This is a genomic window from Kaistia sp. MMO-174 (genome assembly GCF_037147815.1).
Taxonomy (GTDB): Bacteria; Pseudomonadota; Alphaproteobacteria; order Rhizobiales; family Kaistiaceae; genus Kaistia; species Kaistia nematophila.
Genome location: NZ_JBBCUO010000003.1, coordinates 332,370 through 389,491 on the forward strand (window position 1 = coordinate 332,370; position 57,122 = coordinate 389,491).

Sequence of the window (57,122 nt, forward strand, 5' to 3'; positions counted from 1 at the left end):
CAGATGGCGCGCCGGCAGCGTGATCTTGCCGGTCCAGGAATCCGACAGAGACGACCAGATGCCGTCATTGATGTAGAGCCGCCTGCCCTTCTTCAGCAGCACGCGGACGACGACGGAAAGGCAGCGCGCGACGATCACCCGCCCGGGCTCGGCCACCAGCGGCACATCGCCGAATCCCCATTCCTCCGCTTCGCGCACGATGTCGGCGATCAGCACGCCGGTTTCCGGCCGCACGACCTGCTTGCGCCTGGGGTCGCTGCCATAGGCGGCCGGAAAGCCGCCGCCGATGTCGAGCGCGGCGAGATCGACGCCGGCGCGCGAGCGCACCCAGGCGGCCGAGGCGAGCGCCCGCTCATAGGTGCCGGTATCCTCGACCTGGCTGCCGACATGGAAACAGAGCCCGACCTTGAAGCCGACTTTCGCGATCCGCTCGACGAGCTCGACCGCATGCCCCGGCGCGGCGCCGAACTTCTTCGACAGCTCGTAGGCGGCATGTCCCCGCGTCGCCAGGCGGACGAACAGGGTGATCTCTTCCGGCGCGAGATCGAGCGCCCGCACGATGCGGAGGATCTTGGCGATCTCGTCCTCATGGTCGATGGCGATGACGCGGATGCCATAGGTCTCGAGCGCGAGGCGGATATCCGACTGCGCCTTGACCGGATGCATGTAGAGCAACTCGGCCTGGGGCGACACGGCGCGCGCGGCGGCGAACTCGGCCGGCGAGGCCACGTCGAAGCAGTCGATCCCGGCTTCCGCCAGCGTCCTGAGCACCAGCGGCTCGCCATTCGTCTTGACGGCATAGGCCATGCGGCCGGGAAAGGCGGATTTGAACGCCAGCGCGTCGGCCCTGAGCACACTCGGGCGGAAACAGTAGAGCGGCTGGTCCGGACGGAGCTTGTAGGCAGCGTCTCGGGCGGTCTCGAAGCGATCCATCCTTCGCGATCCCGTGTGGCCGTGGCCCGGCAACGCTAGCAGCGCGCAGCCGGCACGGGAACCCCGTTCGGCCAGCGCGGGCCTTTCCAGCGGAGTGGATACCGATTCGCGTGAAGAAGACGCGACAGCGCGGAGCGCGCGACGCGGTCGGCGTTCCGGCTAGACCGCCGGCGCCGAGGAGCCGATCTCGATGCCGTGGCGGGCGCGCAGGAAGCGCAGCGTGCTGGCGACATCGTCCGGGCCGAGGATTTCATAGGCCCGCACCAGCGCGTCGACGGCGGCCGGCGAATGGCCGTGGCGTCGGCCGCGGATCGCCGCGATCGAAGCGAAGGTTTCGACGCTGACCCCGGCAGCCTTGCAGAGCACGGCGAGCGGCATCGTGTCCGGCCGCGCGATCATACGGCTGACCAGATCGACGGGCAGGCCGGCGAATTCGGCGAGCAGGCCCGCCACTTCCAGCATGCGATCGCCGGAGGCCACCGTCGCGATCACCTCGGCGATGGCATTCGACGAAGGCGTGGCGTCCGCAGCATCGGCGGCAGGCTGTCGCGTCCGCTGCGGCAACGGAATGACGACGCCCATCTCCCGGGGCCTTGCGAAGACCCGGCGCGAGCGATCGAGCGCGGGCGCCGAACGGATGTCGAAAACTTGCCCGCGCGTTTCGGGCGTCTCGCTCAGCGCGGCGGCGGCCTGCCGCTGCGCCAGAGTCAGCTCGGCCTCATCGACCAGGATGGCCAGTCCGCCCTGCGAGAATCGCGCGCCGGGATTCTTCGCCAGCAGCCGCAGCACCGTCCGGTCGCCGCGCGCGAGCAGCGCATCCGACACCGTCTCGGAGACATGCGTACGCGCGGCGATGGCGCAGAGGCGATCCTGCGGCAGACGCTCGGCAAGAGCGGCGAGATGCGTGTCGGCAAAGGCGATCGAGCGGCGCAGCACCGGCTCGGCCGTGCCGATGTCGCGGAGCGACAGGAAATGCAGCAGCGTGGCCGGCGCATTCGTGAGCCCGGCGATGCGATCGACCAGCACGGCACGGTCTTCCGCCGCCATCGCGTCGAAGACGCCGGTGACGATCTCGCAGTAGAGGGCGGCGGTCGACGGCGACACCGCCGCGCCGGCGCTGCCGAACAGATCGGTGATCGACGCCAGCAATTGCGCCCTGCGCGCAGGCGAAGTCGTGGCTTCTGCCTCCGTCCGGCGATCATCCATGCTGGTTTTCCGGCCCTGTTGTCATGGAAGCGGACGGTCGCAGCGAAACCATAAGAAACGATTGAGAGGTGCAGTTTCCGGGATCTTACCGCCAGGGCTTGTATTCGACCGATCGCCGCGTGCGCCCGGAAGATCTCGCCCGTCCTTGACGATTTCGGCGCCGCCGAGGCGGAACAAACCCACTGCCTCGCCGTTTTTCCCCAAAGGGATTTGGGAGATTATTCCACGGCTTACCCGATTTGCGGCAGGATTGCGCCGCCTTCGCGGCAAAACCGGCAAACAGGGCTCTTGCGAGAAAGGTCGATCCCGTTAATATTTACGTTGGAAGTTGGGCGTGAAAGAGAGACCCGGGAGATGTCCATGAGCCTCGCTAAACCGTTCCATCTGCTGGCCGTGAGTGCCGCATTTCTGTTTGTCGCGGCGATTGTACTGGGAGCCATCTAGCCTCCCGCACGGCGACTTGTAACATCGACAGAGTCCTTGGCGACCAGGGCCGGATGTTTTCTTGACAGCCCTGGTTCTATTGTCGGCTGTCGCCTGAAGGCGGCGCCGATCGCGGTGCCTGTGCGCTGTCGTGCCCTGCCCGCGAGGCGGGACGGCGACGCGAGGCGCTAGCCGAATACGGCCCGGCTCGCGGCCACCACCGCCATGCCGGCGAACGCCGCCAGGATGTCGCTCCGCCGCCAGAAATAGACGATGGCCGTCGCGACGAAGGCGACATATTCGGCGGGTCCGCCATGGGCGGCGATCGGGCCGAGAATGGAGCCCATGATGGCGAGCGGCAGGGCGCGCAGCCACGCCTCGACCCGCGGTGTCACCACCACGAAGCGCATCAGGAAGAAGCCGCCGATCCGGGTCAGATAGGCCGCGACCGCCATGGCGGCGACGATGATGGCGAAGCCGGACGTGGAGTTCGGATCGATCGACATCTAGGCGCCCCCCTGCTTCGGGGCCGTCGCACCGGCTTTCTGCGGTTTCGTCAGGAAGGCGGCGGCCAGGCTTCCGGCAAACCCGCCGGCCAGCACATGCCAGGATCCGCCGACGAAGCGATCGAAGAGGATCGCGACGCCGCCGCCGATCAAAAGCGGCAGCAGGTCCGCCCTGCCCTTCCAGAAGCCGCAGGCGAGCGACAGGAAGAAGGCGGGCAGGAAGAAATCGAGGCCAAGCCTGTAGGTATCGCCGAGCAACTGCCCGAAACCGGTGCCGGCGATCGTGCCGGCCAGCCAGCCGACCCCGCACCCGAGCCCCATGCCGGCGAACACCGCGACATCGCGCCGTCCGGCATCGCGCTCCTGCATCGCCGTCGCCCAGTTGGCATCGACCATCAGGAACATCGACGGATAGGCGATCCAGGGCGACAGGCCGCGCATCCAGGGCTGCATGGCGGCGCCGAACAGGACATAGCGCGAATTCATCGCGATGACGGCGACGACGGCGGCGACCAGAACGTCCGGCGCGCCCCAGGCGTGCAGCGCCAGCAATTGCGCCGTGCCGGCATAGACGAAGACGCTCATCGAGGCGGCGCCGAGGATAGAGATCCCGACCTGCCCGGCCAGCACGCCGAATATGATGCCGAAGGCGATCATGCCCGGGAGAAGCGCGAGGCCCTCGAGAAAGCCGCGGCGAAATCCGGCAGCGGTGAATGTGGCGGACATCGGAATGTTTCTGAAAGCGAAGACCGGGGAGCCGCCAGCATGCGGCGGTCGCGGAAAGACCCGCGACCCAGCAGAGCGTTAGAACATTCCGCCGCCCCGTTCCAGAGGCCCGCGCGGCGAATGCCGCATGCCGTCGCCGGGACGGCATGCGGAGCGGTGACTACTCCGCCGCCTCGACCCGGATCGGATCATAGTTGAGCACGGGCGCCAGCCAGCGCTCGGCCTCGCGGACGTCCCAGCCCTTGCGGGCGGCATAATCGGCGACCTGATCCGCCTCGATGCGGCCGACCCCGAAATAATAGCTTTCGGGATGGCCGATATAGAGCCCGGAGACCGAAGAGCCCGGCCACATGGCGAAGCTCTCGGTGAGCTTGATGCCGGCCTGCTTCTCCGCGTCGAGCAGCTCGAACAGGGTCTGCTTCTCGGTGTGGTCGGGCTGGGCCGGGTAGCCGGGCGCGGGACGTATGCCGGCATAGCTCTCGCGGATCAGTTCCTCGTTCGAGAACGCCTCGTCGCTGGCATAGCCCCAGAATTCGCGCCGCACCCGCTCGTGCATGCGCTCGGCGAAGGCCTCGGCGAGACGGTCGGTCAGGGCCTGGCTCAGGATCTTGGAATAGTCGTCGTTCGAGCGGGCGAAGCGCTCGGCCATGACTTCCTCGCCAATGCCGGTGGTGACGGCGAAGCCGCCGACATAGTCGCCGATCCCGGTCTCCTTCGGCGCGACGAAATCCGACAGCGCGACGTGGCGGCGCTTGTCGGTCGAGCGGGCGATCTGCTGGCGCAGCGTGTAGAAGGTCGCCTTCTCCGCCTCGCGCGCCTCGTCCTCGTAGAGCGCGATGTCGTCGCCGACCGCGTTCGCCGGCCAGAAGCCGATCACGGCATTGGCCGAGACCCACTTCTCCTCGACCATCTGCTTCAGCATGGCCTGCGCGTCGCGGAACAGCGACCGGGCCACCTCGCCGACCTTCTCGTCCTCGAGCAGCAGCGGATAGGTGCCCTTGATCTCCCAGGTAGCGAAGAACGGCGTCCAGTCGATGTAGGGCACCAGTTCGGCGATCGGATAATCGGTGAACACGCGCGTGCCGAGGAAGCTCGGCCGCGTCGGCCGATAGCCCGACCAGTCGAGCTTGAGGCCGTCGGCGCGCGCGTCGGCGATCGAGATCCGGCGCTTGTTCTCCTGCGCGCGGGCATGCGCATCGGCGATCTTGACGTAGTCCGCCTGGACGTCGGCGACATAGTTCGCCTTGTCGCGGCCGAGCAGGCTGGAGGCAACGCCGACGGCTCGGCTGGCGTCGAGCACGTAGACCGCCTGCCCCTTGGCGTAGTTCGGATGGATCTTGACGGCGGTATGCACCTTCGAGGTGGTGGCGCCGCCGATCAGCAACGGCACGTCGAACCCCTCGCGCTCCATCTCGGCCGCGACATGGCACATCTCGTCGAGCGACGGCGTGATCAGGCCGGAAAGGCCGATGATGTCGACATTCTCCGCCTTGGCGGTGGCGAGGATCTTCGCCGCCGGCACCATGACGCCGAGGTCGATCACCTCGAAATTGTTGCACTGGAGCACGACGCCGACGATGTTCTTGCCGATGTCGTGCACGTCGCCCTTCACCGTCGCGAGCAGGATCTTGCCGGCCGAGGACGAGCCGGTCGTCCCGAGCAAACGCTTCTCCTCCTCCATGAACGGCATCAGATAGGCGACCGCCTGCTTCATCACGCGGGCCGACTTCACCACCTGCGGCAGGAACATCTTGCCGGCGCCGAACAGGTCGCCGACGACGTTCATGCCGGCCATCAGCGGCCCCTCGATGACGTCGAGCGGCCGCGTCGCCTTGGCGCGCGCCTCCTCGGTGTCCGCCTCGATGTAGTCGGTCAGGCCCGAGACCAGCGCATGCTCCAGCCGCTTTTCGACCGGCCATTCGCGCCAGGCGAGATCGACCTCCTTCTTGGCGGTGGCGCCGCCCTTGAAGCGCTCGGCGATCTCGAGCAGGCGCTCGGTGCCGTCGGCGCGACGGTTGAGGATCACGTCCTCGCAGAGGTCACGCAGTTCCGGGTCTATCTCGTCATAGACCGGCAGCGCGCCCGCATTGACGATGCCCATGTCCATGCCGACGGCGATGGCATGGTAGAGGAACACCGAATGCATCGCCGCGCGCACGGTCTCGTTGCCGCGGAACGAGAACGACAGGTTGGAAATGCCGCCCGAGATATGCGCATGCAGCAGGTTCTGGCGGATCCAGCGCGTCGCCTCGATGAAGTCGACGCCGTAATTGTTGTGCTCCTCGATGCCGGTCGCGATCGCGAAGACGTTCGGATCGAAGATGATGTCCTCGGGCGGATAGCCGATCTCGTCGACCAGGATGTGATAGGCGCGCGCGCAGATCTCGATCTTGCGCTCGAAGGTGTCGGCCTGGCCCTTCTCGTCGAAGGCCATGACCACGACGGCGGCGCCGTAGCGGCGCAGCTTCTTCGCCTGCTCGCGGAACGGGTCCTCGCCTTCCTTCATCGAGATCGAATTGACGATCGGCTTGCCCTGGACGCATTTCAGGCCCGCCTCGATCACCGACCATTTCGACGAGTCGATCATCACCGGCACGCGGGCGATGTCGGGCTCGGCCGCCAGCAGGTTGAGGAAGGTGACCATCGCCGCCTCGGAATCGAGCAGCCCCTCGTCCATGTTGACGTCGAGGATCTGCGCACCGTTGGCGACCTGCTCGCGCGCGACGTCGAGCGCCGCCGCATAGTCGCCGGCGGTGATCAGCTTGCGAAACTTGGCCGAGCCGGTGACGTTGGTGCGTTCACCGATATTGACGAAGACGGCGGTGGCGTTGGTCATGAGGCGAGTTCAAACGGTTCGAGGCCGGAAAGGCGCAGCTTGGGAGCGACGGTCGGCAGGGCGCGCGGCGCGAGCCCCTCGACCGCTTCGGCGATGGCGTTGATGTGCGCCGGCGTGGTGCCGCAGCAGCCGCCGACGACATTGACGAGGCCGGAACGGGCGAACTCGCCGACCAGCACGGCCATGGCGGCCGGGCTCTCGTCATATTCGCCGAACTCGTTCGGCAGGCCGGCGTTCGGATAGGCGCAGACCAGCGTGTCGGCGACGCGCGAGATCTCGTCGATATGGGCGCGCATCTCGCGCGCGCCGAGCGCGCAGTTCAGGCCGATCGAGAACGGCCGCGCATGGCGCAGCGAATACCAGAACGCCGTCGGCGTCTGGCCGGAAAGCGTGCGGCCGGAAAGATCGGTGATCGTGCCGGAGATCATCACCGGCAGCTCGATCCCCTTCTCGTCGAACACGTCCTCGACGGCGGCGACCGCCGCCTTGGCGTTCAGCGTGTCGAAGATCGTCTCGATCAGGATGAGGTCGGCGCCGCCGTCGATCAGGCCGCGCGTCGCCTCGGCATAGGCGTCGCGAAGCTCGTCGAAGGTGACGGCGCGAAAACCCGGATTGTTGACGTCGGGCGAGATCGAGGCCGTGCGGTTGGTCGGGCCGATGGCGCCGGCGACGAAGCGCGGCCGTCCCGTCTCGGCGGCGACGGTGTCGGCGGCGCGCTTGGCGACGCGCGCGCCCTCGAGATTGAGCTCGTAGGCGAGTTCCTCCATGCCGTAATCGGCCTGGGCGATGGTCGTCGACGAGAAGGTATTCGTCTCGACGATGTCGGCGCCGGCCTCGAAATACTGGCGATGGATCTTCTCGATCGCGTCGGGCTGGGTGATGACCAGGAGGTCGTTGTTGCCCTTCAGGTCGCGCGGCCAGTCTTTGAAGCGCTCGCCGCGGAAATCGGCTTCCGAGAGCTTCAATTGCTGGATCATCGTGCCCATGGCGCCGTCGAGCACGAGAATGCGCTCGGAAGCAGCGCGCTTCAGGTCGGCAGTGGACGTCGAACTACTCATGGTCTTCTCTCCGCGTTCACTGCATTGCCGCCTCTCCCACAGGGAGAGGTCGGGGTGAGAGCCTTGGGGCTCCCTCGCCGCACGAACGATTCCGTCAACACGCCTTCGATATCACCCAACCCGCTCCCGGGGGGAGAGGGCCGAGAGCGCTTCAACCCCATCCGCCTTCGCCGGCCGCATGCCGAGCAGGTGGCAGATGGCGTAGACGAGGTCGGCGCGGTTCATCGTGTAGAAATGGAACTCGTTGACGCCGCGGTCCACCAGGTCGAACACCTGTTCGGCGCAGACGGCCGCCGCCACCAGCTGGCGGGTCGAGGCGTCGTCCTCCAGCCCTTCGAAACGGGCGGCGAACCAGGCCGGCACGCTGGCGCCCGCCTTTTCGGCGAACTTCGCCGTCTGGGTAAAATTGATCACCGGCACGATGCCCGGCACGATCGGAATGTTGATGCCCGCCGCCGCGGCGCGGTCGAGGAAGGCGGAATAGAGGTCGTTGTCGAAGAAGAACTGCGTGATGGCGCGCGTCGCGCCGGCGTCGACCTTGCGCTTCAGATTATCGAGCTCCGTCTGCCAGTCGCGGCTTTCGGGATGGCGCTCGGCATAGGCGGAGACGGAAACCTCGATTTCCGGATGGCGGCGGCGGATGGCCGTGACGAGGTCGGACGCCTGGGCATAGCCGTCCGGATGCGGCTGGTACACCGTGCCGAGGCCGGTGATCGGGTCGCCGCGCAGCGCCACGATGTGGCGCACGCCGGTTTCGGCGTAGCCGTCGACGACGGCGTCGATCTCGGCCTTGCTGGCGCCGACGCAGGTCAGGTGCGCCGCCGGCTTCAGCGACGTCTCCTGCAGGATGCGCGCCACGGTGGCGTGGGTGCGCTCGCGGGTTGAGCCGCCGGCGCCATAGGTCACCGAGACGAAGGACGGCGACAGCGGCGCGAGCCGCTCGATCGACGCCCACAGGGTCTCTTCCATCGCTTCCGTCTTGGGCGGGAAGAACTCGAACGAGACCTTCAGCCCCGATGCGCCGACGCCATTGCGGCTCGCCCGATCGATCGTCTCACGCATCACGCCGTCTCCAACCCCTTCGAGGCCCCGGCCACCACGAAGCGCGGATCCCGCGCCAGCCAGAGCGTTACTGTCAATTGTTCGGTCGCGGAGTTCGCCGCGAGATCGGTGGCGCCGTCGAGCACGAGGCCGGCCTGCTCGATCCAGCCGCGCATCACCTCATGCGAGAAGCCGAGCCGGCGATGCGCATGGCGCTCGCGCAGGAATTCGAGCCCGTGCGGGGCGAAATCGACCACCAGCAGCCGGCCGCTCGGGCGCAGCACGCGCGCGGCTTCTTTCAGCGCCACGGCCGGATCGTCGAGATAATGCAGGACCTGATGGATCGCCACGAGGTCGAAGCTGTCGCGCGGCATGGGCAGCTTCATGATGTCGCCATGGCGGATCTGCGCGTGGGCGACGCCGGCCTTATCCAGATTGGCGCGGGCGACGGACAGCATCGCCGTCGAGGCATCGATGCCGACGCCCTTGCGATAGAGCGGCGCGAACAGTTCCAGCATCCGGCCGGTGCCGGTGCCGATGTCGAGGAAGCTGTCGATCGGCTTCGCCCCGAGCAGGTCGCGCATCGCCGCCTCGACGGCGGTGTCCGGCACATGCAGCGAGCGGATCGTGTCCCAGTCGGCGGCGTTCTCGGTGAAATAGCGCTCGGCGTTCTGCGCGTGCTCGCGCTTGACGCCGGCGAGCCAGTCGCGATCGCGCGCCAGCGCCGTGTCGGCGGGATCGGCGAGGCCGACGAGATCCTGCACCAGCCGCCGTTCGGCGCCGGATTCGGAGATGCGGTAATAGACCCAGGCGCCCTCGGGATTGCGCTCGATCAGGCCGGCCTCGGTCAGGAGCTTCAGATGGCGCGAGATGCGCGGCTGCGACTGGCCGAGAATGGCGGTCAGGTCCTTGACGGTGAGCTCGCCGGAGGAGAGCAGCGCCAGGATGCGATAGCGCGTCGCCTCGCCGGCCGCCTTCAGCGCCGTGATGATCGCGTCTGTCGAAAGAGCCGCCTGGCCCGCCATGGTTCTACGCTCCGCCCGCCCGAGACCCAGCCACGAGGCCGCTTCGAGTTGACGGAAGATATAAACATATCTTTATATCTGTAAAGGGACTTGTCAGACGATCTCCACGCTTTGCGCCGCCCGATCGGCGATCGCGACGCGGATCCGCGCGGCCGAGAAGCGTCCGGCGAGATCGACGAGATCGTCGATCGCCGCCTCCAGCGCGCCCTCCCCGTTCGCCTGCAGCGTGACGACGGCGCGGCGCGTTTCCGGCGTCACCAGCGAGCGCGCGTCCTGCCGCCAGTTCCAGCGCCGGCAGAGCACCTTCTCGGCGTCGGCATAGACGACCTCGCCCTCCTTCGGCGGATCCTCCGCCGACGCGCCGGCCCCGTCCTCGCCCGCCGCCATGTCGAAGAAGCTGTCCCCGGGGCGGGCGAAGCGGAAGGCGAGATCGCCGGAGATCCGGTCAATGTCGTCGGCGCCGAGCGGCAGGACATGGGTGAGCGACACGGCGTTGTAGGCGTCGACGAAACTGTTGATCGCCGGCAGCGGCCGATCGGCCAGCACGTTCTTGACGAGGCGCTCGACCGAGGAACGGTAGCTCGTCTTCTTGATGCCGAAGGCGCGATAGGCGCGGCGCCAGGCGGCGACGCCCGGGATCTCGGAAAGCTCGGTCGCGCCCCAGCGACGGCGCGTCTCCGCCTCGCGCTCGGCGATCAGCGCCGCGAGCTCCGCCTGCCGCTCCGGCCGGATCTCCAAATCGTCGGCGACGACCAGGGCGACGCGGAAATCGGGAAAGGCGGTGACGAGTTCGGAGATATCGAGGCGCATGATCCATCCCTTCGGAGCGACGCCCGTGTTTGCCCCGACGGCGCCGGCTTGCAAAGGTCCGCCGTTCCGGAAGCGCCGGGCCGAAACGAAAAAAGGCGGCGCTTGCGGCGCCGCCTTTCGCGAGGACGTTCCAGGCCCTATTCCGCCGCGGCGGCGAGGCCTTCCGTCGGCAGGCCCAGCTTCTTGGCGACGCCGATGCCATATTCCGGATCGGCGCGGTAGAAGTGCACCAGCTGGCGATTGACGATCTCGACCGGCACGCCCTGCATGGCGGCGGCGAGGTTGCTGAACAGACGGTCCTTCTGCTCGGCGTTGAACAGGCGGAACAGGTCGCCCGGCTGCTTGTAGTCGTCATTGCCGATGCGGTGGTTGAAGCGGTCGGCATCGCCCTTGAGCTTCAGCGGCGGCTCGGCCACCGACGGATCCTGCTTCGGGCCGTTGAAGGAATTCGGCTCGTAATAGGCGTCGTTGTTGGTCGCCGGCGGGAAGAAGCGCATGGCTCCGTCCTTGTGGTAGTTGTGCACCGGCACCTTCGGCGCGTTGACCGGCAGCGCCTCGTAATGGGTGCCGAGGCGGTAGCGATGCGCATCCGCATAGGAGAAGATGCGCGCCTGCAGCATCTTGTCCGGCGAGAAGCCGATGCCCGGGACGATGTTCGACGGCGAGAAGGCGACCTGCTCGATCTCGGCGAAGTAGTTTTCCGGGTTGCGGTTCAGCTCGAGGATGCCGACGTCGATCGGCGGATACTCGGCATGCGGCCACACCTTGGTGAGGTCGAACGGGTTGTACGAGGTCTTGTCGGCGTCGGTCTCCGGCATGACCTGGACCTGCACCTTCCACTTCGGGAACTCGTTCCGCTCGATGGCACCGAACAGGTCTTCCTGCGTCGATTCGCGGGTCTTGCCGACGACATCGGCCGCCTCGGCATTGGTCCAGTGCTCATGACCCTGCAGGGTCTTGAAGTGGAACTTGACCCAGAAGCGCTCGTTCTGCGCGTTGATGAACGAATAGGTGTGCGAGCCGTAGCCGTTCATCTTGCGCACGGAGGTCGGCAGGCCGCGATCCGAGAACAGGATCGTCACCTGGTGCAGGCTCTCCGGCGACAGCGACCAGAAATCCCACATCGCCGTCGGCGAGCGCAGGTTGGTCTTCGGATGGCGCTTCTGCGTGTGGATGAAGTCCGGGAACTTCAGCGGATCGCGAACGAAGAACACCGGCGTGTTGTTGCCGACCAGGTCCCAGTTGCCGTCTTCCGTATAGAACTTGAGCGCGAAGCCGCGCACGTCGCGCTCGGCGTCGGCCGCGCCGAGCTCGCCGGCGACGGTCGAGAAGCGGGCGATCATCGGCGTCTTGGCGCCGGGCTGCAGCGCCTTCGCCTTGGTGTATTTCGAGATGTCGCCGGTGACGGTCAGCGTGCCATACGCGCCCCAGCCCTTGGCGTGCACGACGCGCTCGGGAATGCGCTCGCGATTCTGATGGGCGAGCTTCTCGACCAGTTGCCAGTCCTGCAGCAGCACGGGGCCGCGCTCGCCGGCAGTCAGGGAATTCTGGTTGTCCGCGACCGGCGCGCCGGCCGTCGTCGTCAATTTGTCCGTCATGACGCCCTCCAACTTGTGTGGCGACAATTCGAGCCGCCTTCGGGATGGCCGTAAGATGCCACGCGATTAGACCGGTTCCAAATCATATTGAATGCGAGTTGCGATAAGAATAACTTATCGAACATGTCCCAGACCCATTCCCGGCGAACCCGACCGTGATCACGCTCCGCCAGCTCCGCTATTTCGAAGCGGTCACCCGCCATCTGCATTTCGGCAAGGCGGCGGCCGAATGCGCTGTCACCCAGCCGGCGCTGTCGCAGCAGATCTCCGAAATGGAGGCGACGCTCGGCGTGCCGCTGCTCGAGCGCGGCGCGCGCCGCATCGCGGTGACGCCGAAGGGCGAGGAGATCGCGCGCCGCGCCGTGCGCATCCTCGGCGAGATTCGCGACCTGACCGATTTCGCACGCCATGGCGGCGGCGTGCTGTCCGGCCCGCTCCGCATCGGCGTCATCCCCTCGATCGCGCCCTATCTGCTGCCGAAGGCGCTGCCGCTGGTGCAGCGCACCTATCCGTCGCTGGAGCTGCAATTGCGCGAGACGCAGACCGGGGCGCTCGTCGACGAACTGGCGCAGGGCAAGCTCGACGTGGTGCTGATGGCCCTGCCGGTGCGCGACCCCGCCTTCGACAGCCTGCCGCTCTTCGTCGACCGCTTCCTGCTGGCGTCGCAGGCGGGATCGACCGCCTCGGTCGCCGGCTTCGCCAGCCCGGAGATGATTCCGCCCGACCGACTCCTGCTGCTGGAGGAAGGCCATTGCCTGCGCGACCAAGCGCTGACCTATTGCCGGATCCCGCGCTCGGAGAAGGTCAGCGGCTTCGGTGCGGCGAGCCTTTCGACGATCATGCAGATGGTGGCGAACGGCTATGGCGTGACGCTGCTGCCGGAAATGTGCGTCGCCGTCGAGGCGCGCGACGCCCGCATCGTGCTCTCCCGCTTCGGCGAGCCGGAGCCGCAGCGCGAGATTGGCCTGGTCTGGCGGCGCTCGTCGCCGCGCCGCGGCGATTTCGAGGCGCTCGGCCGCCTGCTGATGGCGGCGGCCCGGCCAGCGCTGGACGATGATTCGCCCCTCGATGCCGGAGCAGCACCGGCGATCGCACCCGAACTTGCCAGGGCCTGAGAGGTCCCCCGCGACTGGCACCGCCGGTCGCCATGCTCTAGCTTGGCCGTCGATCTCGACATCAGGGGTAGAACGATGCGATACGCACTGCTCGCCACCGCCGGCCTCGTCTCCGCCCTCTGCATGGGCAGCGAGGCGCAGGCCAAGATCCCGCTCGTCAACGCCACCTGCCCGAAGAACATCGAGGTCCATGCCGACGAAGGCGGGCCGATCTACATTAATGGCAAGGAAGCCAAGCTGAAGAAGTTCAACGACAGCTACTTCGAGGCGAAGGGGAGCGGCGTGACGATCTCGCTGTCGATCAATCCGGATGGCTCCGCGAGCGTTTCCTACACCGGGAAGCACGGCGCCAACGGCGTCTGCACCGTCAGGTAGACGGATCCCAATTCGGCCGGGTACAGCGCCACACGCCACCCGGCCCGACAGGTCCCGCTCCCGCGCCTACCGCTTCACCGCAACGAGGAACAGCCGCGGGAATCGCAGCAGCACGCGGCCATCCGACATCGGCGGATAGCAGGCGGTGACACGTTCCACATAGGCTTCGAGGAACGCCTCGCGGAGATCCGGCTCGATCGGCTCCAGATAGGGCCGAAGGCCGGTTCCCTTCACCCATTCGACGATCGCGGCGGCGTCGGCGAGCGGGTGGTTGTAGATCGTGTGCCAGACGTCGAGGCGGCTCGACTTGTCGCCCAGCGCCTCGAAATAGACGGAGGGCGACGGCAGCATCGGCCGCCGGATCGTCCGGTCGGCGAAGGCGCCGGCCCAGGGGCCGGAATGGGCCACCTCCTCCATCAGCATGTGGGTCGGCTCGCCCAGATTGTCCGGCATCTGCACGGCGAGCACGCCGCCCGGCCGCAGGCTGTCCATCAGCCGCACCAGCACGGCGAGATGATCCGGGATCCACTGGAACAGCGCGTTGGCGAACAAGAGGTCGACCGGCTCGGCCGGCGCCCAGCTGGCGATGTCGGCCTCGGCGAAGGTGAGCGCCGGCAGCCGCTTGCGCGCGGCGACCAGCATGTCGGGGGCGGAATCAACCCCGACGATCGCGGCGGAGGGGAAGCGTTCGGCCAGAAGCTCGGTCGAATTGCCGGGGCCGCAGCCGAGATCGACGACGGAGCGCGCCTCCGCCAGCGGCACCTGCGCCAGCAGGTCGCGCGCCGGGCGCGTGCGCTCGTCCTCGAACTTCACATATTGGCTCGCCGACCATGCCAGCTGATCCATCTTGGCCCCCTGTCTCATTCCAATCCGTCCAACCTGCACGGCTTCGCCTGCAGAACATAGAAGCCGCGCGACCCGAACCTAGCCCCGTTCGGGGACATTTGCGTGAATGCCGGCCGCGCTTGCACGCGCATGCAATGCGCGGCCTGTCGGATTCGTTCAATGGCCCGCCGCTCCTGGCGGACCTTCGACGGCGCATCGGCAGCCCCGGAGGGCCGCGCCCCATGCCGCCGCACCGTCCCGATTGTACGCTCGACACAGCGACCGCGATCCTTGTGACGCGGATCACAGACAGGGACCGGGGTGCGTGAGAAGCTGCAATCAAGATGGCGCTCCGGAAGACGAGCCGCCCAACAAGACAACTGGGAAGACGCACTCCTCCCAACGGCCGGTCCCTGCGACCGGCGCGGCCCGAGCCCGGCGCTGACCTCCGCCCTTCGAGCCGACTGACTTCCCGTGGCGCGACGGCGCGGCGGAACCGAGACCCTTGGCTCCCCCGAAACGGGGCCGAGGAAGGGCGAACGGCCTTGCCCCTGCCCCCCTAGACCCAGGCAGGGCCGTTCGCTGAACTCTTCGCCCGACACGGGCAAACCGCCATACCGGCAGGGCCGGTGGGGCGGCGGACGGTTCCCAGGCCCGCTGCGCCGCAGAGCGCGGGCCAGGGGCCGTCCGCTGTTTTTTGGGCTCCGATTCCGTCTTTTCCCATGCCGCGGACGCGGCCTTCGGCACCGCAGCAACACAATTCGTCGACATTGCCGCGAAAATCGCTACGACCGTTGCGATGAATGATCGATGCTCGCCCCTGCCGACGGCCCTGCTGGATTACCTCGCCTCCGTCGAGCCGGGGAGAACCGTCCTCCATCGCCATGGCGACCAGGAGAGCGGACAGGAGAGCGGACAGGACGGCGCCGCTTCCGGCAGTTGTTCGGCGAGCCCCGCCGCCGCCAAGATCGCCTATTTCCACGATCCCGCGACGGCGAGCGTCTACGAGATTCATTTCGACCAGCACTCCAGCTCGACCATCCGCATCGACCTGAACCGACTCGAGGTGCACAAGAAGCTCGCCCGCTTCATCGAGCACGGCATCGAGGAGCGCGAGATCCGCTGGCTGACGGCGCTCGAATCAAGCGGGCTGGTGCCGCGCCTGATCGGACATAGCCCCGGGCTGCTTCGGATGAACTATGTCGGCGAGCCGGTGCGGCGCTACAACCTGCCGGCCGACTGGCGCGACCAGGCCGAGGCGATTCTCGCGGCGCTCGCTTCAGCCCGCTGCTGCCACAACGACATCAAGTGCGACAACCTGATGGTGCGCGACGGCCGGATCACGCTGGTCGATTTCGGCTGGGCGACCGCAGACGGCGATCCGATCCCGTCGCACTGGCCGCAGGGCATCGGTCGCCAGCACCGGCTCGGCGTCCACCGCTTCGACGACCGCCACGCCATCCACGCGGCGCTCGCCTCGGCCGAGCGCGACGAGGTCGACCGCTCGATCATCCTGCCGGCGTAGGTCGCGGGCCCCTGAACTCGAACCAAGCCCCTCACCCCAACCCTCTCCCTCTAGCGGGAGAGGGTTGGGTGAGGGGCTTGCCTGGCTTCGCCGCAGAGATAGGGACGCCAGAACAGGTCAACGCTCAGCCTTCCAGCGCCCGCTCCACCGCCGCTTCCGCGTGGATCGTCGTCGTGTCGTAGAGCGGGACGAAGCTGTCCTCCGGGCGGACCAGCAGCATGATCTCGGTGCAGCCGAGGATGATCGCCTCGGCGCCGCGTTCGACCAGCCGCGCCATCACGGCCCGATAGATCTCGCGCGACGACGGCTCGACGCGGCCCTGCACCAGTTCGTCATAGATGATCCGGTGCACGTCGGCGCGGTCCGCCGCGTCGGGCACCAGCACTTCGAGGCCATGTTCGCCGGAAAGCCGGCCCTTGTAGAAATCCTGCTCCATGGTGAAGGCGGTGCCGAGCAGGCCGATGCGGGAGAGTCCGGCGGCCCGGATCCGCGCGGCGGTCGGATCGGCGATGTGCATCAGCGGGATGCCGATCGCCGCCTGCACGTCATCCGCCATGCGGTGCATGGTGTTGGAGGCGATCAGCACGAAATCGGCGCCGCCGCGTTCGAGCCGCCGGGCCGCGTCGATCATCAGGGAAGTCGCCTCGTCCCAGCGCCCGCTCGCCTGCAGCGCCTCGATCTCGGCGAAATCGAACGACCACATCAGCACGCGGGCCGAGGCGAGGCCGCCGAGCCGCGCCCGCACCGCCTCGTTGAGGATGCGGTAGTACTCGGCCGAGCTTTCCCAGCTCAGCCCGCCGATCACGCCGATCACCTTCTGGGTCATGCCCGCCTCCCCCTGGCCATCTCGGGCCTGCCGAAAAAGAAACGGGCGAACCCGCCTATCCCTTGGAATAGACCGATCCGCCCGCGGAACCGAAAAGCCGAAGCGCCTTAGCGGGTCAGCTTCTTGTACTTGATACGGTGCGGCATCACCGCGTCATTGCCGAGGCGACGCTTCTTGTCTTCCTCGTAGTCGGCGAAGTTGCCCTCGAACCACTCGACATGGCTGTCGCCCTCGAAGGCGAGGATGTGGGTCGCCAGACGATCGAGGAACATACGATCGTGGCTGATGATGACGGCGCAGCCGGCGAAATCCTCCAGCGCCTCTTCCAGCGCCGCCAGCGTCTCGGTGTCGAGGTCGTTGGTCGGTTCGTCGAGGAGGATGACGTTGTTGGCGTCCTTCAGCAGCTTGGCGAGGTGAACGCGGTTGCGCTGGCCGCCCGAAAGCGTGCCGACCTTCTGCTGCTGGTCGCCGCCCTTGAAGTTGAAGGCGCCGGCATAGGCGCGCGTGTTCACTTCCTTCTTGCCGAGATAGAAGACTTCGGCGCCGCCGGAGATTTCCTCCCAGACGGTCTTGTTGGAAGCGAGGTCGTCGCGGCCCTGATTGACGTAGCCGAGCTGGACGGTGTCGCCGAGGGTGATCGAGCCGGAATCCGGCTTCTCCTCGCCGGTGATCATCTTGAACAGCGTCGACTTGCCGGCGCCGTTCGGGCCGATGACGCCGACAATGCCGCCCGGCGGCAGCTTGAACGAGAGATTGTCGATCAGCAGGCGGTCGCCATAGCTCTTCGACAGGCCCTCGACCTCGATGACCTTGTCGCCCAGGCGCTCGCCGACCGGAATGACGATCTGCGCCGTCTGCAGGGTCTTGCCCTCGGCGCGCTCGACCAGCTCGTCATAGGCCTTGATACGGGCCTTCGACTTGGACTGGCGGGCCTTCGGCGACTGGGCGATCCACTGGCGCTCGCGCTCGATCGCCTTCATGTGGGTCATGTCCTCGCGACCCTCCTGCTCCATGCGCTTGGCCTTCTTCTCCAGGTAGACGGAGTAGTTGCCCTCGTACGGGATGGAGCGGCCGCGATCGAGTTCGAGGATCCAGCCGGTGACGTTGTCGAGGAAGTAGCGATCGTGGGTAACGATCAGGATGGCGCCGGGATAGTCGCGCAGATGGCCTTCGAGCCAGTTGATCGATTCGGCGTCGAGATGGTTGGTCGGTTCGTCGAGGAGCAGCAGGTCGGGCTGCTCGAGCAGGAGGCGGCAGAGCGCGATGCGGCGCTTCTCACCACCGGAGAGGTTCTCGACCGAGGCGTCGCTGGGCGGGCAGCGCAGCGCGTCCATGGCCATCTCGACCTGGCTCTCCAGATCCCAGAGGTTCTGGCTGTCGATGATGTCCTGGAGCTTGGCGCCCTCCTCCGCGGTCTCGTCGGAGTAGTTCATCATCAATTCGTTATAGCGGTCGACGATCGCCTTCTTCTTGGCGACGCCTTCCATCACGTTCTCGAAGACGTTCTTGGTCGGGTCGATCTTCGGCTCCTGCGCGAGGTAGCCGACGGTCGCGCCCTGCGCCACCCAGGCCTCGCCGGTGAAGTCCTTGTCGAGACCGGCCATGATCTTGAGCAGCGTCGACTTACCCGAACCGTTCGGGCCGAGCACGCCGATCTTGGCGTCGGGGTAGAAGGAGAGATGGACGTTCTCCAGCACCTTCTTGCCGCCGACATAGGTCTTGGTCAGACCCTGCATGAAATAGATGAACTGACGCGCCATGAATTCGCTCCGAAGGCCCTCTTCGCCAAAAGGGCAGGATGTAGGGATGAGGTTGCGGTTCTTCTAGTCGAAGCGCCGCCAAGGGGCAACGCGGCGTGACGCCGACGGCCGCGCGGCGGGCACGATTTCGCCGCCCCGCCGTCTGCGCCACCGGCTTCAGGCCGGCCTAGAGCGCCGGCAGGGCGGCGGCCGCCTCGCCGCCGTTGCGGCCGAGCCGCGCCGGCGCAAAGGCCGCCCCGTCCACGGCCGCGGCCGTCGGCACGCCCATCAGCGCCAGCAGGCGCGTCGCGAATTCCGCCTCCGAGGTGGGACGATAGCGCGCCGCGATCTCGGCGCGCAGCGTGGTGAGCCATTCATCGTCGGTCGCCGCCCGCTCGATCGCAGCGGTCCAGCCGTCGAGGTCGTCAGCGGAAATGACCGGCATCAGGCCCTGCGTCGCCTCGCTCAGCGCCGGCGCGTCGGAGATCAGCACCGGCAGGCCGAAATCGAGACACTCGGCAGCGCCAAGCCCCCAGCCTTCGGCCAGCGACGGAAACAGGCCGAAGCGCGCATTCTTGTAGAGCCAGGCGAGCTGCGGATCGCTGATGCCGGAGAGGAACGACACCCTGGTCGCGAGTTCCGGGTGGTCGGCGAGAAACTTCTCGACTTCCTCGACCATCCAGCCCCAGCGGCCGCACAGCACCAGCGTCGGCAGCCGGTCGCCGAGCAGCGGCATCAGGCTGTGCCAGGCGCGCAGCAGCGTGATGTGATTCTTGCGGATCTCGATCGTCGAGCAATAGACGGCGAAGGAGCTGCCGACGAGCGCGGCGACCGGCTCGGCCGGCCGATCCAGCCCCTCGCGGAGGAAAGAGCCGAGCGGATTGACCACGATCTCGGGCCGGTGGCCGTTGCCGGCCTCGGCGTCCAGGCTCCGGCAGGCCGTCCGTGCCGAATAGTCCGACACGCAGACGAGCAGGTCGCACCATTCCTGCATCCACGTGAAATCGCGCGCGAACGAGACGGCATGGCCCTTGTGCACGAGATGCGGCATGTCGAGCGGGATCGTGTCGTGCAGGATCGCCGTGATGTTGGCCGGGACATCGGCCGAGCGATGTCTGGCGACCGCGTGCGAACCGATATTCGACAGGAAGCAATGCGCCGTTGGTTCGGCAAGCGGATCAAAGCTGCTGTCGCCCTTGTCGGCGCCTATGCCGAGGAAGAGCTTGCAGATCCGGATGCCGAGCTTGGCAAGGCCGAAATGCAGGCCGTTGCGTTCGGCGCGGCCGGCCAGGTAGCCGGCGGCGACGCGATCGAGCTCGCGCCCGGCCGAGCCGCCGCTCGCCTGCAGCACGCGGAAGACGGTCTGGACGCGCTTCCAATAGGACGAATTGCCGAAGCCTTCGATATAGGGAATGCGGCGCTCGACCAGCGCCTCGAGATAGCGCAGCTCGGTCGCGGTCAAAATCCGGCCCTTGCCGTTCTCGATCCGGAAGAAAACGACGTTCAGATCCTTCCGGCGCAGCACCTGCCGGATCAGAGCGCTCTCGACGCGCGGAATACCCACCGGGGGATGGGGCCCCCAGCGCAGGGGCTGGGTCGCGTCGAAATACAGCTTGCTCATAGATACGCTTTCCGGGGGCGGACGAACCAAAGTGACGAGAATCAGCCTCGCCCACAATTCGGTCGATAGTTTGATCGCAGCGAGTTGCCCGCATCGCGCCCCCTCTTGTCAACGGCCGGCAGGACAGGGTCCCGCCACGCCGCCCGGATCGATCCCCCGCAAATTTCCAGAATGGTCCTCGACAAGTCATGTCGCCCGCCATATATGTAGGCAACTACAGTGTACGAGGCGACCATTATGGCAAGCTATGAAAATCGACCCAAGACCTTTCTGGGGCGGCTATCCCAGGCAAGCCGCGCCATGCGCACGTGTTTCGACGCCGAGCTGAAGACGCTCGACCTGACACTCGCGCGTGGTCGCCTGATGCTGCACCTCGTCTCGGCCCCGCATGTCGTGACCCAGGCCGAACTCACCGATGTGCTGGAAGTCGAGCATCCGACGATCGTGCGGCTGCTCGACGGTCTGGAGCAGTCCGGCCATGTCCAGCGCCAGCCCATGCCCGGCGACCGGCGCGCCAAATCCGTCGTGCTGACGGAGGAAGGCCGGGTCGTCGGCGAGCGCGTGCTGCGCATGACCGACATGCTGAGCGACCGGCTGCTTGAGGGTATTCCTCCCGAGGACGTCGACGTGGCCGAACGGGTGCTGATGGCGCTTTCGGACAATCTCGGCCGGGCGCTCGCCAAGCAAGCGGATCTGGAACCGGCATCATGAGCAATTCGATCGCCGTGGCGCCGCGGCCAGAGGGCTTTGCCCCGGCGCCGCCGCAGCCGCTTCTCACGCCCGTCCCGGCCCCGGCCGCCGTCGCGCCCGTCGCGCCGGCGGCTCCCGCCTTCGTGCCGATGCCGCCGCTGCGCGCCGCCATCTATGCCGGCGCCTCGGTGCTGCTCGGCCTGACCCAGGGCCTCGGCCTCAACCTCGTCAGCGCCAACCTGACGGGCCTGCAGGGCGCGCTGCACGCGACCCAGGTCGAGATCAACTGGCTGACCGCCGCCTATATGGCGACCAACATCACCGGCACGCTGTTCCTCTACAAGGTCCGCACCCAGTTCGGCCTGCGCCGCTTCGCCGAGATCGGCCTCATCATCTATGCGCTGGTGACGATCGCGCATCTGTTCACCAACGACCTGCGCTCGGCGATTGCGGTGCGCGCCGTCATGGGCATCGCCGCGGCGCCGCTGTCGACGCTCGCCTTCTACTACATGCTCGAATGGCTTCCGCCGGCCCGCAAGCTGACGATCGGCATCGCCTTCGGCGTGCTCGGCGGCCAGCTCGCCACGCCGCTCGCCCGCGTCATCTCGCCCGACCTGCTGCAGATCGGCGACTGGCACGGCCTCTATCTGCTCGAGGCGGGCCTGGCGATGATGAGCCTCGCCGTCATCTTCATGCTGCCGATCACCCATCCGCCCCGCGTGAAGATCTTCGACCGTGAGGATTTCATCAGCTTCCCGCTGATCGCCTTCGGCTTCGGCTCGATCGCCGTCATTCTCTCCGTCGGCCGGCTCTACTGGTGGATGGACGCGGAATGGATCGGCTGGCTCAGCGTCGCCGGCATCGCCGCCGTCACGCTGCTCGTCATCATCGAGCTGCATCGCGCCCGGCCGATCATCAACCTGCGCTGGATGTTCTCCTATGACATGCTGACGATCACCGGCTCTCTGCTGCTGTTCCGCTTCCTGCTCTCCGAACAGACGCTGGGCGCGGTCGGCTTCTTCAACATGCTCGGCCTGCAGAACGACCAGCTGATCCCGCTATTCACGCTGATCCTCGCTGTCACCCTCGTCGGCTATGTCTTCACCGCGCTGGTGATGACGCCGAAGAACGGCCCGGTCCTGCACTTCGTCGCGCTGGTGCTGATTGCCGCCGGCGCCTGGATGGACTCGCACGTCACCAACCTGACCCGGCCCGAGCAGTTCTATGTCAGCCAGGCGATGATCGCCTTCGCCGGCGCGCTGTTCCTGCCGCCGGCGCTGATGTCGGGCTTCGCCAGGGCGATCGCCGGCGGGCCGGCCTACATCCTGAGCTTCCTCGTCGTGTTCCTGGGAACGCAGAGCATGGGCGGCGTGCTTGCCTCCGCCATCCTCGGCACTTTCCAGACGATCCGCGAGAAGTTCCATTCCAGCGTCATCGCCGAGCACCTGTCGCTGCAGGACCCGCTCGTCGCCCAGCGCATCAAGACCTATGGCGCGGCCTTCTCGAAGGTGCTGCCCGACACCGCGCTCCAGAACGCGGAGGGCGTCGTCCAGCTCGGCAAGGCCGCTACCCAGGAGGCGAACATCCTCGCCTACCAGGATGTCTTCCTCCTGATCTTCTACAGCACCCTCGCCTGCCTCGTGCTGCTGGGGCTTCACACCCTCTACCTGCCGAAGCGCGCCAGCCGTCTGGCTGCCGCCGCCAAGGCCTGAACGATCCGAGACGCAACATCATGCAGATCAAACAGTTCTTCAAATCCGGAATTACGCTCGCCGCCCTCGCCGTCGGCATCCTCGGCGTGCTGATCGTCCTCTACGCCTGGCAGCTGCCCCCCTTCCGCTCGTCGGTCGAGACGACCAACAACGCCTATGTCAAAGGCCAGGTGACGCTGCTTAGCCCGCAGATCGCCGGCTATGTCGTCGACGTGCCGGTCCAGGACTACATGAAGGTCAGGAAAGGCGACCTGCTGGTTCAGATCGACGACCGCATCTACCAGCAGCAGCTTGCCCAGGCGCAGGCCACCCTGCAGCAGCAACAGGCCTCGCTCGACAATTTCGCCGAGAACCGCGCCGCCAAGCAGGCAAGCCTCGATCTCGCCAAGGCGCAGCTCCAGAGCGCCCAGGCCGGCCTGGAAAAGGCCGAGCTGGACGACAAGCGCACCGGCACGCTGGTCGATCGCGGCTTCTCCACCCAGTCTTCCGGCGACCAGACCCGCGTTGCCCGGCTGCAGGCGCAATCGACCGTCGCGCAGGCCGAAGCCTCGGTGAAGATCGCCGAGCAGAACCTGGCGCTCACCGACGCCGGCAAGAGCTCGCTCGAGGCCGCCGTCGCCGGCGCCGAAGCCGCGGTCCGGCTGGCGGAGAATCTCGGCAACACCCGCATCGTCGCACCGGTCGATGGCCGGCTCGGTGAAGTCGCGGCCCGCGTCGGCCAATATGCGTCGGCCGGCACGCAGCTGACCTCGATCACGCCCGAAACGACCTGGGTCATCGCCAATTTCAAGGAAACCCAGCTCACCAATGTCGCGGTCGGCCTGCCGGTGACCTTCACGGTCGACGCCCTCGGCGGCGCCGAACTGACCGGCCGCGTCGCCCGCATCGCGCCCGCCGCCGGCTCGGAGTTCAGCGTGCTGAAGGCCGACAACGCCACCGGCAACTTCACCAAGGTGGCCCAGCGCATCCCGCTCCGCATCGAGATCGACGGCGGCCAGAGCGCCGCGGCCGACCTGCGGCCCGGCATGTCGGTCATCGTCAAGATCGACACCGCCGACAAGCCGCTGCCGGCGCTCGCATCGGCGGAGTAACGGAAACGGGCGGCCCGCAAGGACCGCCCGTTTTTCATTCCGACCTTTCGCGACGGCGGCGAGCGCCGTCTCAGCCCGCCGCGAGCACCAGCTTCTTCAGATCGACGCCCTCGTCGGCCGCGACCTGTTTGTCGAGCTGGAAGCCGGAGCCAAGCATGCGACGGCCCAGCATGTGGTCGGCGGCGCGATTGACCGAGTCGATCGCGACAAGCCGGTCGCCCTGGTAATGGAACACCGAGAAGCTGCCATCGTCCGGCCTGCCGCGCAGGACGCTCGAATCGGCGTCGTTGGAAAGGCCGACCATCTGCAGCTTGGCGTCGCCCTGATCCGACCAGAACCACGGCACGGCGCGATAGGGCTCGACCTTGCCGAGCAGCGCCGCGACGCCGGTCTTGGCCTGGTCGACGGCGTTCTGCACGCTTTCGAGCCGCACCGGGCGGCCGAGCGCCCAGTGATGGAACGACACGGCGTCGCCGGCCGCGACGATGCGGGGATCGGAGGTGCGCATCGACTCGTCGACAACGATGCCGTTGGCGACATGCAGGCCGGCCGCCTCGGCCAGCTCGACATTCGGCACCACGCCGACGCCGACGATCACGGTATCGGCCGGGATCCGCTCGCCGGTCAGCGTCTCGACGGCGACGGCTCGGCCGTTCTCGCCGAGGATGCCGTGCACCGGCGTCTCCAGCCGGATCGTCGTGCCCATGGCGCGGTGCAGATCGAGGAAATAGCTGGAGATCGCGGGCGCGACGACGCGGCCCATCAGGCGCGGCGCCGCTTCGAGCACCGTGACCGTCTTGCCGAGCAGGCGCGCCGTCGCGGCCAGTTCGAGGCCGATGAAGCCGCCGCCGACCACGACGACATCCTTCGCCAGCGCGAAGCGCTCCTTCAGCCGGCGCGCATCCTCGGCCGTGCGCAGCAGGAAGATGTTTTCGAGCTCGATGCCGGGAACCGGGGGAACGCGGACGCGAGCGCCTGTCGCCAGCACCAGCCCATCGAACGGCAGGCTGTCGGCGCCGAGACGAACCAGGCCCGCCTCGCGGTCGATGGCGGTCACTTCCGAACCCAGCACCAGATCGACGGCGTTCTTCTCGTAGAAGGCGGCCGGGCGCAGCTCCTGCAGTTCGTCGCCCTCGGCCTTGATGAAGCCCTTCGAGAGCGGCGGACGATGATAGGGAATCTCGCGTTCGGCCGAGACGAGCGTCACCTTGCCGTCAAATCCGTCCGAGCGGAGGCTCGCCGCGGCCTGCGCCCCGGCATGGCCGCCGCCGATGATTACGATGTTCTTGGTCATGTCACCCGCCAGTCCGATTCCGCGCGACACTCGCACCGGCGGCCGGTCGGGTGCAAGGGGCGCGCGGCGAAGACGCCCGGCCATGCGCCGGAAATCAGAGCGCCCGGCCGTCCCGATCGAAGCGGTGGATGTGCTGGGAATCCGCCTCCAGCCCCACCGTCGAGCCAACCTCGAAATCGGCCTGGCCGACGATACGAACCGTGACCATGTCGGCGCCTTCCATGGCGACATAGAGGAAGGTGTCGGAGCCGAGCTTTTCGAGATGGCTGACCTTGCCGGACCATTCGCCGCCGGCCGGCACGACGCGGATGTGCTCGGGGCGGATGCCGATCGTCGCCGCGCCGAGCTTCTCCGCCGCCGCGCCGGTGAGAAAGTTCATCTTCGGCGAGCCAATGAAGCCGGCGACGAAGAGATTGGCCGGCTTGTTGTAGAGATCGATCGGGCGGCCGACCTGCTCGATCCTGCCGGCGCTCAGCACGACGATCTTGTCGGCGAGCGTCATCGCCTCGACCTGGTCATGCGTGACATAGATCATCGTCGCGCCGAGCAGGCGGTGCAGGTTGGCGATCTCGATGCGCGTGTTCACGCGCAGGGCCGCGTCGAGGTTCGACAGCGGCTCGTCGAACAGGAACAGCTTCGGCTGGCGCACGATGGCGCGGCCGATGGCGACGCGCTGGCGCTGGCCGCCGGAAAGCTCGGACGGTCGCCGGTCGAGCAGCGTCTCCAGGTGCAGCATCCTGGCCGCCGCCGCGATGCGCCGCTCGATCTCGCTCTTCTCGACGCCTTCCTGCTTCAGCGCCAGGCCCATGTTCCCCTTCACCGTCAGGTGCGGGTAGAGCGCATAGGACTGGAACACCATGGCGATGCCGCGCTTCGCCGGCGGCGTCACGTCGACATTCTTTCCGCCGATCGTCACATGGCCGGAGGTCTGGTCCTCGAGGCCGGCGATGATGCGGAGCAGCGTCGACTTTCCGCAGCCGGACGGGCCGACGAAGACGACGAACTCGCCCTCGGCGACGTCGAGATCGACGCCGCGGATGACGTCGGTCGATCCGAAGCGCTTGGTGATGTTCTGAAGGGTCAGTGCGCTCACGGGCTTATCCTTCGTGATCGTTGGCTGAGCGTCGGCCCAGGAAAACTCTGTCGATGCGCCGGGTCACAGCTTCACCACCCTGCCCTCGCGCATGCTGACCTCGGCGGCGAGCGCGATTTCCAGCGAGGTGATGGCGTCCTGCATGTGGCGCGTCAGGTCGATATCACAGCGGATCGCCTTCAGGAGATAGGCCTGCTCGCGGTCGCAGAGCGCCTGGTGGCCGGGCTCGTCCTCGGTCGAGAACCATTCGTCGGCCCGCCCGAACGAACCGTCCGCCTTCAGTTCCGCATGATGGACGCGGATGCGCGCGGTCTTGGTGTGGGTGTCGACGTCGTCCGACTTGGCGCCCTCGTCCATGACGATCGAGACGGAGCCCTTCGGGCTCATCACGTCCTTCACGAAGAAGGCGGTCTCGGAAATCATCGGGCCCCAGCCGGCCTCGTACCAGCCGACCGAACCATCCTCGAAGATCACCTGCAGATGGCCGTAATTGACCTGGGTCGGCGCGATCTCGTCGGAGAGGCGCACGCCCATGCCGCGCACCTCGACCGGCCTGGCGTCGGTGATCTGGCACATGACGTCGACATAGTGGACGCCGCAATCGACCAGCGGCGACGTCGTCTGCATCAGCTGCTTGTGGATGTGCCAGCTCGGTCCGGAGGACTGCTGGTTCAGGTTCATGCGCATGACGTAGGGCGGGCCGAGCTCGCGCGCCTTGGCGATGAAGCCGATCCAGGACGGATGGTGGCGCAGGATATAGCCGATGACGAGCTTCTTCCCCGTCCGCTTCGCCGCCTCGACGACGGAGCGGGCGGCCTCGGCATTGGCGGCGAGCGGCTTCTCGACAAAGACATGCGCGCCGGCCTCCATCGCCGCGATAGCGAAGGGCGCGTGGCTGTCGGTGTAGGTATTGATCGAGACGACGTCCGGCTTCAGCGCCAGCCCGGCCTCGAAGCTCTCGACACGCGGATAGGCCTTGAGCTCGTCCGGCAGGTCGACCTCGGAGCGGTTGTACATCCCGACGATCTCGAAGCCGGGATTGGCGTGGTAGGCCAGCGCATGGCTGCGCCCCATCTGGCCAAGGCCGGCGACGAAGACGCGGAGGGGAGCATCGGTCATGTCAGGAACCTGCAATCGGAGAGGACGGGCGAAGCTTCGCGCGAAAAGTCACTTCACGGCGCCGGCGGTGATGCCGCGGATCAGCTGGCGCGAGAAGATCAGGTAGAGGATCAGCACCGGCAGGATCGCCAGTGACAGCGTCGAGAGCACCGCGTTCCAGTTGGTGACGTACTGGCCGATGAACATCTGCGCGCCCAGCGTCACCGTCTTGGTCGCCTCGCTCGGCGCCAGGATCAGCGGGAACCAGAGGTCGTTCCAGATCGGAATCATGGTGAAGACGGCGACCGTCGCCATGGCCGGACGCACCAGCGGCAGCACGAGGCGGAAGAAGATCGTGTATTCGCTGAGCCCGTCGACGCGGCCGGCGTTCTTCAGATCGTCGGAGACGTTGCGCATGAACTCCGACAGGATGAACACGGCGAGCGGCAGGCCCTGCGCGGTATAGACGAGGATCAACGCCGTCAGCGTATTGACGAGGCCGGTCGCCACCATGCCCTGCAGGATCGCCACCGTGCCGAGGCGGATCGGGATCATGATGCCGAGCGCCAGGTAGAGGCCCATCAGCAGATTGCCGCGGAAGCGGTATTCCGACAGCGCGAAGGCGGCCATGGCGCCGAACAGCAGCACCAGGAAGATCGAGACGACGGTGACGATGAGGCTGTTCTGGAAATAGCCGAGGAAGTCGCCCTGCTTCAGCACCGTCTGGTAGCCGATCCAGCTGAAGGTCGCGGGGCCCGGCAGTTGCAGCGGCGCCGAGAAGATGCCGGCGCGCGTCTTGAACGAATTGGAGATGACCAGGAAGATCGGGAACAGCGCCAGCAGCGTGTAGCCGCCGAGCGCGAGATGGACGAGGCCGGAGCGGGTAACCGAAGAACGGGCTTTCGACATGGCCGGCCTCAGAACTGGTAGCGGCGAATGCGCCGCTGGATGACGAAGAGATAGAGGCTGACGCCGGCGAGGATGATCAGGAACATCACGGTCGCGATGGTGGCGCCCATCGAGCGGTCGCCGACCTGCAGCTGGAAGCCGAAGAAGGTGCGGTAGAGGAAGGTGCCGAGAATGTCGGTCGATCCATCCGGCCCGGCGAGCGCCCCCTGCATGGTGTAGACGAGGTCGAAGGCGTTGAAATTGCCGACGAAGGTCAGGATCGAGACGATGCCGATGGTCGGCAGGATCAGGGGCAGCTTGATCTTGAAGAACTGCGCCCAGCCGGTGACGCCGTCGCATTCCGCCGCCTCGATCACCTCGTCCGGGATCGACAGCAGCGCCGCGTAGATCAGCATCATCGGGATGCCGATGTTCTGCCAGACCGAGACCAGCGAGACGGTGATGAGGGCGCTGCCGGGCTTGCCGAGCCACGGCCCGAAGAAGGGCTTCAGCCAGACCAGGTCCATCAGGAACGGCGCAACGCCCCAGATCGGCGACAGGATCAGCTTCCAGATGAAGCCGACGATCACGAAGGAGAGGATGGTCGGCAGGAAGATCGCCGTCCGGTAGAAGCCACGCAGCCGCAGGACCGGCAGCGACAGGAGCGCCGCCAGCGCGATGCCGATCGGGTTCTGCACCAGCATGTGGATCAGGAAGAAGACGAGATTGTTCCGGAGCGCGTTCCAGAACGAGACCGACCAGCGCTCGTCGCCGAACAGCACCTTGAAATTGTCGAAGCCGACGAAGACAGGCTGGTTGTCGACGACGTTGAACAGCGACAGCCGCAGCGTCTCGATCAGCGGCAGGATCATCACCGCCGTATAGACCAGCACGGCCGGGGCAAGGAAAACCGCGATATGCCAGCGCACGGGGCGCTTGGCGACGGCGTCGGTTGCGTCGATCGTGGTCATCCGGCCCATCTCTTTCGCGGCTTGGAAATCGTCCCGGGATCCGCCACGGAGCCCGGAACGTCGATCTCGGAGAAGAAGGCCCTCACCCCACCCTCTCCCGCAGGCGGGCGATGGCTTTCTTTCGGCGTCTCGCCTCAGCACGGAGGCTGATCGTGGCGCTCCCTCTCCCGTTCACGGGAGAGGGCCGGGGCGAGGGTCTTGCTAGCCTTTACTTGGCGGCCGGCTTGAACCAGGAGTCGAGGCCCTTCTGGAGCTTCTCGGCGGCCTGCTGCGGCGTATCGGTGCCGTTGATCACGTTGGCCGATTCCGTCCAGGTCTCGTTCTCGAGATTCGGCGTGCCGCGCGACAGGATCTGGTAGGTCGAGCGGATCGTCGGCTTGCACTTCTGGCGCCAGGAGACGAATTCCTCGGCCAGCGGGTCCTGCATCTTCACCGGCGTCGAGGACAGGCTGAAGAAGCCCGGCAGCGCGTTGGCGTAGATCTCGGCGAACTCGGGCGAAGCCACCCATTCCAGGAACTTCTTCGCTTCGGCCGGATGCGCCGACTTGGCGTTCAGGCCAATGGCAAGGTCGGTGTGGTCGGAGATGTAGCACTCGTCGCCGGCCTTCTTCACCGGCGGCGGGAACGCGCCCATCTTGAACTGGGCCTGCTGGTTGAAGCCCGCGATCTCCCACGAGCCGGCCGGGTAGATGGCGGCGCGGCCGAGCGTGAACAGGTTCTGGCTGTCCGGATAAGTCTGGGCCTCGAAGCCGTCGCCCATATAGGGCGCCCACTTGGCGAGCGTCGCGAAGGGCTCGACCCACTGCGGATCGGTCAGCTTCTGCTTGCCGGCGATCAGCGCCAGACGGCCTTCCTCGCCCTTCCAGTAGTTCGGACCGATGTTCTGGTAGCCCATGGTCGCGGCTTCCCAGAGATCCTTGGTGCCCATGGCGAGCGGGATGTAGGTACCGTCGGCCTTGATCTTCTCGAGCGCCGCGAAGAACTCGTCCTCGGTCTGCGGCACGGAGATGCCGAGCTTGTCGAAAGCTTCCTTGTTGTAGATGAAGCCGTGGATGACGGCGGCGACGGGCACGCAGAACGTGTCCTTGCCGTCGTCGGTGATCCAGGCCGACTTGGCGACGGACGAGAACTTGTCGATGCCCGGCAGGTCGTTCAGCGAGGCGAGCTGGCCCTTCTGGAACAGCGCGAGCGACTTGTCGAACGGACGGCAGGTGATGATGTCGCCGGCCGAGCCCGCGTCGAGCTTGGCGCCGAGGGCGGCGTCATACTCGGTCGGAGCCGAGGGCGCGAAGTTCAGCTTGATGCCCGGGTTCTTGGCCTCGAAGGCCGGGATCAGCTTCTCCTGCCAGATCGGCAGATCGTCGTTGCGCCAGCTTTCGATCGTCAGCGTGACGTCATCGGCGAAGGCCGGCGCGGCGAAACCCGTGCCGATCGCCGCGACCGTCGTCGCCAGCAGAATCTTCTTCAGATGGTTCATTGACCCACTCCCTTCTGGTCCGTGCGCCGCGTTGGTGCGGCCATCGGGTTATGTAGTTTCGCGTCAGCCCAGCGCGGCGAGCGCCGCACGGAGATTGCCCTGGTGGACAGCCAGCCTGGCGCCGGCATCCGCCGCATCCCGGGCGCCGGCGGCGATCAGGATGGCGGGCTTCACTTCGCCTTCGGCGGCGTCGAGCGCGCGGACGGCGTCCGCCTCGCCGACCCCGGCGATCCTGGAAACGATGCGCGCGGCGCGACCGCGCAGCTTGGCGTTGTCGGCGCGGACATTGACCATCTGCCCGTCGACGACATGGCCGAGGCGGATGGCGATCATGGTCGAAAGCATGTTGAAGGCGGCCTTCTGCGCAGTGCCGGCCGCCATGCGCGTCGAGCCGGCCAGAACTTCCGGCCCGGAATCGAGGAACACGGCGATATCGGCATGGGCGAACAGCGGCGCCGAGGCATTGCAGGCGATCGCAACAGTGGCGGCACCGGTCCTGCGAGCCACTTCGAGGCCGGCCACCGTATAGGGCGTCGAGCCGCTGGCCGAAGCCGCGACGACGCAGTCATCCGGGCAGAGCTTCGCGCCCTCGATGTCGGCGACGCCGAGTTCGGCGACATCCTCCGGCCCGCCGGTCAGCGTCTCGGTCATCGCCATGCCGCCGGCCATCAGCACGAGGATCTGGCTCTGCGGCACGCTGAAGGTCTGCGGGATCTCCAGGGCGTCGACCAGGGCGAGCAGGCCCGACGAACCGGCGCCGAAATAGACGAGGCGCCCGCCGCGAGCGAGACAGGCGGCAGCCTGTTCGGCGGCGGCGGCAAGCGCGGGAATGGCGGCGCGGACGGACATGGCGCCGCGAATCTGCCCTTCGGCCAAGGCGGCGAGCGCGTCGGCGGTCGGCCAGAGATCGATGCCCTCGAAGCGGTCTTCCACCACTTCCGTACGCGGCATTGCCATGGATCCAACTTCCCCCAAAAACTTCCTCACCAAAACGATACCAACAAAGTACCATTGCGTCCAGACATCCGACCTGCGGATAAGACGACTTTTCTACAGGAGCCAAAACAATCCATGAAAATCTAGTTAAATCATATGCTTAAGTTGAATCTTTCCATTTCCTCCCCCAGGAAGTGAAAAGTCCACTGGTCTCATGTGGTATTGTCACTTCCCAACTGGATTCAGTTTGGTATTATCGATAGCGACTGCCGGATCGGGCCCTCCGGCGGCCGCAACCCACGCATTTCGGCTCGAAGCGGGTGATATGTCCGGATCGATCGCAGCAAGGACTGGCCAGCCGATTCTGGTGGGTGTCGACGGCGGCGGCACCCGATGCCGGGCCCGCGCCCGCTGGCTCGACGGCACGCCGATCGGCGAATGCATCACCGGCACGGCCAACATCCTGGCCGGCGTCGAGGCGGCGCGCGACAACATCGTCGCCGCCGTCGAGGGCGCGCTGGTCGAGGGCGGCCTCGGCCACGCCGATCTCGGCCGTTGCCTCGTCGGCCTCGGCCTCGCCGGCGCCAACATCCCAGACCTGTCGGAACGCTTCCTCGCCGCCGACCTCCCCTTCGCCCGCACCGCGCTGGAAATGGACGCGTGGATCGCCTGCCGCGGCGCCCATCCGGACGGCAACGGCGCCATCGCCATCCTCGGCACCGGCACCGCCTATGTCGTGCAAACGGGCGGCGTCTTCGTCACGGTCGGAGGCTGGGGCTTCCATGTCGGCGACCAGGGCAGCGGCGCCTGGCTCGGCCACATGGCGCTCCGCCAGGCGGCGCTCGCGCATGACGCGCTGGTCGAGCCGACCGGGCTGACCGACGCGCTGCTGGCGCAGTTCGACGGCAAGCCCGACCGTATCGTCACCTTCTGCAAGACGGCGTTGCCGCGCGACTATGGCAGCTTCGCGCCGCTGGTGTTCGAGCGCGCCGCCGCCGGCGACGCCATCGCCGACGGGATCCTCGCCGAAGCGACCCGCGACATCGAGCTGGCGCTGAACCGGCTGGTCGCGCTCGGCGCGGCGCGCATCAGCCTGCTCGGCGGCCTCGCGCCGCTCTATGCCGAGCGGCTGTCGCCTGAGATTTCGGCCCATATCGCCCCGCCGGCCGGCGACGCGCTCGACGGCGCATTGATCCTGGCCGCGACGCTCCTTCCGGCGGAGGCGCCCGCATGAGCGAATTCGTGCTCGCGCCCGAACAGTTGACCGACGAGGAAGGCGGCCCGCTCTATGTCCGCCTGCAGACGCTGATCCGCGACGCGATCCGCGACGGCCGCCTGCCGACCAATGCCGCCCTGCCGCCGGAGCGCGACATGGCGGCCTCGCTCGGCATCTCGCGCGTCACCGTGCGCAAGGCGATCCAGGGCCTCGTCGCCGAGGGCGTGCTGCGCCAGCGCCACGGCTCCGGCACCTTCGTCTCGCGCACGGGCGGCCGCGTCGAACAGCCGCTTTCGCGCCTCTCCTCCTTCACCGAGGACATGAAGAGCCGCGGCCTGGTGCCGACGGCGAGCTGGCTCGAGCGCTCCGTCGGCATGCCGACCTCGGCCGAGGCGATGATCCTCGGCCTCGCGCCGACCGAGCGGGTCGCGCGCTTCCACCGGCTCCGCCTCGCCGACAACGAGCCGATGGCGATCGAGCGGGCCGTGGTGCCGCTGCGCATCCTGCCGGACCCTTCGATCGTCGCCAATTCGCTCTATGACGCGCTCGATTCCGTCGGCATGCGCCCGGTGCGCGCCGTCCAGCGTCTGAACGCCGAAAGCGTCGGCAGCGCCGACGCCGCGCTGCTCGGCATCGCGGCCGGATCCGCCGCGCTCGCCATCGAGCGCATCTCCTATCTGCCCGATGGCCGCGTGGTCGAGTTCACGCGCTCCCACTATCGCGGCGATGCCTATGATTTCGTAGCCGAATTGAACCTGACCGATGCGTCTCCCCGCTGACGTCGGCATGAGGAATGACACGATGACCACGACCCTGATGCGCGCCGAAATCGACGAAGCCCCGGCCGCCGTCCGACGCCTGCTGGACCAGTCCGGCGACGCCATCCGCGAAGCCGGCGCCCGCCTCCGCGCGCTCGATCCGCGCGTCATCGTCACGGTGGCGCGCGGATCGTCGGATCACGCCAGCGCCTTCTTCAAATATGTCTGCGAGATCACCACCGGCGTGCCGGTCGCCTCGCTCGGCCCCTCGATCGCCTCGATCTACAACACGCCGCTGCGTCTGCCGGGCGCGGCCGTGATCGCGACGTCGCAGTCGGGCAAGAGCCCCGACCTGCTCGCCATGGTCGAGGCCGCCAAGAAGGGCGGCGCCGCCAGCATCGCCCTCGTCAATGTCGAGGATGCGCCGCTCGCCTCGCTCGCCGACATCTTCGTGCCGCTGCGCGCCGGCCCGGAGAAGAGCGTCGCCTCGACCAAGTCCTACATCACCTCGATCGTCGCCGGCCTCGCCATCCTCGCCGAATGGCGCCAGGACGACGGCCTGCGGGCCGCCATCGCCGCCCTGCCCGACAAGCTCGACGCCGCGCTCGAATGCGACTGGAGCGAGGCGCGCGACACCGTCGTCAATGCCTCGTCGCTCTATACACTCGGCCGTGGCCCGGGCTTCGCCGTGGCGCAGGAAGCGGCGCTGAAGCTCAAGGAAACCTCGATCCTGCACGCCGAAGCCTATTCGGGCGCCGAGCTGCAGCACGGCCCGGTGTCGCTGGTCGACGAGAACTTCCCGCTGATCGCCTTCATTCCGGACGACGCCGCCGCGCCCAGCATGGTCGCGACCGTCTCGGCGCTTCATGCGCGCGGCGCCAAGGTGTTCACCGCGACCGCCGCCGCCATTCCCGGCCCGCGCCTGCCGATCGCGCCGACCGGCCACGCGCTGACGGACCCCGTCTCGATCGCGCTTTCCTTCTACCGCTTCGCCGAAACGGTGGCGGTGGCGCGCGGCTACAATCCCGACAAGCCGCGCGGCCTCAACAAGGTGACGGAAACGATCTAGCCGGGATTGCGCCGACGCCATCCCCTCTCCCTGTGGGAGAGGGGAACAAAGTGGCCGGGTCCCTGCGTTCCCGGCCGTGCTATCCACTCCGCCAACACGGATTCTCAGGAAGAGCCCCATGCCGAACCTGACCGCCTTCTTGGGCGCAGAACTGTTCGACGGCGCCACTCGCCGCCGCGATGTCGCCGTGCTTGTCGACGGCGACCAGGTCGTCGGCATCGTCGGGCCGGGCGGCCTGCCGGAAGGCGCCGAAACCATCGACCTCGCCGGCGGCCTGCTGGCGCCGGGCTTCGTCGACGCGCAGGTGAATGGCGGCGGCGGCGCGCTGCTGAACAGCGCCGCGACCGTTGACGGCATCCGCACCATCTGCACCGCGCACGCCCGCTACGGCACGACGGCGCTGCTGCCGACGCTGATCACCGACACCCCCGCCGTCACCGAGGCTGTGATCACGGCGACGCGCGACGCCATCGCCGCCGGCATTCCCGGCTGCCTCGGCCTGCATATCGAGGGGCCGCACCTGTCGATCGCCCGCAAGGGCGCGCACAACCCCGCCTTTATCCGCCCGATGGACGAGGTCGATCTCGAGCGCCTCGCCTCGACGGGGCTCGACAATGTGCTGACCACGGTCGCCGCCGAAACCGTGCCGCCGGAGCAGATCGCGCGGCTGACGGCGGCCGGCGTGCATGTCGCCATCGGCCACTCCGACGCCTCCTATGAAACCGCGATGGCCGCCTTCAATGCCGGCGCGCGCGGCATCACCCATCTCTTCAACGCCATGAGCCAGCTCGGCCACCGCTCGCCCGGCGTCGTCGGCGCGGCGCTCGACAGCCCCGACGCCTGGTGCGGCATCATCCCCGACGGCCTGCATGTCCATCCGGCCGCGATCGCCAACGCGCTCCGCGCCAAGCGGGCGCCCGGCCGCATCTTCATCGTCACCGACGCCATGTCGACGATCGGCACGACGATGACCGAGTTCGAGCTGAACGGCCGCACCATCACGCGCGAGAACGGCAAGCTGACGCTGGATAACGGCACGCTGGCCGGCTCCGACCTCGACATGGTCGGCGCCATCCGCTTCATGACCGGCACGGTCGGCATCGGCCTGGACGAGACGTTGCGCATGGCCTCGCTCTATCCGGCGCAGTTCCTCGGCATCGACCGCACCCATGGCCGGATCGCGCCGGGCTCTCGCGCCGACTTCGTCCACCTGAACGGCGACCTCTCCGTCGCTGGCGTGTTCATCGGCGGCGAACGCCAGCATTTTGAACCGCTCGCCTGAGCCGGACGGCAAGATGACCGTCACCGCAGCCTTCGACATCGGTGGTTCGAAGATCGAATATGCGCGCGTCGGCCGCGACGGCACGGTCTCGCATCGCGCGACCCTGCCCACCCCACACACGGGCTGGACCGATTTTCGCGACGCCGTCGCCTCACTCGTCGCCGCCGATGGCAGCCAGGCGACGCGGATTGGCATCTCGATCGCCGGCACCACCGACAGCGCTACCGGCATCGCCGCTGCGGCGAACGTGCCGGCGGTCAACGGCCACCATCTGGAGAACGAGCTCTCCACCGCGCTCGGCATACCGGTCCGGGTCGGCAACGACGCCGATTGCTTCGCGCTCGCCGAAGCGACGGTCGGCGCCGGCCGCGGCATGCCGATCGTCTTCGGCGCCATTCTCGGCACCGGCGTCGGCGGCGGGCTGGTCATCGGTGGGCGCATGGTGCGCGGTGCGCATGGCGTCATCGGCGAATGGGGCCACGGCCCCATCGTCGCCGAGGCGGTCGCGGCGCGCGGCATCCCGGTGATCCGCTGCGGCTGCGGCCAGACCGGCTGCCTCGACAGCTATGGCTCGGCCCGCGGCATGGAGCGCATCCACGCGGCGCTTTCCGGCGAAACCCGCACCAGCCACGCCATCACCGAAGCCTGGCACGCAGGCGACGCCGCCGCGACGCGGACCATCGAGACCTTCGTGGAGTTGATCGCGGGCCCGCTTTCGGTGATCGTCAACACGATCGGGCCTTCGGTCATTCCCGTCGGCGGCGGCTTGTCCTCGGATGCGGCGCTGCTGAGCCTGATCGACATCGCCGTGCGCGACCGCGTGCTCGGCCGCTACACCGAGACGCTGGTCGTCCCCGGACGAACGCGCGGCGCCAGCGGACTGATCGGCGCCGCCATGCTGGCGGAAGAACTCCCGGCGTGATCAAATCGGACCCATGAAGATCCAGCTCGAAATCTGCGTCGACACGCCGGACGGCCTCGCCGCCGCCATCAAGGGCGGCGCCGACCGCATCGAACTCTGCAGCGCGCTCTCGATCGGCGGGCTCACGCCCTCCCCCGGCCTGATGCGGATCGCCGCCCGGGCCGGCGTGCCGACCTATGCGATGATCCGGCCGCGCGAGGGCGATTTCGTCTTCTCGCCCGGCGAGCTGGACCAGATGCGCCGCGACATCGACGCCGTCCGCGCCGCCGGCCTCGCCGGCGTCGTGCTCGGCGCTTCCGAGCCGCGCGGAAAGCTCGATGCCGAGGCGCTGTTCCACCTGCGCAGCCATGCTGAAGGCATGGGCGCGACGCTGCATCGAGCCTTCGACCTCGTTCCGGAGCCGTTCGAGGCGCTGGAACTCGCGATCGCGCTCGGCTTCGAGCGCATCCTGACCTCGGGCCGCGAGCGCAAGGCCATGGACGGCGTGCCACTGCTCGCCGAGCTGGTGCAGCGCGCCGGCGAGCGGCTGGCGATCATGCCGGGCTCGGGCGTCCGCCCGGAGAACGTCGCCCATATCCTCGACCGGACCGGCGCGCGCGAGATCCACGCGTCCTGCCGGACCGGCAGCCAGACGGTGGCGCCGGAAGCGGTGGCGCTCGGTTTCGCCAACACGCCGCGGATCGACGTCACCGCCGAGGAGAGCGTCGCCAAGATGGTCGAGATCCTGCGCGTGTTCGAGATTCCGCCCGCCGGATAGCTTCAACCGAACATGCCGAATAAGGCACCGAAACGGTTGAAATTGCAGCACTCCCCGGCTTTGACAGCCGGTCCCCGGGCATGGCAGGCTCCCCCTCCGACATGAGGGAATGGCAATGGCCGAGATCGTTTTTGAGCGAGTCACCAAGCGCTATGACGACGGCCAGCTCGCCGTCAACGCGCTCGACCTGAAGATCGCCGATGGCGAGTTTCTCGTGCTGGTCGGCCCGTCCGGCTGCGGCAAGTCGACGGCGCTCCGGATGATCGCGGGGCTCGAAGAAATCTCCGACGGCTCGCTCGTCATCGACGGCGCCATCGCCAACGAACTGTCGCCGCGCGACCGCAACATCGCCATGGTGTTCCAGTCCTACGCGCTTTATCCGCATCTTTCTGTGGCCGAGAATATCGGCTTCGGCCTCAAGGTGCGCGGCTCCGACAAGTCGGAGATCCGCGCCAAGGTCGAGGCGACGGCGAAGCTCTTGGAGCTCTCCGAGCTGCTCGACCGCAAGCCCGGCCGCCTTTCCGGCGGCCAGCGCCAGCGCGTCGCCATGGGCCGCGCCCTGGTGCGCTCGCCAAAGGCCTTCCTGATGGACGAGCCGCTCTCCAATCTCGATGCGCGGCTGCGCGGCCAGATGCGGGCCGAGATCGCCCATCTGCAGAAGATGACCGGCGTCACGACCGTCTATGTCACGCATGACCAGGTCGAAGCGATGACGATGGGCGACCGCGTCGCCGTGATGAACAAGGGCGTGCTGCAGCAGCTCGCCGCCCCCCGCGTGCTCTATGATTCGCCCGCCAATCTCTTCGTCGCCGGCTTCATCGGCTCTCCGCCTATGAACCTGCTTCCGGGCAAGATCGTAGCCACCGAGGCCGGCTATGCGCTGGAGCTCGGCGAACTGACGATCGCCCTCGACGACGCCGCTCTGGACGCGCGGCCCGGCATTCCGCGCTTCGCCGGGCAGCCGATCATCGCCGGCATCCGGCCCGAGGCGCTGCGGCTGCTCGGCTCGGTGACGCCCGGCCCCGGCCGCTTCTCCGGCACGGTGGCCTTCGTCGAGGATCTCGGCGCCAGCCTGCTCGTCCATCTCGATCTCGCCGGCGCCTCGGTTGTCGCGGCCGGCGTGTCGGAGGATGGCGAGGAACTGAGCTCGGCGCGGACGCGGCTTCGCGCCGTCGTCGACGGCGCGCTGCCCGTCGGCAAGGGCGACCCGATCTGCCTCACGGTCGATCCCGCCCGCATCCATCTCTTCGATGCGAAGACGGAACAGGCGATCGGCGCCTGAACGGTAGCAAACCGGCGGAAATGCAACGCGGCGGCGGTCGATTGATGTCGATCAAGGCGGATCGCCGCAGCGGAACCGATACTGGCCTCGTCAGCAAACGGAGGCCACCATGTCCATTCTCGCTCTCAGCGCCATCATCCTCGCCTTCCTCGTCTTCATGGCCGCCGTTGCCTGGGCCGACCGCCAGACCCGCAATCTGAGCTCGGGCCTCCAGCCTGCGCAGGCGAAGGCTTCGATCCAGGCGGCGCGCCCGGCGCGCGGCTGATCCGCCCTATTCCAACTGGCGCAAAGGGCGAGGCTCGGTAGGGGAGTCGACATCGCCGCCGCGCCCTCGCACCGCGCAACAAGCTGAGGGGGCCAGCCGCGCGGTGCGTTGCTGTCTTGGGTCCCCGGCCGACCTCCCGTGCGGCGGCCCATCGCCAATCGCCCGGCGAAGATCGCGCCGCGCGGACCCGCCGAGAGGGGCACCCGCCGGGGTTCGCAACGAAAAGTTATCCAGATTGATGCCGTCGGCACCGCGCTATCCGCCATAATTTCCGGCGGACGCAAAGCGTGCAACCGCCGAGGCAAAAGCCATGAAAACTTGTGGTGACAATACCTTAGCTTGCCAGGAGCCCACCGCGCATTCCCGCCGCAGGCGCTACCTTCTGGGATCCGCCATGCTGTTCGGCGCCCTCGCATGGATGGGATCCCAGCCCGTCGCCGAGGCGCAGGCACCGGCGCAGCGGCCCAACATCGTCATGCTGATGACGGATGACACGGGCTGGAACGACTTCGGTCCCTATTCCGGCGGCGGCGCCGGCCTCGGCCATCCGACCCCGAATGTCGATCGCCTCGCCAAGGAGGGCTCGACCTTCACCAACTGGTACGGCCAGGCGAGTTGCACCGCCGGCCGCGCCTCGTTCATCACCGGCCGGATCCCGATCCGCTCGGCGCTGTCGATCGTGGTGGCGCCCGGCGACGAGAACGCGCTCCGCAAGGAGACGCCGACCATCGCCGAGTTCTTCAAGAAAAACGGCTACAAGACCTATTTCTCCGGCAAATGGCATCTCGGCGACAAGCCTGAAGCCTATCCGACCGAGCACGGCTTCGACGAAATGAAGGAGTTCGCCGCCTACTACGCCGGCGTCTATGCCTACAACAACACGTCGAACTGGTTCCATCCCTGGTTCCCGTCCTTCAACGCCGCGTTCAGCCAGGCCTATGACAGCGTCGTCAATCTCGGCGAGTGGGAAGGAACGGCGGGCAAGCCGGCGACCCGCGTCGGCACCATCGACTATGACAGCCTCGCGACCCTCGACATCCGCCAGACGGATTCGGCGATCGACTACATCAAGAAGAACGCCAGGGGCGGTACGCCCTTCTTCATGGACGTCAACTTCATCAAGATGCACAACCCGACCAATGCCGCGCCGGAGTTCCGCGGCCGCTCGCATCTCGGCGACTATTCCGATTCGCTGATGGAGCTCGATACCGACATCGGCCGGATCATGGACACGATCCGCGCCGAGGCGCCCAACACGATCGTCATCCTGACCGCCGACAACGGCGCCTGGCTCGACGCCTATCCGGACGCCGGAACGACGCCGTTCCGCGGCGAGAAGGGCACGGCGTTCGAGGGTGGCTGGCGCGTGCCGGGCATCATGTGGTGGCCGGGCCAGATCCCCGCCGGCGTGCAGAAGAACGAGATGATGTCGCATATCGACGCCTGGGCGACGCTGGCGACGATGGCCGGCCTGACGCCGCCGCCGCATGACTGGGTCGGCAATGACGGCAAGCCGATCTATTTCGACTCGATCGACAACAGCCAGTACATCCTCGGCAAGTCCGACCACTCCGCGCGCAATTCATGGGTCTATATCGACGGCGAGAACTTCCTCGGCGCCCGCATAGACATCGGCGGCGACCCGAAGGAGCCCTGGCTCAACATCGCGTGGAAATACCTCTACACCGCCAAGGATTCCTGGCTCGGCTCGGAGGCCAATCTCGGCTCCATCGGCGCGGTCTACAACCTGACCATGGACCCCTACGAGAAATACGACATGACCTTCAATGGCGCGGCGCCGACCCGCGTGCTGCCGAGCTCGCCGGGCCGCTTTGCCGGCCAGGACAATGGCTGGATCCTGGCCCTGATCGAGCCGGTGATCCTCGATTTCGACAAGTCGATCCTCAAGTACCCGAACATCAAGCGCTATGTCGGCGGCGCCTCGAACGACCTGATCCCCAACCTCCAGCGGCCCGACGATCCGCTGCCGCTGCTGAAGGGCTCGAATCCGCAGGCGAAGGGCAGCGGTGGCTAGCGCATTCCGTCCTTCCGTCCGGCATCGGGAAGAAGGGGCGCCGGAACCGGCGCCCCTCTTTTGGGTCCGGGAAAGCTCCCCCCGCCTCAGTGGACGCCCTTGGTCAGGCCCTGCACGAAATAGCGGTTCAGGAACAGCGCCATCAGCACGATCGGGATGGTGGAGAAATGCGCCAGCGCGCCGAGCGTGCCCCAGGTGATGTCCTTGGTGCCGAAGGCGGAGAGCAACGCCACCGACAGCGGCTTGGTGTCGGAGTTGGTCAGGAACATCGGCGTCAGGAAGTCGTTCCACGAGAACATGATGCAGAACAGCGCGCTGGCGATGATGCCGGGGACCACGGTCGGCAGGGCGACGCGGTAAAACGCGCCCCAGAGCGTGCAGCCGTCCGTCAGCGCCGCCTCCTCCATGTCGCGCGGCAAGGCGCGGAAATAGGAGAACATCATCCAGGTGACGAAGGCGCAGTTCAGCGTCGTGTTGAGCAGCACCACCGCCCACCAGGTGCCGAGCAGGCCGATGTCGCGCATCATCAGGTAGAACGGGATCAGCGTCGCGATGATCGGCACCGTGCGGATCGCCAGGAAGAAATAGGCGACGGCGATGGCATAGCGCCACTTCGCCCGCGCCAGCGCGTAGCCGGCCGGCACGCCGAGCAGCAGCGACAGCACCGTGGTGCCGAGGCTCATCACGATGCTCGACTTCAGCAATTGCCAGACATCGAACAGCTGGAAGATGCGCTCGAAATTCACCAGCGTCGGCGAGAAGGTGAAGCTCGGCGGTGACGAGAAGATCTCGCGCGGCGGCTTGTAGGCGGTCGAGACCAGCCAGAGCACCGGGATCAGGTAGAGGACGAGGATGACGACGAGCGTGGTGCGCTCGAGGGCGATCTGGCGGGCGCGGGCTTTCATCTCTCGTTGGCCCTCACATCGGCCCGGCGGATCAGCAGGGTGAACACGGCACAGAGGACGGCGATGCACAGGATGGCGACGTTGCCGATCGCCGAGGCGAAGCCGATATTGAAGAACTGGAGGCCCTGCTTGACGCCGAACACCATCAGCGAATTGGTGGCGTCGCCGGGACCGCCGCCGGTGGTGACGAAGATGATGTCGAAGACGCGGAACGCGTCCATCACGCGCAGCACCAGCGCCAGGAACACGGTCGGCAGCAGAAGCGGCAGCACGATCATGCGGAAGCGCTGCAGCGCCGTCGCGCCATCGGCCGAGGCCGCCTCGAGAATGTCGCCCGGCAGCGACTTGAGGCCGGCGAGCAGGATCAGCGCCACCAGCGGCGTCCACTCCCAGACGTCGATCAGGATCACGACCGGCAGCGCCGCCGTCGTCGAGGCGAGGAAGCCGCGCGGGCCGGAAATGCCCCATTCGGCCAGGTAATAGCCGAAGAAGCCGTAATCGACGGCGAGCAGCGCCCGGAAGATCAGGCCGACGACGACCGGCGTGATGGTGACCGGGATCAGCAGGAAGGCGAGGCAGATGCGGTTGAAGCGACCGTCGCGCCAGAGCAGCAGCGCCAGTCCGAGCCCGATGGCGAATTCGAGCGCCACCGCGGCGAAGGTGAAGACGAAGGTGTTGATCAGCGCCCGCCGCGCCGTCGAATCCGTCAGCAGCTCGGCATAGTTGGCGAGACCGACGAAGGTCCGCCGGCCGCCGCCGCGCAGAAGATTGTAGTCGAAGAACGAGTACCAGATGCCCTGCGCCAGCGGCCACAGCGCAACCAGCACGACATAGACCACGGCTGGAATGGTGAGGGCGAGGAGGAAGAGCCTGCGCCGATCCTGGAAGCGCAGGCCGGTTGCCTTGCGCTGGGGGAAATCAATGGAGCCGACGGACGTCGTGGCCAATGCGGAACACCCTAGCTGGATCTGTATCGTCATAGCGGAAGCATCGGTACGCTTCCTTACCCCTCCGCGGGGGAGAGGCAAAGGCCGGGTTCCACCCGGGCAATCCGACCCCAGATCTCACCCGTCCGATATCGAGAGCGTATCGCCCCAAGCAGAGCCATCAGGGCAACAACTCCCTGCGCCACGGACAGGGAAAAATCCGAGCGAGAGCACGACGCCCTCGCCCGGATCACAATCGGCTCAGAACAGCTTTTCAGCCTTTTCCTGCACTTCGTCGAGCGCCGCCTTCGGGTCGGTGCCGCCGACCAGGACAGCGTTCACGGCGGTGCCGAGCAGGTCCTGGATCTCCGGATACTGCGGAATGCGCGGACGATAGTCGCCGTCGGCATTCTCGAACGACTTGGCGATCACCGGCAGGTAGGGGAACTTCTTGTTCAGGTCCGGGTCGGCCAGTGTCGACTTGCGGATGTAGCTGCCGGCGCCTTCCAGGTTGAATTCCTTCTGGATTTCCGGGCTGGTCAGCCACTTGATGAACTTCCAGGCGGCTTCCTGCTGAGCCGGGTCGATGTCGGCGTTGATGCCCATGCCCCAGCCGCCGAGGCCGTACTTGACCGGCAGGCCCTTGGCGACCGGCGTCGTCGTGATGGCGACGTTGTCGACGATCTTCGACATCGACGGGTCATAATAGCCGGGCGCGCCGACCGACCACGTCTCCATCATGGCGACCAGGCCCTGGCGGAAGCTCTCCTCGCGGCCGCCCCAGTCATAGTCGACGGCGCCGGGAGGGGCCGCCTTGTCGAACAGCTCCTTGTAGACCTTGAGGCTGTTGATATTGGCTTCCGAATTGATCGCCGGCTTGCCGTCCGGGCCGAGCACCGAGCCGCCGAGCTGGGCGTTGTACTGCAGCCAGTCCTGCGCCACCGCCGGACCCTTCTGGCCATTGGCGACGAAGCCATACTGCTTCTTGGCCGGGTCGGTCAGCTTGTAGGCCGCCTCGACGAACTCTTCGGCCGTTTCCGGTACCTTCAGGCCGGCCGCCTCGAGCAGATCCTTGCGATAGGCGAGCACCGCGGCGTAACCCGCGAACGGGAAGGCCACCTGCTTGCCGTCATACTGGCCGATATACTTGATGGTCGACGGGTAGATGTCGTCGAGCTTCATCTCCTCGGCGTCGCGCTTGATCCAGTCGGTGAGGTCGACGGTGTATTTATTGTCAGCATACTGGCCAGCCCAGACGATATCCATCGTCACCAGGTCGTAATTCTTGGTATGGCCGACGAAATCCGCCTGGGTCTTGGTGAGGAGAGAGCCGTAGTCGAGAATGTCGACCTTGACCGTGGCGCCCGTCGCTTCCTCGAACTTCGGGGCCAGCTTGGCGATCACCGGTGCGAACTGGTCGTTCTGCGAGGCGAGGTTCAGGGTGATACCGGCCAGCGGCTTGTCTGCGGCGTGGGCCGCGCCCGCGATTCCCACGTAAACAAGCCCGGCGACTCCGAGCTTCAACAGCGATGCGGTGCTCATTCCTATGACTCTCTTTCATTGCGACAAGGGTCACGGCGGAGCTTACATCAAACAATACCGCACTCAAGAATTACCTTCTATTTCGCGTGCGGCGGCCTTGAGCAGATTTCATCAAGGTGATTTATTAAATTGGCAGCCTGCCTAACTTGAAGTCAGCTTGCAGAGCGATGTTTCCGATAGAACAATCTCAATGTTCGTTTGTAAACCTTTGGCCCGCATATTACCGCGAATTCGCGCTTCGCTGCAAAAGTGAAGGCAATCCAGCGATTGCCTATTTTTACATCGCGCGCAGAGAAGCGGCAATAAGCTACGATGCAATCCTTCCCGAATGAGGGTGCTCCGCATGACCGTTTGTCCACAACTCGCCGAACTGGAACGGAAAATCGCCGCCGACCTGACCTGGATCGAGGCGGCGCCGAAGGCCTGGATTCCGGCGCGCGGCGGACCGGAGGGCGCGCCCGTGCAGGATGTCGTCGTCATCGGCGCCGGCCTTTCCGGCCTCTCGATCGGCTTCGGGTTGAAGCGGCAGGGTGTCGTCAACGTGCTGCTGCTCGATTCCCGCGCCGAGGGCGAGGAAGGCCCCTGGCTGACCTGCGCGCGCATGGACACGCTGCGCTCGCCCAAGCACCTCGCCGGCCCCGACCTCGGCGTGCCGAGCCTCACCTACCGCGCCTGGCACGAGGCGATCCACGGCGCCGAGGCTTGGGAAAGCGTCGGCAAGATCAGCCGGGAAGACTGGATGGAATATCTGCGCTGGTATCGCCGCGTCACCGGCCTCGCCGTCCGCAACGAGACGACGCTGATCGCCATGGAGCCCTATCCGGACGGCCTGGCGCTTTCCGTCGAGGGGCCGGGCGGCCCCGAGCGGATCTATACGCGCAAGGTCGTGCTCGCCACCGGCATCGAGGGCGCGGGCGGCCATTCCGTGCCGGCGATCGTCTCAGAAAGCCTGCCGCGCGACGCCTGGACCCATAGCGGCGAGCGGATCGACCTGACGCGCCTCGCCGGCCGCGACGTCGGCATCCTCGGCTCGTCCTCCTCCGCCTTCGACTGGGCGACGGCGGCGCTCCGCGCCGGCGCGCGCTCGGCGACGCTCTTCGGCCGCGCCACCGAGTTCTCCCGGACGGAGGTGCTGGCCTGGACCAATTTCCCAGGCTTCCTCGGCCATTTCGCCGATCTCGACGACCTGCGCCGCTGGCGCTTCATGCGCCGCTTCTTCGATTTCAAGACGCCGCCGACGACGGAGATGTTCAACGCCGCGCGCGCCTTCCCCAATTTCCGCCTCGAGCTCGGCTGCCCGCCCGAGCGGCTCGGCATCGAGGATGGCCGCATCCGTCTCGACACGCCGCGCGGCCGGTTCGATTTCGACCATTTGCTGCTCGGCACCGGCTATGACATCGACTTGAGCCGCCGGCCGGAGCTCGCCAATCTCGTCGACGACATCGCGCTCTGGTCGGACCGCTTCGTGGCGCCGGAGGGCGAGGCGGATGCGAGCCTCGGCCGCTATCCCTATCTCGGCCGCGCCTTCGAATTCACCGAGAAGGTGCCGGGCAGCGCCCCCCACCTCGCCAACATCCATGTCTTCAACAATGGCGCCGTGCCCAGCCTCGGACCGATCTGCAACGGCATCACCGGCCTCAAATACGGCGTGCCGAGGATGGTCGCGGCGCTGACAAAGGGTCTTTTCCTCGACGACGCGGACCGGCACTATGCGGAGTTGATGGCCTATGACGAAGTTCACTTCCGCGCTGATAACTTAGAAAAGTAATTCCGAGGAAACCCATGGCCCTTTCTCCGCGCACCGAGCCTGACACGGTCGACGAGCTGCTCGTCGAGGTCCGGTTGTTCAGCGCCGAGTTCCCCGTGCTGCTGGCAAACCACCTGCCCATGATCATCGTGGCGCTCGATCGGCTGGGCGCGTCGAGCGAGCGGCTGCGCGAGTATTTCGAGACCTATCGCACCACCAACGGGCTGGTGCCGACGCCGCCGCCCGTGGCGCCGATCCAGCGGGACCGCTGGACCGACGCGCTCGGAGACCGCACGCGCGAATACGACTATCGAGCCTTCTTTGAAGCGGAAGTGCGCCGGATCGGCATCGATTCCGCGATCCAGACCTACCTGCCGACCTTGATCCCCGGCATCGGCGCCAGCGCCACCCACGGCATGATGCGTACCGCCTACGGCCTGATGCGGATGGACCCGACCGAGGTCGGGACGGCGCTCGGCTACTGGTCCACGACGTATCTCTCCATGCCGCGCGCCACCGGCGCCACGCCGATCACCGACGATCCCGGCCAGGTGCTGGCGCGAGCCTGCGGGCTGGCGGACCTGCACCAGATCGAGGCGGAAACCGACCTGCTCTGGCACAACATCCGCGCCGCCGGCGAGAAGCCGGATTTCGCGCCGGTCGTCGACTGGCTGGAAATCGGGCCCGACACGGGCCGCCGCCTCGCCGCGACCTCGCTGGCGCTCTTCGCCGCGACGATGGACTTTTCCGCCCTGCACGCGCTGACCGGCTCGCACTGGATCCGCCTCATCGGCCCGCATCTCGACGAGGCCGACCGACCGGCGCTGCAACGCTATTTCTGGCAGATCATCGCCTCGCTGGTGCCGAAGATCGGCTTCCCGAGCCTGCCCAGCGCCGAGCAGCTCGACGAATGGCGCCATTTGCCGGCGCCCGGCTGGCCCGAAATCGCCGCCGTCGCCACCCAGTCCGACGACGAGCACGACATCAGCCTGGTCTTCTCCGCCCGCGAGGAGGAAGCCGTGTATGGCGACCGCCTCTACCGCGTCGTCGCCGCCCGCCGGATGGGACTGATCGCCTGATGCCATCGCTGCAACCGACCCTGGTCGTCGCCGGCGCGCGCGCCGTCGACGGCCGCCCGATCGACATCCTGATCGCCGGCGAGACCATCGCCGCCATCGTGCCCGCCGGCGAGGCGCCGGCCGATCGCGACCGCATCGACGCCGGCGGCCGGCTGGCGACGCCCTCCTTCGTCGAAGGCCACATCCATCTCGACAAGACGCTGCTCGGCCTGCCCTTCATTCCGCATATCCCGGGCGATACCGTCGCGCTGCGGATCGCCGCCGAGAAGGAACTTCGCCGCACCGTGGCGCTGCCCGTCGAGGAACGCGGCGGCCGGCTGATCGAGCAGATCGCCGCCTTCGGCACCGGCAGCCTCCGCAGCCATGTCGACATCGACACCGAGGTCGGGCTGAAGGGCCTGCACGCGCTGCTGCGGCTCAAGGAGCGCTACTGGGACCTGGTCGACATCCAGATCGTCGCCTTCCCGCAGAGCGGCATCCGGATCGATCCCGGCGTCGCCGACCTGCTCGACGCGGCGATCCGCGAAGGCGCCGACCTCGTCGGCGGGCTCGACCCGGCCGGCATAGACCAGGACGTCACCGGTCATCTCGACGCCGTCTTCGCCGTCGCCGGGAAGCACGGTGTCGGCGTCGACATCCATTTGCACGATTCCGGCCCGCTCGGCGCCTTCGAGCTGCGCCAGATCGCCGCCCGCACCGTGGCGCTCGGGCTCGAGGGCAAGGTCGCCGTCAGCCACGCCTTCGCGCTCGGCCAGATCGACGATTTCGAATTTTTCCGCACCGCCGAGGCGCTGGCAAACGCCCGCGTCTCCATCATGACCAACGGCCCCGGCCCCGTCGCCATGCCGCCGGTCAAGCGGCTGAAGGCCGCCGGCGTCACCGTCTTCGCCGGCTCCGACAACATCCGCGACGCCTGGTCGCCCTATGGCGATGGCGACCTGCTGCGCCGCGCCCAGATCATCGGCTACCGGCAGGAATTCCTGGCCGATCCCGACCTGGAACACGCCTTCTCGATGGTCACCGAGATCCCGGCAAGCGTGCTCGGCATAGGCCATTACGGTCTAGCGCCGGGCAACCGCGCCGACATCGTCCTGCTCGACGCGGCCTCGGTGCCGGAGGCGGTAGCCGGCTCGCCGCGCGGCCGCACTGTGATCAAGCGCGGAAGGCTGGTAGCGCTGGAGGGCGTGCTGACGTCGCGGGACTGACGGGACGGCCCTCGCGAACGTGAACGGTGTTAATCCTTAGGGATGATTGGATTGGCGGGCAAAAGCTGCCATCTGTTGCCAATCGCCCCTGAATTTCGGAACGGCCCGACGTCGCGCTCGCGAACGCCCGCCACCACAACAAGAGCCCGTCTCATGCGTTTGCCTGATCCATCCGGCGTCGGCCCCGCGCCGGCGCCCGCGACGATTTCCGCGCCCTTGACCTTCCTGATGGCCGCCGCCTGCGGCGCCATCGTCGCCAACCTCTATTACGCCCAGCCGCTGATCGCCCTGATCGGCCCGGATGTCGGGCTGCCGCCGAAGCTCGCCAGCCTCGTCGTGACGCTGACCCAGATCGGCTACGGCCTCGGCCTGATGCTGATGGTGCCGCTCGGCGACATCATCGAGAACAAGAAGCTGGTGCTGATCGCCGTCGGCGTCACCGCCTTCGCGCTGCTGCTCGCGGCCGTCGCGCCGAGCGCCCTGCCCTTCCTGGGCGCGGTTCTGTTCATCGGCATCTGCTCCAGCATCGCGCAGGTGCTGGTGCCGATGGCGGCCCATATGGCGAGCGACGCCGAGCGCGGCCGCACGGTCGGCAACGTCATGGGCGGGCTGATGGTCGGCATCCTGTTCGCCAGGCCGCTCGCCGGCGTGCTGGCCGATTTGATCGGCTGGCGCGGCGTCTTCTTCGCCTCCGCCGCGCTGATGATCGGCCTGGCGCTGCTGCTGCTCCGCCACCTGCCGCAGCGCCATCCGCATTCCGGCCATACCTACGCGCAGCTGATCGGCTCGCTCTGGTCGATCTTCCGCGATACGCCGATCCTGCGCCGCCGCGCCTTCTACCAGTTTGCCCTGTTCGCCGATTTCAGCCTGTTCTGGACCAGCGCGCCGCTCGAGCTGGCGGGCGAGCCCTTCCACCTGACGCAGACGCAGATCGCCGTCTTCGCGCTCGCCGGCGCCGCCGGCGCGATCTCGGCGCCGTTTGCCGGCCGCCTCGCCGATCGCGGCTTCGGCCGGATCGGCACCGGCCTCGCCATCGCCGGCGTGCTGATCGCCTTCGCGCTATCCGGCCTCGTCTCGGTCGGCTCGATCGCGGCGCTGGTGGTCGCGGCGATCCTGCTCGATTTCTGCGTCCAGGCGAACATGGTGTTCGGCCAGCGCTCGCTCTTCATGCTGGCGCCGGCGATCCGCAGCCGCCTGAGCGGCATCTATGTCGCCACCATCTTCATGGGCGGCGCCGTCGGCTCGGCCATCGCCAGCCCGCTCTACGAGACCTTCGGCTGGGGCGGCATCCTGACGGCGGGCATCGCTTTCCCGCTCGCCGCCTTCCTGTTCTACCTGACCGAACTCTTCGGCAGCCGCGCCGCCGCGCGCTAGTCCCGAAACGACGAAAGCCCGGATCGGTTCTCCGATCCGGGCTTTCGAATATCTTCAGCGCCGCCGGGCCAGGCCCGGCGACCTTCCGGTCGATCAGTCCATGCGGACGCCGCCGGTGACGTTGATGCCCTGGCCGGTCATGAAGCGGGCCGCGTCGGAGGCGAGGAAGACGACGACGTCGGCGACGTCCTCCGGCTCCTCGATGCGGCCGAGCGGGGTCAGCGAAACATATTCGGCGCGCACCGCTTCCGGCGTCATGCCGCGGAGTTCCGCTTCCCAGATGATCTCGCGCTCCTGCATCGCGGTCTTGACGAAGCCCGGGCAGACGCAGTTGACGCGGATGTTCTTCGGCGCCATTTCACGCGCCAGCGCCTGCGTCCAGCCGAACACGGCGAACTTCGAGGCGGAGTAATGCGCGAGCAGTGGCGCGCCGACCTTGGCGGCCAGCGAAGCTGTGTTGACGATCACGCCCTTGGTGTTGCTGGCCAGGAAATGCCGGCAGGCGATCTGGTTGGCGAGGAAGACGCCGCGCGCGTTGACGTCGAAATTGAAGTCCCATTCCTCGTCGGTGATGTCGACCGCCGGCCGCATGGTCGAGACGCCGGCATTGGCGCAGAGCAGGTCGAAGCCGCCCAGCGCGTCGATTGCCTTCTGCATCGCCGCGTCGACCGAGGCGCGCTTGGTGACGTCGACCTCGACGGCGAAGCCGCCATTCTCCAGGCCTGCCACGACGGCCTGTGCCGCCATCACGTCGAGATCGGCGATCGCCACCGTCGCGCCCGCCTTGTCGAGGGCCCGCGCGATCGCCGCGCCGATGCCCTTCGATCCACCGGTGACGATTGCCTTGCGCCCTGAGAGATCGAAAATGCCGGCCATGTCGTATGTTTCCTTGCTCGAAATGCCGCCCCAACAAAACGCAATTGCGAACACTTTACAACGGCCCGGCGCGAATTAATGTTTGCAAATGTTCGTTCATGTTGCAGTTTAAACACCCGGGAAGGAGACTGCGATGCCAGCCGACGCCATGACGGGCTCCGCGACGGGCCATGAACTCGAGCAACCCGAACTCGCGGGCAGCGACTATGGCCGCATGCCGGCCGGCGCGCGCCAGTCCCTCATCCTCGACCTGATCGAGCTGCACGGCTTCGTCTCCGTGTCGAAGATTGCCAGCAATCTCAGTGTCTCCGAGATGACGATCCGGCGCGACCTGGTGTCGCTGGAGGAACGCGGCCTGCTCGCCCGCACGCATGGCGGCGCGGTTTCCTCCGCCTCCGACCCGCGCGAGGTGTTCGATCTCGAGGAGCCGGCCTTCAAGCGCCGGCGCCACCGCAACGCCCGGGGCAAGAGCGCGATCGCCACCGCCGCCGCCGGCCTGATCGGGCCGGGCGAGACCATCGGCATCGATGTCGGCACCTCGACGCTGACGCTCGCCGAGGCGGTGGTGAATCGCGCCGATCTCCGCGTCTTCACCAACAGCCTGCGCGCCGCCATGACGCTCTCCGCCTCGAAAAGCCCGGTCTATGTGCTGGGCGGCGAGGTGCGCGATCCCGAACAATCCGTGGTCGGCTCGCGGGCGGTCGGCGAACTGCAGAACTACAACATCGATCGCGTCTTCATCGGCGTTTCCGGCCTGATCGAGGCCGGCTTCTTCGATTATTCGGTCGAGGACACCGAGGTGAAGCGCGCCTTCATCGCGCGCGCCGACCAGGTGGTCATCCTGTGCGATTCGTCCAAATTCGATCACCGCTCGCTGGCGCGGGTGTGCGAACTCTCCGGCGTCGACATCCTGGTGACCGACGCCGCGCCGCCCGCCCATCTCGCCAGGGCGCTCGAAGCCGCCGGCGTCGAAGTCCTCGTCGCCGGAGCCGAGCCCGAAACCCAAACCGACTGATCGCCGCGCCATCCGCCGCCGGCCGCGCGTACCCCTTCAACAGACTGGAACGTCCTGGATGCCCGCCCAAAAGACCACCGTCATCGGCCTCGATATCGGCACGACCTCGACCATCTCGATCGCCGTGCGCGTGCCCGACCAGATCCTGCACATGGCGTCGCGCCCGGTGACTCTGTCCTCGCCCTCGCCGAGCTGGGCCGAGGAGGATCCGGCCGAATGGTGGTCGAATACCTGCGAGGTGCTGCGCGAGACGATCGCCGCCCTCCCCGACGGCCCGGATTCGCTCGCCGGCCTCTGCGTCACCGGCATGCTGCCGGCGGTGGTGCTGCTCGACGCCAGCGGCCGCGTGCTGCGGCCCAGCATCCAGCAGAGCGACGGCCGCTGCGGCGAGGAAGTCGAGGGGCTGAAGCGCGAGATCGACGAGGCGGCCTTCCTGAAGCGCACCGGCAACGGCGTCAACCAGCAGCTCGTGGCGGCGAAGCTGCGCTGGATCGCCCGGCACGAGCCGGGCGTCTTCTCGCGCATCGCCACCGTGTTCGGCTCCTACGACTACATCAACTGGCGCCTGACCGGCCGCCGCGCCGTCGAGCAGAACTGGGCGTTGGAAGCCGGCTTCACCGACGTCGCGACCGACCGCATCGCCGACGACCTCGTGGCGCTCGCCGGCATTCCGCGCAGCGCCGTGCCGGATCGCACCGTCACGCATGAGCAGATGGGCACGGTCTCGGCCGAGGCGGCCCGCGAGACGGGCCTGCCGGAGGGCCTGCCGATCTTCGGCGGCGCCGCCGACCACATTGCCTCGGCGCTCGCCGCCGGCATCGCCTCGAACGGCGACGTGCTGCTGAAGTTCGGCGGCGCCGGCGACATCGTCGTCGCGGCCGACAAGGCCAAGCCGGATGCCCGCCTTTATCTCGACTACCACCTCGTTCCCGGCCTCTATGCGCCGAATGGCTGCATGGCCTCGTCCGGCTCGGCCCTGAACTGGATGGCCCGCCTGCTGGCGGACGGCGAGGGCGAGGAGCGGCCGCATGTCGTGCTCGACCGGCTCGCCGGCGCGGTTCCCGCCGGCAGCGACGGCGTGCTCTGCCTGCCCTATTTCCTCGGCGAGAAGACGCCGATCCACGATCCGCTGGCGCGCGGCACCTATATCGGCCTCAGCCTCGGCAACGGCAAAGGCCATCTCTGGCGGGCGCTGCTCGAAGGCGTCGCCTATGGCTTCCGCCACCATGTCGACGTTCTGGCCGACATGGGCCACGCGCCGAGCCGCTTCTTCGCCTCGGATGGCGGCACCAAGAGCCGGGTCTGGATGCAGATCATGGCCGACGTGCTCGGGGCGCCGGTGCAGCTTCTCGACAATCCCTACGGATCGTCGGTCGGCGCGGCCTGGGTCGCGGCCATCGGCACCGGCCTCGCCACCGACTGGAGCGGCATTTCGAGCCTGGCCACGCAGGGCGCGCTGATCCACCCCAATCCCGCCAACCGCGAAATCTACGACAACGGCTATGCCCGCTACCGCGCCGCCTATGTGGCGCTGAAGCCCGTCTTCGCCATGCCGTAAGCAGAGGCTCGCCCAACAAAAAAGACCCCGAGCGCCGTTCGGCCTCGGGGTCGAAAATCACGCAGTTTTGCTCGGGAGGTTCGAAATCGGACATCCTGATCCCACGGGCATCGGCCGCGGCCGACGCCCGTTACGCCGCCTCAGTGCGGCTTGAGCTTCTTGCCCTTCGCCAGTTGCGACGGTGACAGCTTCGACGGCTTCACCTCGGCGCCGGTGATGCCGGAACCCGGCTGCACCATCTCCGGCGGGTCGCTCGTCGGGAAGGTTTCCTCCAACGCCTTGTCGAGACGCTTGCTTTCCGACTTGCGGCTGTGACGCGCGGCATGGCCGGGCACCATCGATTTCAGCAATTCCTTGACGGCCACTATACGTCCTCCTTGCCTGAACTCGCCTTCGAATAAACAAGGCGCGACGACTGTTTTCGTTCCGCTCCGGGCGGCGATAGCGCAGCGGGCGCTATTTCCAGACGGGCATGGAGGTGATCGGAATGGAGGCGAACATGAGCGATCCAAGCGGCGGCGCAATCGGCCGCAACCGGTCTCCCGCGGCGCGATGGCAGAGCATGCCGATCCTGCGCGCGTGGCGGCCTCAGATCCTGTCGGTGCTGCGCATCGTCACCGCGCTGGTGTTCCTGGAATTCGGCACGGCGAAGCTGCTCGGCTTCCCCTATTCGGAAATGCTCTCCAACCTGCCACGCTTCTCGATCTTCTGGATCGCCGGCATCGTCGAGATCATCGGCGCGCCGCTGCTGCTACTCGGCCTGTTTACTGGGCCGGTGGCGTTCCTGCTGTCTGGCGAGATGGCGATCGCCTATTTCTGGATCCACCTGCCGAACGACTTCTTCCCGCTCCGGAACGGCGGCATCGAAGCGATCCTGTTCTGCTTCATCTTTCTCTATATCGCCGCCGCCGGCCCCGGCGCCTGGAGCGTCGACGGCCTGCTGGCGCGGCGGCGAGATCCGGATAACGAGCGCTAGCCAGCTCTCTATCTGGTCACGATTTCTTCGGGCGAACCGGTATCCGCTGCGCTCGAAATCGCTCTAGACTCGCTCGCTCGGATAGCCGGCCTCCTCGAGCGCAGCAACGATCGCGCCCGCCTCGGCCGTGCTCTCGATGCGCACGGTCTTCGAGGCGAGATCCGTCGCGACCTCGGCGGCGGGATCGAGCGCCTTCACGGTCTTCTGCACCGTCGAGACGCAGTGGCCGCACGACATGTCCTTGATATTCAATGTCAGCATTCCAGGCTCCGTTCGTTGATCGGGCCGGATATGGACCTTCCCATCATGGCAAGGTCAAGCCCCGAAAAGCGCCCTTGACCTTCCCATAATGGGAAGCTTTACCTATATCGTCATCACGCCAGACGAAGGGCATTTCCGATGACAAGCCTCCCCTCTCCTCGGTCTCTCACGCCCGAGAAGGAACTCGACCTCGCGATCGAGGGCATGACCTGCGCCTCCTGCGTCGCGCGGGTCGAGAAGGCGCTGGCGAAGGTTCCCGGCGTCTCCAGCGCCAACGTCAACCTGGCGACAGAGCGGGCTACCATCCTGGCGCCGGCCGGCGTCGTCTCCGCCGCCGCGCTTGAAGAGGCGGTGCGTAAGATCGGCTACGAGGCCCGCGCCATCGTCGCCACGGACGCGCCCGACGACCTCTCCGAGAAGCGCGACGCCGAAGCATCCGCGCTGGCCCGCTCGCTCGCGGTCGCCGCGGCGCTGACGCTGCCGGTCTTCATCGTCGAGATGGGCTCGCACCTGATCCCGGCGCTGCATCACTGGGTGACGATGACGCTCGGCCCCTGGAACAGCTACCTGCAGTTCGCGCTGACGACGCTGGTGCTGTTCGGCCCGGGCCTGCGCTTCTTCCAAAAGGGCATTCCGGCCCTCGCCCGCCTTGCCCCGGACATGAACGCGCTCGTCGCGATCGGCGCCGGCGCCGCCTATCTCTATTCGGCTGTCGCCACCTTCCTGCCCGGCCTTCTGCCGGCCGGCACCGGCTACGTCTATTTCGAGGCGGCGGCGGTCATCGTCACGCTGGTGTTGTTCGGCCGCATGCTGGAAGCCCGCGCCAAGGGTCGCACCGGCGCCGCCATCCGCAAGCTGGTCAAGTTGCGCCCGAAGACGGCCCGCCTGCTGCGCGACGGCCAGCCGGTCGAGATCGAACTCGATGCGGTCAAGGTCGGTGACATCCTGCTCGTGCGCCCCGGCGACCAGATCCCGGTCGACGGCAGCGTCACCGACGGCTCGTCCTTCGTCGACGAGGCGATGATCACCGGCGAGCCGGTGCCGGTCGAGAAGAGCGTCGGCTCCGCCGTCGTCGGCGGCACCATCAACAAGACCGGCAGCTTCTCGTTCCGCGCCGAAAAGGTCGGTGCCGACACGGTGCTGGCGCAGATCATCCGCATGGTCGAAAGCGCGCAGGGCGCGAAGCTGCCGATCCAGGCGCTGGTCGACAAGGTCACGCAATGGTTCGTTCCGGCCGTGATGGCGGCGGCGCTCGTCACCTTCGGCGTCTGGCTCGCCTTTGGTCCCGAGCCGGCCCTCTCCTTCGCGCTCGTCAACGCCGTCGCCGTGCTGATAATCGCCTGCCCCTGCGCCATGGGGCTCGCCACGCCGACCTCGATCATGGTCGCGACCGGAAGGGCCGCGGAATTCGGCGTGCTGTTCCGCAAGGGCGACGCGCTGCAGACGCTGCGCGACACCTCGATCGTCGCCATCGACAAGACCGGAACGCTGACGGAGGGCCGGCCCGCTCTGACGGACCTCACCACCGTGGACTCCACGGATCGGGAAGCCGTGCTGCGCCTCGTCGCCGCCGTCGAAGGCCGTTCGGAGCATCCGATCGGCGTAGCACTCGTGGCCGCGGCGAAGGAAGCACACCTCGATCTCCCTGAAGTCACCGGCTTCGAGGCTGTCCCCGGCTATGGCGTCCGCGCCGAGCCCGGTGGCCGCGCCGTCGCGGTCGGCGCCGACCGCTTGATGGCGAAGCTCGGCATCAACGTCTCCGCCTTCGCCGGCGAGGCCGCCCGCCTCGGCGAGGAAGGCCGGTCGCCGCTCTATGCAGCGATCGACGGCAGGCTCGCCGCGATCCTCGCCGTCGCCGACCCGGTCAAGCCGAGTTCGGCAGCCGCGGTGGCCAGCCTGCACAAGCTCGGCCGCCGCGTCGTCATGGTGACGGGCGACAACCGCGCCACCGCCGAGGCGATCGCGCGGAAGCTCGGCATCGACGAGGTGCTGGCCGAGGTGCTGCCGGACGGAAAGGTCGAGGCGGTGGAACGGCTGAAGGCGCGCGGCGCCAGGGTCGCCTTCGTCGGCGACGGCATCAACGACGCGCCGGCGCTCGCTGCCGCCGATGTCGGCATCGCCATCGGCACCGGCACCGACGTCGCCATCGAGAGCGCCGACGTCGTACTGATGTCCGGCGATGTCGGCGGCGTGGTCAAGGCGATCGGCCTGTCGGAAGCGACGATCCGCAACATCAAGGAAAACCTGTTCTGGGCCTTCGCCTACAACGCCGCCCTGATCCCGATCGCCGCCGGCGCGCTCTATCCGGCCTATGGCTGGCTGCTGTCGCCAATGCTGGCGGCCGGGGCCATGGCGATGTCGAGCATCTTCGTGGTCGGCAATGCGCTTCGGCTGAAGCGCTACCGGCCCGTCGAATAGCAAGAAGGAAGCAGCCATGAACATCGGCGAAGCCTCCGCCGCCTCCGGCGTCTCGGCCAAGATGATCCGCTATTACGAGCAGATCGGCCTGATCCGGCCGGCGGCGCGCACCGATTCCGGCTATCGGGTCTACGCGCCGAGCGAGGTCGAGACGCTGCGCTTCATCCGCCGCGCCCGCGATCTCGGCTTCTCGGTCGAGGAGATGGGCACGCTACT

48 protein-coding genes and 2 pseudogenes (2 of these 50 cut by a window edge) are annotated in these 57,122 nt (G+C 67.3%); 24 read left to right on the plus strand and 26 right to left on the minus strand.

Translation table 11 applies throughout. The annotated features are described in order from the left end of the window. From WFK98_RS13450 to WFK98_RS13490, 9 genes and pseudogenes are all read right to left on the minus strand, one after another. A protein-coding gene (locus WFK98_RS13450) for an alanine racemase (protein ID WP_336800566.1) crosses the window boundary here: on the minus strand, positions 1-933 show its 5' portion. It extends 288 nt beyond the left edge of the window; 933 of the gene's 1,221 nt are visible here — the first part of the coding sequence; the start codon lies at positions 931-933; its stop codon lies beyond the left edge, outside the window. A 159-nt stretch (positions 934-1,092) separates the two neighbouring features. Next, positions 1,093-2,139 carry a DUF2336 domain-containing protein gene (locus WFK98_RS13455; protein WP_336800567.1) on the minus strand — a complete coding sequence of 349 codons (1,047 nt, stop codon included), beginning with the start codon at positions 2,137-2,139 and terminating at the stop codon, positions 1,093-1,095. Between the two features lie 611 nt (positions 2,140-2,750). Further along, the gene (locus WFK98_RS13460) at positions 2,751-3,068 is read right to left on the minus strand and encodes an AzlD family protein (protein ID WP_336800568.1); all 318 of its coding nucleotides are present in this window, start codon (positions 3,066-3,068) and stop codon (positions 2,751-2,753) included. Then, positions 3,069-3,794 carry an AzlC family ABC transporter permease gene (locus WFK98_RS13465; RefSeq protein WP_336800569.1) on the minus strand — a complete coding sequence of 242 codons (726 nt, stop codon included), beginning with the start codon at positions 3,792-3,794 and terminating at the stop codon, positions 3,069-3,071. Between the two features lie 160 nt (positions 3,795-3,954). Then, positions 3,955-7,688, minus strand: a pseudogene (gene metH / locus WFK98_RS13470) (methionine synthase). Between the two features lie 111 nt (positions 7,689-7,799). Continuing rightward, a complete protein-coding gene (metF, locus tag WFK98_RS13475) occupies positions 7,800-8,750 on the minus strand; it encodes a methylenetetrahydrofolate reductase [NAD(P)H] (RefSeq protein WP_266338457.1) in 951 nt (316 codons plus the stop codon). Beyond that, complete coding sequence (locus tag WFK98_RS13480) at positions 8,750-9,754, minus strand: ArsR/SmtB family transcription factor (RefSeq protein ID WP_266338458.1); 1,005 nt, start codon at positions 9,752-9,754, stop codon at positions 8,750-8,752. Before WFK98_RS13480 ends, metF begins: the two co-directional genes overlap by 1 nt. Positions 9,755-9,847: 93 nt before the next feature. After that, positions 9,848-10,564, minus strand: a complete 717-nt coding sequence (locus tag WFK98_RS13485; protein WP_266338459.1) for a B3/B4 domain-containing protein — start codon at positions 10,562-10,564, stop codon at positions 9,848-9,850. Between the two features lie 137 nt (positions 10,565-10,701). Beyond that, positions 10,702-12,162 carry a catalase gene (locus tag WFK98_RS13490; RefSeq protein WP_336800570.1) on the minus strand — a complete coding sequence of 487 codons (1,461 nt, stop codon included), beginning with the start codon at positions 12,160-12,162 and terminating at the stop codon, positions 10,702-10,704. 155 nt (positions 12,163-12,317) lie between these two features. On the opposite strand from WFK98_RS13490, the gene WFK98_RS13495 reads away from it, so the two are divergent. After that, a complete protein-coding gene (locus WFK98_RS13495) occupies positions 12,318-13,277 on the plus strand; it encodes a hydrogen peroxide-inducible genes activator (protein ID WP_336800571.1) in 960 nt (319 codons plus the stop codon). A gap of 75 nt (positions 13,278-13,352) precedes the next feature. Then, entirely contained in the window at positions 13,353-13,652 is a 300-nt protein-coding gene (locus WFK98_RS13500; protein WP_336800572.1) for a hypothetical protein, read from the plus strand. Positions 13,653-13,718: 66 nt separating this feature from the next. Here the strand turns inward: WFK98_RS13500 and tam are convergent, their stop codons facing one another. Beyond that, positions 13,719-14,489 (minus strand): trans-aconitate 2-methyltransferase, encoded by a 771-nt coding sequence (gene tam / locus WFK98_RS13505; RefSeq protein ID WP_336800791.1) that lies wholly within the window; start codon positions 14,487-14,489, stop codon positions 13,719-13,721. Between the two features lie 787 nt (positions 14,490-15,276). Between tam and WFK98_RS13510 the strand changes: the two genes are divergently transcribed. Further along, the gene (locus tag WFK98_RS13510; RefSeq protein ID WP_336800573.1) at positions 15,277-16,002 is read left to right on the plus strand and encodes a phosphotransferase; all 726 of its coding nucleotides are present in this window, start codon (positions 15,277-15,279) and stop codon (positions 16,000-16,002) included. A 124-nt stretch (positions 16,003-16,126) separates the two neighbouring features. Here WFK98_RS13510 and WFK98_RS13515 read toward each other — a convergent pair whose 3' ends face one another. The 3 genes from WFK98_RS13515 to WFK98_RS13525 all read right to left on the minus strand — a co-directional run bounded on the left by WFK98_RS13515 (position 16,127) and on the right by WFK98_RS13525 (position 20,188). After that, positions 16,127-16,828: an aspartate/glutamate racemase family protein gene (locus WFK98_RS13515; protein WP_336800574.1), complete on the minus strand. Its 702-nt coding sequence runs from the start codon at positions 16,826-16,828 to the stop codon at positions 16,127-16,129. Positions 16,829-16,935: 107 nt separating this feature from the next. After that, positions 16,936-18,588, minus strand: a complete 1,653-nt coding sequence (gene ettA, locus WFK98_RS13520; protein WP_266338465.1) for an energy-dependent translational throttle protein EttA — start codon at positions 18,586-18,588, stop codon at positions 16,936-16,938. A gap of 166 nt (positions 18,589-18,754) precedes the next feature. Then, positions 18,755-20,188: a glycosyltransferase gene (locus WFK98_RS13525; RefSeq protein ID WP_336800575.1), complete on the minus strand. Its 1,434-nt coding sequence runs from the start codon at positions 20,186-20,188 to the stop codon at positions 18,755-18,757. Between the two features lie 219 nt (positions 20,189-20,407). On the opposite strand from WFK98_RS13525, the gene WFK98_RS13530 reads away from it, so the two are divergent. From WFK98_RS13530 to WFK98_RS13540, 3 genes are read left to right on the plus strand one after another with little or no spacing between them, the layout of a single operon-like run. Continuing rightward, positions 20,408-20,899, plus strand: coding sequence for a MarR family winged helix-turn-helix transcriptional regulator (locus WFK98_RS13530; RefSeq protein ID WP_336800576.1), 492 nt, complete (start codon positions 20,408-20,410; stop codon positions 20,897-20,899). Next, the gene (locus WFK98_RS13535; protein ID WP_336800577.1) at positions 20,896-22,590 is read left to right on the plus strand and encodes an MFS transporter; all 1,695 of its coding nucleotides are present in this window, start codon (positions 20,896-20,898) and stop codon (positions 22,588-22,590) included. The genes WFK98_RS13530 and WFK98_RS13535 overlap by 4 nt, the downstream gene beginning before the upstream one ends. Before the next feature lie 20 nt (positions 22,591-22,610). Further along, the gene (locus WFK98_RS13540) at positions 22,611-23,681 is read left to right on the plus strand and encodes an HlyD family secretion protein (RefSeq protein WP_336800578.1); all 1,071 of its coding nucleotides are present in this window, start codon (positions 22,611-22,613) and stop codon (positions 23,679-23,681) included. A gap of 70 nt (positions 23,682-23,751) precedes the next feature. Here WFK98_RS13540 and WFK98_RS13545 read toward each other — a convergent pair whose 3' ends face one another. From WFK98_RS13545 to WFK98_RS13575, 7 genes are all read right to left on the minus strand, one after another. Then, on the minus strand, positions 23,752-24,975 hold the full coding sequence (locus WFK98_RS13545) for an NAD(P)/FAD-dependent oxidoreductase (protein ID WP_336800579.1): 1,224 nt from the start codon (positions 24,973-24,975) through the stop codon (positions 23,752-23,754). A gap of 94 nt (positions 24,976-25,069) precedes the next feature. Beyond that, positions 25,070-26,068, minus strand: a complete 999-nt coding sequence (locus WFK98_RS13550) for an ABC transporter ATP-binding protein (protein ID WP_336800580.1) — start codon at positions 26,066-26,068, stop codon at positions 25,070-25,072. Positions 26,069-26,131: 63 nt separating this feature from the next. Further along, positions 26,132-27,187, minus strand: coding sequence for a Gfo/Idh/MocA family protein (locus tag WFK98_RS13555; protein ID WP_336800581.1), 1,056 nt, complete (start codon positions 27,185-27,187; stop codon positions 26,132-26,134). A gap of 48 nt (positions 27,188-27,235) precedes the next feature. After that, positions 27,236-28,075 (minus strand): carbohydrate ABC transporter permease, encoded by an 840-nt coding sequence (locus WFK98_RS13560; RefSeq protein WP_336800582.1) that lies wholly within the window; start codon positions 28,073-28,075, stop codon positions 27,236-27,238. A gap of 8 nt (positions 28,076-28,083) precedes the next feature. Continuing rightward, positions 28,084-29,025, minus strand: a complete 942-nt coding sequence (locus tag WFK98_RS13565; RefSeq protein WP_266338474.1) for a carbohydrate ABC transporter permease — start codon at positions 29,023-29,025, stop codon at positions 28,084-28,086. A gap of 208 nt (positions 29,026-29,233) precedes the next feature. Continuing rightward, positions 29,234-30,502 (minus strand): ABC transporter substrate-binding protein, encoded by a 1,269-nt coding sequence (locus WFK98_RS13570; protein WP_336800583.1) that lies wholly within the window; start codon positions 30,500-30,502, stop codon positions 29,234-29,236. Positions 30,503-30,565: 63 nt separating this feature from the next. Further along, positions 30,566-31,459, minus strand: a complete 894-nt coding sequence (locus WFK98_RS13575; RefSeq protein WP_336800584.1) for an N-acetylmuramic acid 6-phosphate etherase — start codon at positions 31,457-31,459, stop codon at positions 30,566-30,568. 304 nt (positions 31,460-31,763) lie between these two features. On the opposite strand from WFK98_RS13575, the gene WFK98_RS13580 reads away from it, so the two are divergent. From WFK98_RS13580 to WFK98_RS13620, 9 genes are all read left to right on the plus strand, one after another. After that, positions 31,764-32,672 (plus strand): BadF/BadG/BcrA/BcrD ATPase family protein, encoded by a 909-nt coding sequence (locus WFK98_RS13580; RefSeq protein WP_336800585.1) that lies wholly within the window; start codon positions 31,764-31,766, stop codon positions 32,670-32,672. Continuing rightward, positions 32,669-33,433, plus strand: a complete 765-nt coding sequence (locus tag WFK98_RS13585) for a GntR family transcriptional regulator (protein ID WP_266338478.1) — start codon at positions 32,669-32,671, stop codon at positions 33,431-33,433. The genes WFK98_RS13580 and WFK98_RS13585 overlap by 4 nt, the downstream gene beginning before the upstream one ends. A gap of 22 nt (positions 33,434-33,455) precedes the next feature. Further along, the gene (locus WFK98_RS13590) at positions 33,456-34,481 is read left to right on the plus strand and encodes an SIS domain-containing protein (protein ID WP_336800586.1); all 1,026 of its coding nucleotides are present in this window, start codon (positions 33,456-33,458) and stop codon (positions 34,479-34,481) included. A gap of 118 nt (positions 34,482-34,599) precedes the next feature. After that, the gene (nagA, locus tag WFK98_RS13595) at positions 34,600-35,763 is read left to right on the plus strand and encodes an N-acetylglucosamine-6-phosphate deacetylase (RefSeq protein WP_336800587.1); all 1,164 of its coding nucleotides are present in this window, start codon (positions 34,600-34,602) and stop codon (positions 35,761-35,763) included. A gap of 13 nt (positions 35,764-35,776) precedes the next feature. Further along, positions 35,777-36,685 carry an ROK family protein gene (locus tag WFK98_RS13600; RefSeq protein WP_336800588.1) on the plus strand — a complete coding sequence of 303 codons (909 nt, stop codon included), beginning with the start codon at positions 35,777-35,779 and terminating at the stop codon, positions 36,683-36,685. A 13-nt stretch (positions 36,686-36,698) separates the two neighbouring features. Further along, the gene (locus WFK98_RS13605) at positions 36,699-37,442 is read left to right on the plus strand and encodes a copper homeostasis protein CutC (RefSeq protein WP_336800589.1); all 744 of its coding nucleotides are present in this window, start codon (positions 36,699-36,701) and stop codon (positions 37,440-37,442) included. A 115-nt stretch (positions 37,443-37,557) separates the two neighbouring features. Continuing rightward, the gene (locus tag WFK98_RS13610; protein ID WP_336800590.1) at positions 37,558-38,724 is read left to right on the plus strand and encodes an ABC transporter ATP-binding protein; all 1,167 of its coding nucleotides are present in this window, start codon (positions 37,558-37,560) and stop codon (positions 38,722-38,724) included. A 109-nt stretch (positions 38,725-38,833) separates the two neighbouring features. After that, a complete protein-coding gene (locus tag WFK98_RS13615) occupies positions 38,834-38,989 on the plus strand; it encodes a hypothetical protein (RefSeq protein WP_266338484.1) in 156 nt (51 codons plus the stop codon). A 394-nt stretch (positions 38,990-39,383) separates the two neighbouring features. Further along, positions 39,384-41,024: an arylsulfatase gene (locus WFK98_RS13620; protein WP_336800591.1), complete on the plus strand. Its 1,641-nt coding sequence runs from the start codon at positions 39,384-39,386 to the stop codon at positions 41,022-41,024. A gap of 86 nt (positions 41,025-41,110) precedes the next feature. On the opposite strand, the gene WFK98_RS13625 is transcribed toward WFK98_RS13620, so the two are convergent. From WFK98_RS13625 to WFK98_RS13635, 3 genes are all read right to left on the minus strand, one after another. Then, positions 41,111-41,929 carry a carbohydrate ABC transporter permease gene (locus tag WFK98_RS13625; RefSeq protein ID WP_266338486.1) on the minus strand — a complete coding sequence of 273 codons (819 nt, stop codon included), beginning with the start codon at positions 41,927-41,929 and terminating at the stop codon, positions 41,111-41,113. Next, the gene (locus tag WFK98_RS13630; RefSeq protein WP_266338487.1) at positions 41,926-42,876 is read right to left on the minus strand and encodes a carbohydrate ABC transporter permease; all 951 of its coding nucleotides are present in this window, start codon (positions 42,874-42,876) and stop codon (positions 41,926-41,928) included. Before WFK98_RS13630 ends, WFK98_RS13625 begins: the two co-directional genes overlap by 4 nt. Before the next feature lie 240 nt (positions 42,877-43,116). Further along, positions 43,117-44,397 (minus strand): ABC transporter substrate-binding protein, encoded by a 1,281-nt coding sequence (locus tag WFK98_RS13635; protein WP_266338488.1) that lies wholly within the window; start codon positions 44,395-44,397, stop codon positions 43,117-43,119. Between the two features lie 343 nt (positions 44,398-44,740). On the opposite strand from WFK98_RS13635, the gene WFK98_RS13640 reads away from it, so the two are divergent. From WFK98_RS13640 to WFK98_RS13655, 4 genes are all read left to right on the plus strand, one after another. Continuing rightward, positions 44,741-46,165 carry an NAD(P)/FAD-dependent oxidoreductase gene (locus WFK98_RS13640; protein WP_336800592.1) on the plus strand — a complete coding sequence of 475 codons (1,425 nt, stop codon included), beginning with the start codon at positions 44,741-44,743 and terminating at the stop codon, positions 46,163-46,165. A gap of 14 nt (positions 46,166-46,179) precedes the next feature. Further along, the gene (locus tag WFK98_RS13645) at positions 46,180-47,223 is read left to right on the plus strand and encodes a questin oxidase family protein (protein ID WP_336800593.1); all 1,044 of its coding nucleotides are present in this window, start codon (positions 46,180-46,182) and stop codon (positions 47,221-47,223) included. 8 nt (positions 47,224-47,231) lie between these two features. Further along, positions 47,232-48,428: an amidohydrolase family protein gene (locus tag WFK98_RS13650; protein ID WP_266338664.1), complete on the plus strand. Its 1,197-nt coding sequence runs from the start codon at positions 47,232-47,234 to the stop codon at positions 48,426-48,428. 153 nt (positions 48,429-48,581) lie between these two features. Continuing rightward, a complete protein-coding gene (locus WFK98_RS13655) occupies positions 48,582-49,802 on the plus strand; it encodes an MFS transporter (RefSeq protein ID WP_336800594.1) in 1,221 nt (406 codons plus the stop codon). 93 nt (positions 49,803-49,895) lie between these two features. On the opposite strand, the gene WFK98_RS13660 is transcribed toward WFK98_RS13655, so the two are convergent. After that, positions 49,896-50,678 (minus strand): SDR family NAD(P)-dependent oxidoreductase, encoded by a 783-nt coding sequence (locus WFK98_RS13660; RefSeq protein ID WP_266338492.1) that lies wholly within the window; start codon positions 50,676-50,678, stop codon positions 49,896-49,898. 133 nt (positions 50,679-50,811) lie between these two features. Between WFK98_RS13660 and WFK98_RS13665 the strand changes: the two genes are divergently transcribed. Both WFK98_RS13665 and WFK98_RS13670 read left to right on the plus strand, forming a co-directional pair. Further along, positions 50,812-51,693 carry a DeoR/GlpR family DNA-binding transcription regulator gene (locus WFK98_RS13665; RefSeq protein WP_266338493.1) on the plus strand — a complete coding sequence of 294 codons (882 nt, stop codon included), beginning with the start codon at positions 50,812-50,814 and terminating at the stop codon, positions 51,691-51,693. A gap of 58 nt (positions 51,694-51,751) precedes the next feature. Next, a complete protein-coding gene (locus WFK98_RS13670) occupies positions 51,752-53,251 on the plus strand; it encodes an FGGY-family carbohydrate kinase (RefSeq protein WP_336800595.1) in 1,500 nt (499 codons plus the stop codon). 140 nt (positions 53,252-53,391) lie between these two features. On the opposite strand, the gene WFK98_RS13675 is transcribed toward WFK98_RS13670, so the two are convergent. Then, a complete protein-coding gene (locus WFK98_RS13675) occupies positions 53,392-53,616 on the minus strand; it encodes a hypothetical protein (RefSeq protein ID WP_266338495.1) in 225 nt (74 codons plus the stop codon). A gap of 197 nt (positions 53,617-53,813) precedes the next feature. Between WFK98_RS13675 and WFK98_RS13680 the strand changes: the two genes are divergently transcribed. Beyond that, the gene (locus WFK98_RS13680; protein WP_266338665.1) at positions 53,814-54,227 is read left to right on the plus strand and encodes a DoxX family protein; all 414 of its coding nucleotides are present in this window, start codon (positions 53,814-53,816) and stop codon (positions 54,225-54,227) included. A gap of 63 nt (positions 54,228-54,290) precedes the next feature. Here the strand turns inward: WFK98_RS13680 and WFK98_RS13685 are convergent, their stop codons facing one another. Continuing rightward, the gene (locus WFK98_RS13685; protein WP_266338496.1) at positions 54,291-54,488 is read right to left on the minus strand and encodes a heavy-metal-associated domain-containing protein; all 198 of its coding nucleotides are present in this window, start codon (positions 54,486-54,488) and stop codon (positions 54,291-54,293) included. 171 nt (positions 54,489-54,659) lie between these two features. Between WFK98_RS13685 and WFK98_RS13690 the strand changes: the two are divergent. Together WFK98_RS13690 and cueR are read left to right on the plus strand one after the other, a co-directional pair. Further along, positions 54,660-56,906, plus strand: a pseudogene (locus WFK98_RS13690) (heavy metal translocating P-type ATPase); the annotation flags it as partial. A 16-nt stretch (positions 56,907-56,922) separates the two neighbouring features. Then, positions 56,923-57,122 carry the 5' portion of a Cu(I)-responsive transcriptional regulator gene (cueR, locus tag WFK98_RS13695; protein ID WP_266338498.1) on the plus strand. 244 nt of this gene lie beyond the right edge of the window, so 200 of the gene's 444 nt are visible here — the first part of the coding sequence; the start codon lies at positions 56,923-56,925; its stop codon lies beyond the right edge, outside the window.

What these genes read in the sequence shown, in the direction of transcription:
- WFK98_RS13570 (WP_336800583.1), bottom strand. Translation starts at nt 30,502, where the DNA reads ATGAACCATCTGAAGAAGATTCTGCTGGCGACGACGGTCGCGGCGATC.
- WFK98_RS13580 (WP_336800585.1), top strand. Translation starts at nt 31,764, where the DNA reads ATGTCCGGATCGATCGCAGCAAGGACTGGCCAGCCGATTCTGGTGGGT.
- metF (WP_266338457.1), bottom strand. Translation starts at nt 8,750, where the DNA reads ATGCGTGAGACGATCGATCGGGCGAGCCGCAATGGCGTCGGCGCATCG.
- WFK98_RS13590 (WP_336800586.1), top strand. Translation starts at nt 33,456, where the DNA reads ATGACCACGACCCTGATGCGCGCCGAAATCGACGAAGCCCCGGCCGCC.
- WFK98_RS13455 (WP_336800567.1), bottom strand. Translation starts at nt 2,139, where the DNA reads ATGGATGATCGCCGGACGGAGGCAGAAGCCACGACTTCGCCTGCGCGC.
- nagA (WP_336800587.1), top strand. Translation starts at nt 34,600, where the DNA reads ATGCCGAACCTGACCGCCTTCTTGGGCGCAGAACTGTTCGACGGCGCC.
- WFK98_RS13670 (WP_336800595.1), top strand. Translation starts at nt 51,752, where the DNA reads ATGCCCGCCCAAAAGACCACCGTCATCGGCCTCGATATCGGCACGACC.
- WFK98_RS13665 (WP_266338493.1), top strand. Translation starts at nt 50,812, where the DNA reads ATGCCAGCCGACGCCATGACGGGCTCCGCGACGGGCCATGAACTCGAG.
- WFK98_RS13565 (WP_266338474.1), bottom strand. Translation starts at nt 29,025, where the DNA reads ATGACCACGATCGACGCAACCGACGCCGTCGCCAAGCGCCCCGTGCGC.
- WFK98_RS13540 (WP_336800578.1), top strand. Translation starts at nt 22,611, where the DNA reads ATGCAGATCAAACAGTTCTTCAAATCCGGAATTACGCTCGCCGCCCTC.
- WFK98_RS13535 (WP_336800577.1), top strand. Translation starts at nt 20,896, where the DNA reads ATGAGCAATTCGATCGCCGTGGCGCCGCGGCCAGAGGGCTTTGCCCCG.
- WFK98_RS13605 (WP_336800589.1), top strand. Translation starts at nt 36,699, where the DNA reads ATGAAGATCCAGCTCGAAATCTGCGTCGACACGCCGGACGGCCTCGCC.
- WFK98_RS13655 (WP_336800594.1), top strand. Translation starts at nt 48,582, where the DNA reads ATGCGTTTGCCTGATCCATCCGGCGTCGGCCCCGCGCCGGCGCCCGCG.
- WFK98_RS13610 (WP_336800590.1), top strand. Translation starts at nt 37,558, where the DNA reads ATGGCCGAGATCGTTTTTGAGCGAGTCACCAAGCGCTATGACGACGGC.
- WFK98_RS13645 (WP_336800593.1), top strand. Translation starts at nt 46,180, where the DNA reads ATGGCCCTTTCTCCGCGCACCGAGCCTGACACGGTCGACGAGCTGCTC.
- WFK98_RS13515 (WP_336800574.1), bottom strand. Translation starts at nt 16,828, where the DNA reads ATGACCCAGAAGGTGATCGGCGTGATCGGCGGGCTGAGCTGGGAAAGC.
- WFK98_RS13660 (WP_266338492.1), bottom strand. Translation starts at nt 50,678, where the DNA reads ATGGCCGGCATTTTCGATCTCTCAGGGCGCAAGGCAATCGTCACCGGT.
- WFK98_RS13635 (WP_266338488.1), bottom strand. Translation starts at nt 44,397, where the DNA reads ATGAGCACCGCATCGCTGTTGAAGCTCGGAGTCGCCGGGCTTGTTTAC.
- WFK98_RS13620 (WP_336800591.1), top strand. Translation starts at nt 39,384, where the DNA reads ATGCTGTTCGGCGCCCTCGCATGGATGGGATCCCAGCCCGTCGCCGAG.
- WFK98_RS13560 (WP_336800582.1), bottom strand. Translation starts at nt 28,075, where the DNA reads ATGTCGAAAGCCCGTTCTTCGGTTACCCGCTCCGGCCTCGTCCATCTC.
- WFK98_RS13525 (WP_336800575.1), bottom strand. Translation starts at nt 20,188, where the DNA reads ATGAGCAAGCTGTATTTCGACGCGACCCAGCCCCTGCGCTGGGGGCCC.
- WFK98_RS13625 (WP_266338486.1), bottom strand. Translation starts at nt 41,929, where the DNA reads ATGAAAGCCCGCGCCCGCCAGATCGCCCTCGAGCGCACCACGCTCGTC.
- WFK98_RS13500 (WP_336800572.1), top strand. Translation starts at nt 13,353, where the DNA reads ATGCGATACGCACTGCTCGCCACCGCCGGCCTCGTCTCCGCCCTCTGC.
- WFK98_RS13640 (WP_336800592.1), top strand. Translation starts at nt 44,741, where the DNA reads ATGACCGTTTGTCCACAACTCGCCGAACTGGAACGGAAAATCGCCGCC.
- WFK98_RS13685 (WP_266338496.1), bottom strand. Translation starts at nt 54,488, where the DNA reads ATGCTGACATTGAATATCAAGGACATGTCGTGCGGCCACTGCGTCTCG.
- WFK98_RS13555 (WP_336800581.1), bottom strand. Translation starts at nt 27,187, where the DNA reads ATGACCGATGCTCCCCTCCGCGTCTTCGTCGCCGGCCTTGGCCAGATG.
- ettA (WP_266338465.1), bottom strand. Translation starts at nt 18,588, where the DNA reads ATGGCGCGTCAGTTCATCTATTTCATGCAGGGTCTGACCAAGACCTAT.
- WFK98_RS13600 (WP_336800588.1), top strand. Translation starts at nt 35,777, where the DNA reads ATGACCGTCACCGCAGCCTTCGACATCGGTGGTTCGAAGATCGAATAT.
- WFK98_RS13575 (WP_336800584.1), bottom strand. Translation starts at nt 31,459, where the DNA reads ATGGCAATGCCGCGTACGGAAGTGGTGGAAGACCGCTTCGAGGGCATC.
- WFK98_RS13585 (WP_266338478.1), top strand. Translation starts at nt 32,669, where the DNA reads ATGAGCGAATTCGTGCTCGCGCCCGAACAGTTGACCGACGAGGAAGGC.
- WFK98_RS13480 (WP_266338458.1), bottom strand. Translation starts at nt 9,754, where the DNA reads ATGGCGGGCCAGGCGGCTCTTTCGACAGACGCGATCATCACGGCGCTG.
- WFK98_RS13490 (WP_336800570.1), bottom strand. Translation starts at nt 12,162, where the DNA reads ATGACGGACAAATTGACGACGACGGCCGGCGCGCCGGTCGCGGACAAC.
- WFK98_RS13680 (WP_266338665.1), top strand. Translation starts at nt 53,814, where the DNA reads ATGCCGATCCTGCGCGCGTGGCGGCCTCAGATCCTGTCGGTGCTGCGC.
- WFK98_RS13545 (WP_336800579.1), bottom strand. Translation starts at nt 24,975, where the DNA reads ATGACCAAGAACATCGTAATCATCGGCGGCGGCCATGCCGGGGCGCAG.
- WFK98_RS13615 (WP_266338484.1), top strand. Translation starts at nt 38,834, where the DNA reads ATGTCCATTCTCGCTCTCAGCGCCATCATCCTCGCCTTCCTCGTCTTC.
- WFK98_RS13465 (WP_336800569.1), bottom strand. Translation starts at nt 3,794, where the DNA reads ATGTCCGCCACATTCACCGCTGCCGGATTTCGCCGCGGCTTTCTCGAG.
- WFK98_RS13510 (WP_336800573.1), top strand. Translation starts at nt 15,277, where the DNA reads ATGAATGATCGATGCTCGCCCCTGCCGACGGCCCTGCTGGATTACCTC.
- WFK98_RS13460 (WP_336800568.1), bottom strand. Translation starts at nt 3,068, where the DNA reads ATGTCGATCGATCCGAACTCCACGTCCGGCTTCGCCATCATCGTCGCC.
- WFK98_RS13485 (WP_266338459.1), bottom strand. Translation starts at nt 10,564, where the DNA reads ATGCGCCTCGATATCTCCGAACTCGTCACCGCCTTTCCCGATTTCCGC.